The following is a 57,671-nucleotide window of genomic DNA, read 5'->3' as shown; positions in this document are numbered from 1 at the left end:
GCCACCTGAGCGCCAGCGTGCTGGCGCGCACCGGCGTGGAATCCGACGTCATGTCCACCTCCGCGTTCCTGCTCGGCCCGGACCGCTTCCGCTGGCCCGGTGCGCTCGAAACGCACTTCCTCGGTTGAGCCGGATGAGCGCAACCGCGACCCACGGCTCGGTGAAGACCTTCGGCAAGGGCGGCATCCACCCCGGCCCGAACAAGGGCATGACCTCGGGCAAGCCCATCGAGGACATCCCGCCGCCGAAGGAAGTGCGCCTGCCCCTGGTGCAGCACCTGGGCGAGCCGGCCACCATGATCGTGAAGAAGGGCGACCTCGTGCGCCGGGGCCAGAAGATCGCCGACGGCGGGGCCACCGGCGCGCCGCTGCACGCCACCATCTCCGGCAAGGTGAAGCCGCTCGACCGCTACCCCCACCCCACGCTGGTGATGTCCCAGGCCATCGTCATCACGCGCACCGAGGGCGAGGGGACCGAGGAACTGGAGTTCCCCGAGGACCCGGCCTGGCGCGGCGTCTCCCGCGAGGAGGCGCTGGAGCGCATCCGGGAGGCCGGGATCGTGGGCCTGGGCGGCGCGGCCTTCCCCACCTTCCGCAAGCTCACCCTGCCCGAAGGCGTGAAGCTGGACACGCTCATCCTGAACGGCGCGGAGTGCGAGCCGTACCTCACCTCCGACTACCGCATCATGCTGGCGCACCCCGTGGAGATCGTGGAGGGCGCGATGGTGATGGCCCGCATCCTGGGCGTGAAGCGCGCGATCATCGGCGTGGAGTCGGACAAGCCCGAGGCGGCGGCGAAGCTCGAGGCCGCCGCGGCGGGCGCCGAACGCGGCGACGTGAAGATCGAGGTGGGCATGTGCCAGGCGCGCTACCCGCAGGGTGCGGAGCGCCAGCTGGTGCACGCGCTCACCGGGCGGGTGATGCCGGCGCGGGCGCTGCCCTCCGCGGTGCGCGTGCTGGTGCAGAACGTGGCCACCGCCGTCGCGGTGCACGACGCGGTGCGCTATCGCAAGCCGCTGCTCGACCGGGTGGTCACCGTGACCGGGCCGGGCATCCGCGAGCCGAAGAACGTGCGCGTGCCCATCGGCACGCTGCTGGCCGACCTGGTGGCCTTCGGCGGCGGCTTCCACAAGGGTGTGACCCGCGTGGTGGCCGGCGGGCCGATGATGGGCCGATCGCTGCCGCGCCTGGACATCCCGGTGATCAAGGGGCTGAACGGGCTGGTGCTGCTGACCGGGGTCTCGCCCTTCGAGGGCGGCTACGGGCCGTGCATCGGCTGCACGCGGTGCGTCGAGGCCTGCCCGCTGGGGCTGGAGCCCGACCAGGTGAGCGTGCGCGTGGAGGCTGGCCGCCAGCTGGAGACCGAGCCCTTCGGCGCCATCGACTGCTACGAGTGCGGCTGCTGCACCTACGTGTGCCCCTCCTCGCGGCCGCTCGTCCAGTTCATGCAGGTGGCCAAGGCGAGCCTGCGGCGCGCCGGCGAGCTGAGGATCAGGAAATGAGCGACGAAGTCCTCCTGACCCCCGAGCACCCGCTGGTGGTGTCGCCGGGGCCGCACCTGCACGCGGCCGAGTCCACCGCGAAGATCATGTGGTGGGTGAACGGCACGCTGGCGCCGGCGGCGCTGTGGGGCGCGTTCGTGTTCGGGCCGAAGGCCCTGGTGGTGATCGCCTGCTGCGTCGCGGGCGCGGTGGCCGCGGAATGGGGCTGCTGCGCCGGGATGAAGCGCCGGAACACCGTCTCCGACGGCAGCGCCTTCTGCACCGGGCTGCTGCTGGCGCTGACCATCGGGGCGCAGGTCCAGTGGTGGCAGGCGCTGCTGGGCGGGGCGTTCGCGGTGCTGATCGGCAAGGTGATCTTCGGCGGGCTGGGCTTCAACCTGTTCAACCCGGCGCTGGTGGGCCGGGCGTTCATGATGGCCACCTTCCCGCTGGCCATGACCTCCGGCTGGATCAGCCCGCGGCCGTGGTTCTCCCTGGCCCCCGACGCCCTGACCACGGCCACGCCACTCAACGTGCTCAAGGAGCACGGCCTCGCGGCGGCGGTGAAGGTGGTGACCAGCCCGGAGGGCCTGTGGAACGGCCTGGTGCTGGGCTTCCGCCCGGGCTCCATCGGCGAGGTGTCGGTGGTGCTGGTGCTGCTGGGCGGCGCGGTGCTGGTGGCGCGCGGCATCATCAGGCTGTGGATCCCGCTGAGCGTGGTGGCGGGCACGGCGCTGGCCACGGCCTTCACCGGCGCGGCCGGGCTGCATCTGCTGAGCGGCGGGCTGTGGCTGGGCGCGTTCTACATGGCCACCGACTATGTCACCTCGCCCACCACCCGCAACGGGCAGGTGGTGTTCGGACTGATCATCGGGCTGCTCACCGGCCTGATCCGCGTGTACGGCGGCTACCCGGAGGGCATCTGCTACGCGATCCTGCTGGCCAACACCCTGGTCCCGGCGCTGAATCTCTGGTTCCGCCCGCGCCGGACCGCCATCGCGGGGAGCCCGTCATGAGCGACGAGACCGCCGGCGTGGGCGGGAACCGCGCGGAGATGTTCCGGATCACCGTGTCCATGGCGGTGGTGTGCGCGCTGGGCGCCATGGTGCTGGGCGCGGTGTTCGTGTGGACCGACCGCTACCAGCGCGAGGCCAGCCTGGAGGGCGAGAAGACCGCGGTGGTGCAGCTGCTGCACCTGAAGCCCTCCGCCTCGGTGGTGGAGTTGCGGCAGTTCCTGGCCCCCGCGCGCAGGCAGGTGGTGTACCGCGCGCAGGCGTTCGGCCAGGAGTCGGGCGCGGCCAGCCAGATCGTCTTCACCCTGGAGGGCGGGCTGGTGTCCCGCGCCGAGGTGCCCGCCGGCGGGAACGAGAAGGCCGACAAGGCCGCCGGGCTGCAGCCGCTGGGCCGCATCTTCGTGGCCCGCGACGGCGGGCAGCCGGCCGGATTCGTGGTCGAGGGCGTCAGCCAGGGTTACAAGAACAAGATCCGCTTCCTGGTGGCGCTGGACCAGGGCTTCGAGGTGCTGGGGGTGCGGGTGGTGGAGCACGAGGAGGACCCGGGCCTGGGCGCCGAGGTGGCCACGAAGGTGTTCCAGGCCCAGTACGCGGGCCGCTCGGCCGGGGAGATCGCCGCCACCGACGTGACGCGCGATCCCATGCCGGAGGACTGGCGCGGCGCGCTGGCGGCGCTGCAGCGGATGCCGCAGGCGCAGTGGCAGGAGGAATACGGGACCCTCCGCGCCCGTGAGAAGACCCGGCCCATCTACGCGGTGACCGGCGCCACGATCTCCAGCCGCGCCCTCACCGACGGGGTGCGCTCCACCGTGGGCCACTTCAGGCGCCGCTGGCAGCTGCTTGAGCCGTACCTGGGAGGTGGATCGTGAGCGTCGTCCAGCTGCAGACCCGCCCGCCGGGCGTGAGGGAGCTGCTGCTCAACGGCATCTTCGGCGAAAACCCGGTGTTCCGCCTGGCGCTCAGCCTGTGCCCGGCGGTGGCCGTGACCACCACGGTGATGAACGGCATCACGCTGGGCATCGCGGTGCTGTTCGTGCAGGTGCTCTCCAGCGTGACCGTGGCCATCTTCCGGAAGTTCATCCATCCGCGGGTGCGGATCGTGGTGTACACCATCATCATCGCGGTGTGGGTGAGCGTGATTGACATGACGCTCGCGGCGTTCGTGCCCGCGCTGTACGCGCAGGTGGGGCTGTACGTGAAGCTGATCGTGGCCTTTGCGATCATCATTTCGCGCCTCGAGATCTTCGCCTCGCGCCAGCCGCTGGTGCCTTCCTTCTGGGACGGCATGGGCATGGGGCTGGGCTTCACCTTCGCGCTCATCGTGATCGGGGCGCTGCGCGAGCTGCTGGGCAACGGCTCGCTCATGGGCTACCCGCTCACGCCGTTCAAGCCGCTGTTGTTCTTCGCGCTGCCGGCGGGCGGGTTCTTTTCCATCGCGCTGCTGATGGCGCTGTTCAACTACATCGAGGCGAAGATGGCCGGTCCGGGCGCGCCCCGGAAGACCGGTGGCGGGGGTGCGCATGGCTAGGACCCACGCGGCGGCGCCCGCCCCGGCACGCCAGGAACTGGCGCTGGTCGCCGCCGCCGCGGTGGCGCTGGCGGCGCTGCTGATGGCGCTGGCCCTCTCGCTTCCCGCGCCCGCGTGGGCGGCCGGCGGGACCGTGGTGTCGGCGCGCGTCGTCACCCCGGACCTGCTGCGCGTGAAGCTCGCCGCGCCCCCGGTGCGGACCGACGCGGCCAACTTCCGCTTCACCGAGGCGGCCTCCCCCGACGTGCCCATCGAGATCCGCGAAGTGCGGGTGGAGGCGGGCAACGTGGTGGTGCTGCGCGCGGGGCAGACGCTGCACCCGGCACAGGCCTACCGCCTGGAGATCGCCGAGCCGAAGGCGGAGAAGGACGTGGCCCCCTCGCGCTGGGCGCTGCTGCTCACGGCCATCATCTCGGCGGCGCTCATCAACAACTTCGTGTTCACCCGCTACCTGGGGCTGTGCATCTTCTTCGGCGTCTCGAAGAAGCGCGACACCGCCGTGGGCATGGGCGTGACCTTCACCCTGGTGATGGTCACCACCGGGATGATGTCGTGGGCGCTGTACCAGCTGGTGATGAAGCCTCTGCAGCTCAAGTTCCTGCAGGTGCTGGTGTTCATCGGGGTGGTGGCGTTCATGGTCCAGATGCTGGACACCATTCTCAAGAAGACCCACCGGGCGCTGCACCGGAGCTTCGGGGTGTACCTGGTGCTGATCACCACCAACTGCATCATCCTGGCGGTGCCCCTGCTGAACGCCGCCGGCGACGCCGGACCGCTGGAGTCGCTGGCCCTGGCCATGGGCTCGGGCTTCGGTTTCGCGCTGGCGCTGTTCCTGATGTCGTGCGCCCGTGAAAAGATGGAGCTGGCCCGGGTACCCGCCAGCTTCCAGGGCCTGCCCATCGCGTTCGCGCTGGCCGGCCTGTTCGCCCTGGCGTTCATGGGCTTCTCGGGCCTGAGCTTCTTCCGGTGAGGCGCTAGGCAATGAACCCCACCCTCGGCATCGCGCTCTGGGGCCTCGCGGTGTTCACCGTGCTGGGCCTGTTCTTCGGCTTCGCCCTGGCCGCCGCGGCCATGAAGTTCGCGGTCAAGACCAACCCGCTGGTGGACCAGGTGCGCGAGCGGCTGCCGTCGGCCAACTGCGGCGCGTGCGGCTTCGCCGGTTGCACCGCCTACGCCGAGGCCCTGGTGGAGCGCGAGGAAGTGGCGCCCAACCTGTGCATCCCGGGCCGCGCCACGGTGGCCGAGGCCATCGCGAAGCTCACCCACAAGGACGTCGGCGCGGTGGCCGACCGCCTGGTGGTCATGCGCTGCCATGGCACCAGCGCGTACGCGCGGCAGGAGGCCGAGTACGCAGGCATCCAGACCTGCGCCGCCGCGTCGCTGGTGTTCGGCGGGCCCAAGGCGTGCAAGAATGGTTGCCTGGGCCTGGGCGACTGCGTGCGCGCCTGCCCCTTCGACGCGCTCAAGATCGCCGCCGAGGGCATCGTCCAGGTGGACCCGGACAAGTGCACCGGCTGCGGCATCTGCGTGCCGGTGTGCCCCAAGAATCTCTTCGAGCTCTACCCGCGCAACCGGCGGATCGAGTTGTCGTGCGTGGCCCGGGACAAGCAGACCGTCGTCCGCTCCACCTGCATGGTGGGCTGCATCCTGTGCCGCAAGTGCGTCTCCAAGTGCCCGGCCGGCGCCATCGCGTGGGACGGAAGCACCATCCTGATTGATCACGAGAAGTGCATCGCGTACGGACCGTCGTGCAACGAGGCGTGCGTGGACATCTGCCCGAGCACCATCCTGCACCGCATCGGGCAGCGCCCGCGTCCGGAGCCCGTCGAGGCGGCCGTGACATCGGAGGCTTGAGTTGAGCAAGAAGGACTTCATTCCCGCCGTCTACACCATCGGGGACGAAACCACCGCCGACTCGGTGGTCATGGCGCTGGTCGGAAGCGGCGGGGACGGCGTCGTGCTGCTGGGAAACCTGGTCATGGAACTCGCGGCCCGGCAGGGGTTGTTCGGAATCATGGTCCAGTCCTACGGGCCCCAGATCCGGGGCGGGGAATCCGCGGCCATCATCCGCCTGGCGTGTCACGAGATGAACTACGAGGGCGACACCACGGACCTGCTCCTCTGCTTCCGCGTGAGCGACCTCAAGCGGTTCGACGCCCAGGTGCGGCTGCACCCGGGCTCGCGGGTCATCCTGGAGCAGCACGACGACTCCGAGATCCCGGCGTGGCTGGGGCCCGCCCGCGACAACGCCTACCGCTTCCCCTTCGCCAGGCGGGAGGGCGACCTGGAGGTCGAGGCCGAGCCCAAGAACATGCTCGGGCTGGGCCTGGTGTGCCGCGCCATGGGCTGGCCGCTCGAGCTCGCGCGCGAGCTGCTGCTCGAGCGCTTCGGGGACCGCCCCGAATGGCTGGAGAAGAACATGGGCGGCCTGGAGCGCGGGTACGCGGCGCCGGACGCGCCGAAGCTGCTGCCGCTCCGCGGCGAGCCCAGCCGGAAGAAGCTGCGCATCGAGTCCGGCAACGAGGCGGTCGCCCGCGGCGCGATGGCCGCGGGGGTGCGCTTCTTCGCCGGATACCCGATCACGCCTTCCTCGGAGATCATGGAGACGCTGATTGACGAGCTGCCCGGGGTGGGTGGCCGGGTGGTGCAGGCCGAGGACGAAATCGCCTCCCTGGGGATGGTCGTGGGAGCCAGCTTCGGGGGCGTGCCGGCCATGACCGCGACCAGCGGCCCGGGGCTCTCCCTGATGACCGAGATGCTCGGCCTGGCCGGGATCTCGGACCTGCCCGTGGTGGTGGTGGACTGCCAGCGCGCGGGCCCCGCCACCGGGATGCCCTCGCGCACCGAACAGGCCGACCTCAACCACGCGGTGTTCGGCGGGCACGGCGACTTCCCCCGCGTGGTCCTCGGGGTATTCGACACGGTGCACGCCCGTGACGTGATGTTCCGCGCGGTGCACCTGTCCGAGAACTACCAGATCCCGGTCCTGGTCCTGTCCGACGCCTACATCGCCCAGCGCCGCTCCATCCACGAGGAGTGGACCGCCCCCGCCGCGCCCGTGCTGCGGCGGGTGTGGCACGAGGGGGACGGGCCGGCCCGCTTCAGCCTGGACGGGGACGGCTTCGTGACGCCCTTCCGCGTGCCCGGCACACCGGGGGGGGAGTACCTGGCCGCGGGCCTCGAGCACACCGCCTCCGGCGCCCCCAGCGCCGACACCATGGTTCACCAGCAGATGAGCGCACGCCGCTTCCGGAAGGTGGATGCGATCGCCGTCGAGACCCGGGACTGGTTCCGCACCGTGGGCCGCGACGACGCCCCGCGCGGGATCATCGCCTGGGGCAGCCAGTACGGGATGTTGCGCAAGCTGGTCCGCGTGCACCCCGAGTACCGCGCGTTCCTTCCCGAGATCCTGTACCCGTTCCCGCTCGAGGCATTCGAGGAGTGGCGCAAGGGGCTGGAGTGGTCGGGCGTGGTGGAGTTGAGTTACACGAGCCAGTTCTTCCACTACCTCGGGGGACTGACGAGCATGACCGGGGTGCACCGGGTGGCGCGCGCCGGCGGCATTCCCATGTCCCTGATCGAATTCGACCAACTGGTCTCGGAGGCCAAGTGAGCAAGCCCAAGGACTACCGCACCGACCTCAACCCCGTCTGGTGCCCCGGCTGCGGGGACTTCGGCGTGCTGCGGGGGCTCACCCAGACCCTGAGCGACCTCGAGATCCAGCCGGAGAAGCTGGCGCTGATCTCCGGGATCGGCTGCTCCAGCCGTCTTCCCGGGTACACCCGCTCGTACTCGTTCAACACCCTGCACGGCCGCGCGCTCCCGATCGCCACCGGGCTCAAACTCGCCCGGCCCGACATGACCACGGTGGTGGTGGGCGGCGACGGCGACGGCTTCAGCATCGGGATCGGCCACATTCCCCACGCCGTGCGCCGCGACGTGAACCTGACCTACGCGGTGCTCGACAACGGCCTCTACGGCCTCACCAAGGGGCAGGCCTCCCCCACCTCCACCCAGGAATTCAAGGCCCAGCGCGGGCTGGCGGGCCAGGACGAGCGGCCCATCAACCCGGTGATGCTGCTCCTGAGCTCGGGCTGCGGTTTCGTGGCGCGCACCCACGCGGGCAACCTGCCGCACCTGCGGCAGATGTTCCGCGAGGCCATCTCCCACCGCGGTTTCGCGTTCCTGCACGTGATGGCCGGTTGCGTCACCTACCAGAAACCCAGCTACGCGCAGCAGCTGTACGCGCAGTGCGACCTGCTGCCCGAGAGCTACGACCCGACCAACTTCGCGCAGGCCGTCGAGACGGCGCGCGCGGAGCGCTTCGCGCTGGGCGTCATCTACCGCCGCCCGCCCGGCGAACGCCCGGCGATCTCGGGGCCGGACCACTCCGACGCGGTGGGGATCTGGCCGTCGCTGGACACCCCCGCGGAGATCACCTTCCCCGGGGGCGCAACCTAGCAGGGGGCGGCCCGACCGCCCCCTACCTCCCGAGCAGCGTCATCTTCCGCACCAGCGTGCCCCCGGCGGCCTGCAGCCGGGCGAAATACATGCCGGAGCCCAGGGCGCGGCCCCGTGCGTCGCGGCCATCCCAGGCGGCCGTGTGCACCCCGGCTCGCACGCTGCCGTTGCGCAGGCCGCGTACCATCCGCCCCGAGACGTCGTAGATCTCCAGCTTCACCTGCTGCGCCGTCGGCAGCTCGAATCGGATCGCGGTGCGCCCGGCGAAGGGGTTCGGCGCATTCTGGCGCAGGGCCAGCACCTTCGGCAGATCCTCCTCCCCCACGCCCACCACCGTGGGCTGCGGATCGAAGCGCACGGCGTCCGCCCAGAGCGAGAAGCCGTAGCCCCACGTGTCGCTGTGGATCTCGAGGTAGTGGATCTTCGAGATGTCCGGCGAGCCCACCACCGTCCGGGTCCAGTTCCCGCTGCCGGCCACCGGGATGTTGAATTCCGCCCACTGCCCGATGGCCGCGTTGAGCGTGTCCATGGTGGACCGCAGTTCCACGTAGCCGTTCAGGTCGCCCATCCGGATCCACGGGCTGCCGCCCTGGAAGGTGTCGCCATTCTCCACGTAGAACCACGCGTGAACGTACTGGACGCCGCCCAGGTCCCACTGGGACAGGCGGTCGCCGGGATAGCGGATGTAGTTGTCGAAGCCGCCCGTGGTGAGCATCTTCACGGATCCCTCGCCCGCCACCGTGCGCACGAGGTCGTCGGTGAGCGTGATGCTCCCGCCCTCGCTCCAGCGCGCCCAGCTGGCGGCGTTCTTCTCGGCCATGTCCGTGGGCGGATTGAGCTCCACGCCGCCGCCCAGGGCCACCTGTCGCGTGAACGTGGCGGTGTCGTGGCTGCCCAGACGGTACGCGTCGTTCACCTCGGTCACGTCCAGCCAGGCGTAGTCCGCGTGGCCCTGCTTCTCCACCTTCACCAGGAACAGCCCATTGAAGCCCACGCAGGCGTAGTAGCCGAACGGGTTGGGGCGCAACTTGTCGCCCGCGAACGTGGACGGGACCCTGGTGGTGTCGATGTCCACGTTGGGCAGGGTCCAGCGGCCGGACGCGTCGGTGGTCCCGGTGGCCTTCACCTGCGTCGAGATCACCTCGCCCACGTCGATCCGCGACTCCTTCTGGTACAGCGTCACGGTGGCGCCGGCGAGCGGCTCGCCTGAGAAGTCCTGGATCTCCAGGCGCACCGTCGCGGGCAGGTCGTACATGTACTGTCCGAAGTAGCCGTGGGCCTTGTCCAGCCAATGGGTCATGCCGCGCGCGCTGTTTGGCGAGAGGAAGTGCGAGCACCCGTTCATGAGGCATTCCGGGGCGCTGTAGCCCATGCCGTTCACCTGGTTCTGCGACGGGTCCAGGTTGAGCCGGTAGAGGTCAATCAGGCCCAGTTGGTGGCCCATCTCGTGGAGCAGGCCGTAGTCGATGTCCTCGGAGGCGTCGTAGTAGCCCGGGTCGCGCACGTCGCCGTCGGTGGCGCGGTAGCGGAACGGGAAGCACGCGAAATACGACATGTCCAGCTGCGGGTCGGAAATGGTGTCGTCCACCACGTGGAGCACCTCGTAGTGCACCCGCTTGTCGCAGCCCGCCTGGGAGAACATGGAATCGAACCGCGCCATGTGCCGGTTGAGCCAGTCCAGGAGGTCGTCCGTCCGGGCGCCGGGATAGAGGCCGGTGCGCTCGCGGAAGTTCTCGAGGAAGGTCGCGTCCACGAAGGTGAGGAAGCCCACCGAGTGGCCCCCCACGGCGAGGCTGTTGTTGCCGGGCCGGTCGTCGGAGGCCCCGTGCGCGAAGCTCACGCTCTCGGTGGCGCCGGTGTAAACGCGCTCCAGCTCGAAGGCGGCGGTGTCCCCCGGGGCGAGCGTGACGGCGGCGGACGGCGTGGACACCACCGACCCGTTCACCGTCCAGGTCCCGGAAAGCGTGCCGTTCCACGTGGTGGTTCCCGCGTTGCGCACCGTGGCCTCGTAGCGCACGGTGTCGCCCGCGACGGCCAGGTGCTTGGTGCCGGAGTCCTGTCCGTTCCCCAGCCCCATCGCGGCGCTGAAAATGTACGGCCCGTAGCCGGACGGCTCGGTGACCACCTGGTCCTGGTACGTCGGCACGTAGCGGGGCCAGCGCGGGGTGCGTTCCACGTGCGTGACCTGCAGGTCCTCCCGGCGGAACGGCGTGCGCGGGCCCACCCCGGGCGCCGTGCGGTTCTCGCCGCCGCCCTTGCACAGCGAGGTAACCGCGTAGTGGTACGAGGTACCATTCATCGCGGTGACGTCCGCGTACTCCAGCCCCTCGATGCTCGTCACGCTGTCGATCGGGGTCATCCCGTTCACCGAGTCGAAGGGCGCCGTGTCGCGGTAGATGTTGTACCGGCAGAACTGGCCCGCGGGATCGATCACGCGCTTCCACCTGAGTCTCACCGCGTCGTCCAGCGCGAAGGCCCGCTGCGAGGAGGGCGGCGGGATCAGCGGCGGCTGCGCCCCGGCGCGGAGGTCGATACCCGTGTACAGGTTCTGCACGGTGGACGTGGGGATGTCCCCGTCCCCGTTGCCCGCCACCCACCAGGTGCGCAGCGGCAGGTACAGCAGGCCCTCCGGCGACAGGGTGGCGGTCGCGCAGGCGGACGACTCCACCACCAGCGAGTCGATCAGGATTCCCGCCGCGCCGTCGTCGCGGATGGCGAAGTAGGTGCGGCCCTCGTTGTTGCCCACGATCACGGTGCCGTCGCGGGTGACGATGGGGCTGCTGGACGGGATCTCCTGCCCGGCCGCGCGGGTCGGATAGCTCCACTTCACCGAGCCGTCGGAGGTGTTGATGGCGTAGAGCGCACCCTGCCCGTATTCGCTGTTGGTCTGGAAGTAGTAGGTGTCCCCGAACACGCTCAGGCAGCCGGTGTTGCGTGCCCACTGGGGGTTGTTCATGCCGGAGATCCACTCGTAGACCGGCATCTGCGGATCGGCCCACAACTTGTTGCCGCGCTTGTCCAGGCCCACGATGTAGACGTAGTCGTTGCCGGCCGGCACGTAGACGTTGCCGTTGTCCGGATCGATCGTGGGCCGGGCATTCATGGTCGACATCGCGACGCGCCACAGCTCCGCGCCGGTCTCGCCGTCGTAGCACACCACGTCGCCCCACTCCCCGGCCGAGATCACGCGCAGGGTGTCGCCGTCCTGGTGGACCGCCACGCCGCCACGGGTCACGTAATTCACCTCCGCGGCCGCCCAGGTCTCGGTGAGGGCGCCGCCGTCGTCGGTCGCGGCAAAGGGGCGGTTGGCCCACTCGTGCATGAAGATGCGGCCGTCGGGAGCCACCAGCGGGTCGCGCTGGGTGAGGTGATTTGGCTCGGTGTCGGCGCCATTGTGCCGGAAGGTCGCGGGGCCGGTGGCGGTGGGGAATGCCATCAGCGGGTGTCCCGCGGGCCACTCGCCGCTCTCGGTGGCGTCGTTCACGACGTAGATGGTCTGGCCGTCGTTGGAGAAGGCGGGCGTGGTCTCCGCGATGCGCTCGCCCCCGCCCGGCAGGCCGTTCCACAACTTCCTGCCGGTGTGCCGGTCCATGGCCTGCACGCCCTTGGGCCAGTGGTAGGTGCCCAGCACCACGTCCTCGCCGGCCGCCCCGCTCGCTGCCCGGAACACCATGGCCGTGGCGTCGAAGTTCCCATCCACGGGTGAATCGGGCGAGGGCTTCTGCCACGAGAAGACATCGAACAGGCGGGTGTTCAGGCGGCTGAGGGGAATGCTGAAGTCGGCCCGGCCCGTGTTCTGCGGGTCCCGGTGCTTCATGGGCCAATGGTACGAAGTGCCGACTTCGCCGGCCGCCGGGGCCGCGCTCGCCGCCGACGCCACCAGCATCAGCAAACCGAGCACGACCACCCCGATGAGGATGTTGATCCGCGACACGCTCCGCCTCCCGTCCCCCGCCGTATGCGCCGGGGCGACTGCTCCGAAGGAACAGCGCGTGCCCGGACTCGGCATGGAGGACTCGGGGGGCGAGTCACGGATGCGGAGTCCGGACACGAGTGAATGCTCATGCCCGGACGGGTCGCAGGTGCCGGGGGCGGCCCGAATCCGGCACGGAGAGTGTACACCTGTCGCCCGCTACCGAGAAGCGCGGCGGCGCACGCCTGGCGCAATCGCAGACGACAGGTGCGGAGGCTGGACTGTTACCTGGCTCCCGGCACCTGGTTGGCTTCGGGGACCATCGCGCGCTCCACGTAGCCCAGCTCGCCCACCGCTTCGTAGTAGCTCTGGCGCGGATTGTAGATGTAGCGCATCGGCATCGGCTTCGCCAGGCGGGCGCGGATCGGCGCCAGTTCCGCGCTGGCGCCGGCCTTGTCGCCCGTGGCAGCGCGGACCCGGGCCCGGAGGATGTGGGCGAGGTCCAGCCATTCGGCGGCGGCAGTCGCCTTGTCGAGGTGCTTCCGGGCGCCCGCGAGGTCTCCGCGGGCCAGGGCGGCCCATCCGTCCATCATCGCGACCCGCGGCTCGGCCGGGTCCACCAGGCGGGCGGCTTCGACGTGCTTGACGGCTTCGTCCACCAGCGGCGCGGCGGCCGGAGTACCGTGCGTCCTGGAGCTCTGCATCAGGAATGTCGCGGCGCATGCCATGCGCAGTCCCATCAGGCCCGAGCGCACGCGCACGGCGCGCTCGAAGTAGGCGCGGGCGGAGTCCACGCGCCCCGCGGCGCCTTCCGCCTCGGCGCGCAGCTGCAGGCCCTCGGGGTTGTCCGACTGGTAGGCCAGCACGCTGTCGGCGGCGACCCGGGCCTCGGCACCGAGACCCTCCTCCAGCGCCGCGCGGCCGATGGCCTGGTCCACCTGGTAGCGCTCGCGCGCGTCCACCCTCGGCCGCGCGGCGCGCAACGCCTGGAGCTCGGCCGCGCGGTCGCCGGTGCGCACGAACTCCGCGCCGACGCGCTGCAGCCACAGCCCCGCGCTCGAGGGGTGCGCCGCGAGCCCGCTGTCGGCCACCGCCACCGCCTCGGTGCCGCGTCCCAGGACCGAGAGCGCGTAGGTCAGCTTGGACGCAACTTCTTCGGAGGCCGCGTCGCGGGACTGGGCCTTGCGATAGAAGCCCAGGGCCTCCTCGGCCCGGCCGCGCTCGATGCGGTCGTCACCCGCGCCCGAGTAGGCCACCGCGTAGAACGGCGTCACATCGGTGATGTCCATCAGCTTGTGGATCTCGGCAATGAGCGCGGGATCGCGCTCCTCCAGCCGCTCCTTCACCACCTCCTTGGTGTCGAAGCGATCGCGCTTCGGGCTGAACAGCGAGTTGGCACCCTCGGCCAGGTACTCCCACACGCTGGAGGCCTGGTACAGCGAAACGAACGCCTCCTGGCCGGCGTCCATGCGCGAGCGGGCCTGGCGGTACATCTCCTGGATCTCGCGGGCCAGGTCGGCGCCCAGCACGCCGTGCACCTGGTGGGTGAGTTCGTGGAGCACCGTGTTGTACTTGCCTCGCAGCGTGCCTTCCACGTCCTCGATGCCGGTGACGGTGTGGTAGCCGCCGCAGCCGCGCACGTCGTCCCACAGCCGCAGGTCGTAGCCGATGCGCTGGTCCCGCAGCGCCTCCTGCGCCGGGCACTCCGAGAGCAGCTCGTGGAGGTGCTTGATGTAGAAGGTCGCGCCGCCCTCCACCAGCACCGGCACGAAGCTCTTCCAGGGCGTCACCGAGAGCGCCACGCGCTTCTGGATGCGCGGGCTCAGGGCGCCGTAGTTCACCACGAAGCGTTCGATACCGGGCACGTCGGGCACGGCGGCGGCGGCGAAATCCGTCTCGTACCGCTGCCTGTGGATGTCCACGCCCCGCCGGTACAGCTCCAGCGAGCGGGCGATCCCGTTGTGCGCGCGGCCGTACCCGGGGCACAGGCGCAGCGCCTCGCGGAACTCGGCCTGCGCGGCGTCGGCGTCACCGTCCTCGTAGGCGTAGGAGCCCAGGTGGTTGTGCGCATCCGCCAGCGACGGGCGGGCCGCCAGCAACCCGCGCAGCCGCGCGCGGGCCTCCTCGTGGCGGCCGGCGTCCCACAGTGAATCCGCGGCGTGGAAGTCGGGTGCGGTGGCGGAGTCCTTCAGCGCCCCGGGCCGCTTCGCGCGCAGTTCCGTGTAGTTCATGCGCGCGTACCCGTTGCCCATCATGTACTGCGCGTTCTCGTTGCATGGGTTGAGGTCCACCGCCAGGGAGTAGGCCTCCATGGCCTCGTTCGCGCGACCCAGCTTGATCAGCGTCTCGGCCAGGTAGGTCAGGAGTCCGTCGTCGGCGCCGGTGGTCTTGAGCGCCTGGGTCTCGTAGCGCAGCGCGGCGTCGCGGTCGCCCTTCTGGAGCCAGCACGCACCCAGGCCCTCGAGCGAGCGCACGCTGTCCGCACCGGAAGCGGCGTGGCGCAGCGCGCGGCGGTACGCCGCGATGGCGGAGTCGAAGCGCAGGGTCAGGTGCTCCACCCGCGCGGCGAACAGCAGCGCCACGGGATCGGTGGTGTCGGAGGCGAGGACCGCCTGGTAACGCGCCTCCGCGGAGCCGAGATCGTCGCGCACCAGGTCCCAGCGATACAGCAGGCGCCGGGTCTCCGGATGGTTGGGGCCCAGGCGCAGGCAGCGCGCGAGGTCGGAGGCCACCGCGTCGAAACGGTAGGCCGCCAGGTCCAGCCGGCCGCGCAGTGCGGCCGCCTCGAAGTCGGAGGTGTCGGCAGCATCCCGCGCGTCCAGGACCCGGCGGGCGCGGACGAAGTCCCCGGTCTCCAGCGCCAGGCGGGCCTCGTCCAGCGAGCCCGCGGGGGCGCGCTCCAATCCGGCGCGGCGGGCCTTGAGCGACTCGCGCAGCGGCTTCAGGAGGTCGGGCGCGGTGGCAGCCGCGCGCGCCGGGGCCGCGGGCAACAGCACCGCCAGGAGCGCGAGAACCGGGAACAGCACGGACGGGATGCGCCGGGCCGGAATCATGGGCGGGACTCCTCTCGTGGTCGGGATGCTCCGGCGCGGCCCCGGAGCCTGGTGACGGTGGTGTGCGCCCCCGGGGGGCGACGTGCATTGGGAATACCACGGATCGGCAGCGGCGCAAAGGGGCCGGTTGCATTATGATGCAAGCGACTGCGCCGACGTGGAATATTTCACGCCGAGGGACGTCCTCGTGAACAGGGAAGGCGGATGACACCGACCGGACCTCAGCCGGAAACCCCGCCCGCGGACGACGCGGCGCTGGTGGCGCGCGCCCGGCAGGGCGATCGGGCCGCCTTCGACGGGCTGGTGCGCCGCCATGCCCCGCGGATCTTCGGGCTCGCCCTGCGCCTGGTGCGCGACCGGGACGAGGCCGAGGACGTGGTACAGGAGGCGTGCGTGAAGGCCTGGCTCGGCCTGTCCGCCTTTCACGGCGGGGTCGAGTTCCGCGCCTGGCTGCTGCGCATCGCGCTCAACGCGGCCCGCGACCACCTGCGCGCGCGCCGGAGACGGCCCGACGTGCCGCTCGACCTGGCGCCGGAGCCCGAGCTGCGCGAGACCGCCCGCGCCCTGCCCGACGAGGAGCTGGAGCGGCGGATGTTCTCGGAGCGAGTCGCTCGCGCGGTGGACCGCCTCGGCCCGGAGCACCGCGAGATCCTGCTGCTGCGGGCGGTCGAGGAACTGAGCTACGACGAGATGGCGGCCGCGCTGGAGATCCCCCGGGGCACGGTGATGTCGCGCCTGGCCCGCGCCCGCGAACGCCTGCGGGCGCTGCTGGATGAAGGAGTGTCATGACCCCTCCGCGTGAGCCCGACTTCGAGACCCTGTCCTCGTGGCTGGATGGGGAACTGGATCTCGCGCGCCGCGCGGAGGTGGACGCGTGGCTGGCGGAGCGCCCGGGGAAGCGCGCCGAGCTGGAGCGCACCCGGGCGCGCGAGCGGGCCGCGGCGCAGCTGCCGGAGGCCCCCCCCACACTCGACCTCAACGAGTTCTCCAACCGCGTGTGGGCCGAGGTGGACCGCCAGCGCGAGCACGCCTCCGGCCGCGGCTTCCTGGGCGGCCGCGTCGTGCGCCCCGGACGCGAGGGCCGCGGCTGGAGCTTCGCCGCGCGCGCGCTGTGGGTGCCGCTGGCCGCGGCGGCGGTGTTCCTGGTGGTGCTGAAGACCGGGCCCGGCGCGCCCAGGGTGTCCCCGGACGGGGGGCGGTTGCGGGACGTGGCGGCGCCCTCGCCCGCCGCAGAGTCCACGCAGAAGTCGCACCCGATGACGGTCCAGGCGCTCCCGACGCCGCGCGCGAAGGCCCCGGCGGAACAGGAATCCGCCGCGCCGTCTCAAGCCCTGGAATCCAGCCGGCACACGCCGGACCTGGAATCCAGCCCGCGAACACGGGCCCTGCAACCGGGCCCGACCGCCGCCGCGTCCCCGCTGGACGAAGATCTGAATTTGACCGCGGGCAGCCCGCCCGCCTCCTCGACGGTGGAAGCGATGCGCGCATGGCTGGCGGCCGTCGCCGCCGGCGATGCGCCCGGGGACGCGGCGGCACGCGGCTTCGCCGCGAAGGCGAAACCCGCGTCCGAGGCGCCCCCGCGCGACAGCCTCGTGGCCAAGGAGGCCCTGTGGCGCGCGGCGGTGGCCCGGGACACCTCCGACGAGATCTCGCGTGCCGCGCTGTGCTGGTCGCTCACCGAGCGCGCGCTGCGAGACCGCCACCCGGCCGATTGCACCCGGGCCCGCGCGGAGCTGGCCCGAGCACTGGCGCTCCCACGGGGCCGTCTGCGTCCGTTTCTCGAATCCTGCCTCGCGCGCCTCGGGGCGGGCTGCGAACTTCCTCCCTTGCCCTCCCCCGGCGTCCGGCGGTAACGTCCCCCGCATGGATCTCGAGTTCTCCCACATCGGCATTGCGGTCCGCGACGCGGAGGACGCCCTGCAGCGCTGGACGGCCATGGGCGCGCGCAAGACCGGCGAAGAGGTCCTGGAGCACATGCGCCTGCGCGTGGTGTTCCTGGACATGGGCGGCGTGACCATCGAGCTGATCGCCCCCACCGCCGCGGACACGGCCATCGCGAAGTTCCTGGAGCGCCGCGGGCCCGGGCTGCACCACCTGTCCTTCGAGGTGCCGGACATCGAGGCCGCCCTGAAGAACGCCGAGGAGCAGGGAATGCGCCTCATCGACCGCACCCCGCGCGACGGCGCGCACCACATGCACGTGGCTTTCCTGCACCCGGACAGCACCGGCGGGGTGCTGGTGGAGTACTGCCAGCCGCGCGCGTAGTTCCGTGTCCCTCCGCAGGGCCGGCGCTGCCGCCGGCTGCCCCGAAGCGAGGATCATGCCCGCCGAGACAGACTCCAGCCGCGTCGAATGGGCCCTTCGGGAGCGGGTCAAGGAGCTGACCTGCCTCTACGGCATCGCGCGCGCGGAACGCACGCCGGGGCTCTCCCTCGAGGAACTCCTTCAGCGCATCGTCGACCTGCTCCCCCCGGCCTGGCAGCACCCGGAGGTGGCCACCGCCCGCATTCGCCTCGACGGCCTCGAGGTGGTATCCCACGGATTCGCCGAGGGGCCCTTCCGGCAGGCGGCGGAGATCCTGTTCCTGGGCGGGCGCCGGGGGGCGGTGGAGGTGTTCTACGTCGAACCACGGCCGGATTCCGACGAGGGCCCGTTCCTGGCCGAGGAGCGCAGCCTGATCGACGATGTCGCATGGCAGGTGGGCCTGATCCGGCAGCGCCGCCTCTCGGCGGAGGAGCGTTCGCGGATGGAGGAGCAGCTCCGGAGCGCCGACCGGCTGGCCTCCGTGGGACGTCTCGCCGCCGGCGTGGCGCACGAGCTCAACGAACCGCTGGCCGCGATCCTGGGCTACGCCGAGCTCATCGGCCAGAACTTCGGCCTGCCCGACGCCACCTCCCGAGACCTGGGCCAGATCGTCTCGGCCACGCTGCGAGCCCGCGAGATCGTCCGGAAGCTGCTCGTGTTCGCCCGGCGGGTGCCGCCGGAGCGGCGCCCCGTGAAGCTCGAGCCCATCATCCGCGACGCGCTGCTGCTGCTGCGGGCGCGCTGCGAGCGCGCGGGGGTTCGAGTGGCGCTGCAGTCCGGGCCCGGATTGCCGGAGATCGTGGCCGACGCGGGGCAGCTGCAGCAGGTGGTGCTCAACCTGTGTGCGAACGCGGTCCAGAGCATGGCCCGGGGGGGCACGCTGCGCGTGTCCACGGTCCCGGCCGGCGGCGGGGTGCTGCTGACCGTGGAGGACGACGGCGAGGGCATGACCGAGGAAGTCTGCCGGCAGATCTTCACACCATTCTTCACCACCAAGGGCGTGGGCCAGGGAACCGGGCTTGGCCTCTCGGTGGTGCATGGCATCGTGACCGGCCACGGCGGCACCATCCGCGTGGAGAGCGAGCCGGGCCGAGGCACGCGCTTCGAGGTGCTGCTGCCGCCGGAGCCCCCCGAGGGCCCGCCGGCGGGGGAGCCGTTGCCCGATGAAACCTGAAGCGCGCATCCTGCTGGTGGACGACTCGCCGTCCACGCTGGAGGTCCTGGAGCGGCACCTTTCGGCGGAGGGCCATTCGGTGGCCGCGGCCGACGGCACCCGTCGGGCGCTGGAGCTGCTGTCACGGGACCCGTTCGACCTGGTCATCGCCGATCTGCGGATGCCCGACGGCGACGGCATGGACCTGGTGCGGCACGTGCGTGAGCGGCTGCCGGACACGGAAGTGATGATGATCACCGGCTACGCCACCATCCAGGGTGCGGTGGATGCCGTGAAGACCGGCGCGGCCGAGTACCTGGCCAAGCCGTTCACGCGCGAGGAACTGCTGGCTGCCGTGGAGCGCGCGCTGGAGAGGTTGCGCACCACCCGCAGGGCCTGCGGCACGGCGCGGGACAACCGCTTCGGGCTGGTGGGCGAGTGCGAGCCGATGGTGGCGGCGTTTGCAGCGATGGAGCGGCTGGCGGGCTCCGAGTCGCGGGTGCTGTTCCTGGGCGAGCCCGGCACCGGGCGCTCGACCGCCGCGCGCGCGCTCGCGGCCCTCGACCGCCCGGGCCGGACGTTGGTCGAAGCCTCCCTCGCGGGGCCGGAAGACCCCGTGGAACTGCTCAAGCGGGCCGCCGGAGGCACGGTGCTGCTGCACGACGCGGCGTGGGCGCCGCCCTCGCGGCTGGAGGCGCTGGGGCGCGTGCTGTCACGGCGGGGCCTCCGCGAGGCGAGGGTGCTGGCCGTGGCCGAGCCGGACCTGGCGGAACTTGCGACCCACGGGAAGCTGATGCGGGAAGTGCTCGGGGCGCTGGCGGAGGTGCAGATCGCGCTGCCGCCGCTCCGGGAGCGCGGCGGCGACATCTCCGCCCTGGCGGAGCACTTCGCGGCCCGCCTGCCCGCGACCGGAGCGGGCCCGGCGTTCGCCGGGTCCGCCCGGGCCGCGTTGCTGGCCTACGGCTGGCCGGGCAACCTCACGGAGCTGCGCCAGGTGGTCGCCACCTCGCTTTCCCGAAGCGCTGCCCGTCCGCTGGAGCGTCGGGACCTGCCCGCGGCGATCCGGGAGACCTCGGAGGCGTCGACCCAAACGCTGGCCGAGGTGGAGATCGGGCACATCCGGCGCGTGCTGGCCTCCGTGGGCGGAAACAAGAGCCGCGCCGCCGCGCTCCTGGGCATCAATCGCAAGACCCTGACCGACAAGCTGCGCCCCGGGCCGGCCTGAGGCGCGGCGCGCCCGGCGCCGTCTAGAAGGGCAGGATCGCCTCGAACATCAGCGTGGTCTGGGACTTCGTCCCGCCGCCTTCCCTGTCGAACACCGCCGCGTCCGACCAGTCGTGGCGCAGGTCGGCCCGCAGCAGCATGCCTCCGGCCACGCGCAGCTCCGGCGTGAGCGTGACCTCCCTGACCTTCTGGGCGGTGCCGGTGCGCGCCCCCTGCCGGTCGCGGAAATACTCGCCGCGCGCGGCCACCGAAAACCCGCCGGCCACGACCACGCGCGCGTATCCCGCCAGGCCCTCCCACTGGGCGTCGGCCCGCCCCGAGTCGGCAGCGGCGATCTCGTGACCCAGGTCGGCGTTGAGCCCCAGCGTCACCCGCGGGTGCATCTTCCACGTGATCACCACGTCGGCCAGGCTGCGCCGGCTGCTGTCGTTCCCCGCCTGCTCCGGTCCGGCAAGCGCGTTGAGGAACACGGTCAACGCCGGCGTGGGAGTCCATGCCAGTTGGCCGCCGAAGGTGAGCGCGCCGTTGTTGTCCCGGGCGTTGTCCCATCCGTTCATCACGCAGGCCTGCGCGCTGAGCCGCGGGCCGAGCGCATAGCTCAGGCGCAGCCCGGTGTGCGTGAACGGGATGGCGTAGCCGAACAGGAACGAGCGGGTGGCGTTGTCGTTGAAACCGTCGTAGCCGTCGATTACCTCGGCGCCCGTGTGGGTGATGAACTTGCCGAGATCCATCCTCAACCCGGAACCCACGGGGGCCACGTAGCCAAGGTAGGCCTGCTGCAGGTCCATGTCCCCCGCCTCACCGGTCTTCGGATCGCGGAACAGCCCCGCGGCCGCCGCCACGCGTGGCACCGAGGATCCGGTCGCGAGGTCGAATCGGAAGCCCGCGTGCCCGGGGCCGGCCGGCGACTGCTGCACCACCAGCTCCAGCAGGTCCAGGCGCCAGGTGTTGTCATCCGTGTCGAACACCCGCAGCGCGTTGGTCCTGCTGCCGGGGCGGTTGAAGCTGTGCGAAATGGACGATTCCACCAGCCCATTGAGAGTGATGGACTGGTACCAGGGCCGGGTGGAAGTACTGTCTGCGGCCCGCACGGGCCCGGCCCAGGCTCCGGCCGCCAGGATTGCAGCCAGGGCCAGCGGGGCCGCCACGCGGAACCTTGAGGATCCGGCGTTTCCCACGCTACACCCCCGCTTCCAGGTATGCCTGCTCGCCGTGCAGCGCCTCGTCCAGCCCGATCTCCTCGTGTCCCTCCTCCACGCGCACCTTCACCACGCGATCGATCAGCCACAGCATGATCCAGGTGAACGTGAAGGCCCACACCGAGGAGCCCAGGACCGCGCCACACTGCGCCAGGAAGAAGCCGGGGTTGCCTGCGAGCAGCCCGTTCACGCCGCCGTTGGCCGCCGGGTTCCAAGTGGTGGTGGCAAACACGCCCAGGAGGATGATCCCCAACATCCCCCCCACGCCGTGCACCCCCCACACGTCCAGCGCATCGTCCCACTGCATCCGGTTCTTGAGCGCCACCGCGAAGAAGCACACCACGCCCGCCGCGGTCCCGATCAGCGCCGCGATGGAAGGCGACACGTACCCCGCGGCCGGGGTGATGGTGGCCAGTCCGGCCACCGCGCCCGTGAGCAGGCCCAGGAACTTGGGCTTCCGGCTGGTCATCCAGTCCACCGCCAGCCAGGCGATGGCGGCGAAGGAGGCCGCGATGTCGGTGTTGAGGAACGCCACCGCGGTAACCGAGTCCACCCGGAATTCCGAGCCGGCGTTGAAGCCATACCAGCCGAACCACAGCAGCCCGGTGCCCAGGGCCACCAGCGGGATGCTGTGCGGCCCGCGGTCCGCCACCTTGCGCCGCCCCACGTAGAGCACCGACGCCAGTGCCGCCATGCCGGCGATGTTGTGCACCACGATGCCGCCGGCGAAGTCCCGCACCCCCCACACGCCCAGGATCCCGCCACCCCACACCATGTGCACGAAGGGGAAGTAGACCAGCAGCAGCCAGGCGGTCAGGAACAGGAAGTACGCCTTGAAGGTGACGCGGTTGGCGAACGCACCGGTGATCAGGGCCGGCGTGATGATCGCGAACATCATCTGGTAGGCGCAGAACACGATCATCGGGATGGTCGCGTTCGGCGAGGGGGCGGCGAGGGTCACGTTGCGCAGGAAAGCCCAGTCGAGGTTCCCGACGATGCCGGCGAAGTCGGTCCCGCTCTTGTAGTCACCGGAGAAGCACATCGAGAAACCGCATACCCACCAGAGCACAGTGGTCCAGCCCATGGAAACGAAGCTCTGGATCATGATCGCGAGCACGTTTCGGCGGCCCACCAGGCCGCCGTAGAAGAACGCCAGGCCGGGCGTCATGAGCATGACCAGGCTGCTGCAGAGCAGCATGAAGCCGGTGTTGCCAGTGTCGAGTTGTAGCATCCGCATCCCCCATGTGCAGCGGCCAGCCGCCGGCCCCCGGCGGCTGCACTCCGCATGCCCCGGTCGCTCCGAAGCATGAGTGGGTAAAAACCACCCACCAGCGGGTAAGAATACCTCGGTTTGCGGTATCGAAAAAGGACAATTCCGGCCCGGGCCGGGATCAGCGCCGCGACAACCGGCATGGGGACGTCCAACGCCCGATGGGCGGCGGCGACCATGAGCCGGCCCCGGGTGGCCCCGGGGATCTACTTCGCCCGCCTGCTCTCGCGCGAGGGCTCGCTGGTGACCAGGCTGGTGGCCACGGGGCGGTAGCCACAGGGCGGGCAACCATGCCCGCCCGCCCCTCCCGTGAGCGGCAGGCATGAAAGCCTGCCCCACAGCTGCTGCCGGGCACCCGGCACCATGAGAAAGCGCCGACTCCCACAGGGGGGGCGGCGCTTTCGTCCATTCATGCTCTCGCCGCGCTGCGGCGCCCGGTGGGGTCTCAGTACGACCGGAACAACTTCCCCCACTCGCTCTGCATCACCGCGTTCACCCGGCCCTTGCCGATGAAGGGGTACCAGAACCCGTCGTGGTAGAGCCGGGACGCGAGGAACGACCACGGCACGATGGGCGAGCGCAGCAGGATGTTCTCCAGCGGCTTGAGCGGGCCCCAGTAGATCAGCTTCTGGCCGCGCGAGGCGAAGGTGTCCTCGTCCTTGCGGAACCCGTAGTTCACCGCGGAGATGTCCTCGCCCACGATCTCGATCTCCTTCGGGTCCCCCACGCCCAGCCCGGCCTCGTGCGCCAGGCGGATGAACTTCATCTCCATGGGATCGAAGCCCATCATCCTGGCCGCGATGGCGTCAATGGCCACGCAGTCGTTGCTGGCCAGGATGTAGTTCTTGATGTGCGGGCGCATGGCGCGCGGTCCGGGGCCGTCGCCGGCGATGGTGCCGTCCATGACCGCGAAGATACCGGGGTGGATCTCCTTCTGGATCCGCAGCAGGTCCACGAGCGTCTCGTGGATCACGCTGTGGGTCCAGTGGCGGTTCAGGTTCAGCAGCCCCCCGAAGGCATTCTTCATCGCGCCGGTGGTGCCGGTGAACACGTGCGTCTTGGTGGTCGGCAGGTGGATCACGTTCCGGCCGATCAGGCTCTCCGGAACCTCGATGCCGTTGGGAAACACCTTGTCCAGCACCAGCATCGGCGACTTGGGCTGGTACTTGATCCACTTCGTGGGCGGCTCGTTGAGGTAGGCGATGGGCACGCCGAACTTGTCCAGCACCGGCTGCAGCCGGTTGTTCACCGCGCCCTCGCGGCAGTCCACCACCACGGTCTTGTTCTGCGCCGCCACCAGGCGCTTCGGATCCCAGCCGTCCGCGACCAGCTTGCCGATCACGCCGTCCAGCTGCCACGGCGTGGTGGAGCAGGCCGGCATGTACACATGCCAGGAAATGTTGATTCGCAGGCAGGTCTCGTGGTCCTTCGAGAGCTCCTGCGAGTAGCCCGCCAGGTCCATCAGGCGGCCGTAGTCCTGCACCACCTGGCCGGGACTCGTCTTGAGGACGGCGACTTTCGAGCGTGCCACTCTGGGTTCTCCTGTTGCGGCTGAAGGCGTGCACCGTGGGGCAGGCCTTCATGCCTGCCACGAGGCTATCCCGATTCTCGGCAGGCACGAATGCCTGCCCTGCCTGGGGTTTCGTCGGGGTCCAACGCCCCGGTCACATCGGCGTGACACCCTCCTTGAGCAGGGAACGCGCGATCACCAGGCGCTGGATCTCCGAGGTGCCCTCGTAGATCTCCATCACCCGGGCGTCGCGGTAGTGGCGCTCCACCAGGTACTCCCGCACGTAGCCGTAGCCGCCGTGCACCTGGATGGCCCTGTGGGCCACGAACGTCGCGGCTTCGGACGCGAACAGCTTGGCCATCGCGGCCTGCCGTCCGAAGGGCATCTTCCGGTCGCGCATCCACGCCGCGCGGTAGGTGAGCAGGCGGGCCGCCGCCACGCGGCGGGCCATGTCGGCGATCATCCACTGCACCGGCTGCAGGTCGCAGATCGGCCCGCCGAACGCCTTGCGCACCCGCGAGTACTTCACCGCGTGCTCGAAGGCGGCCTGGGCCACCCCCAGCGCCTGCGCGGCCACGCCGATGCGGCCGCCGTCGAGGGCGGCCATGGCGAACTTGAAGCCCTCGTTCTCGCCGCCCAGGCGGTTGGCCACCGGCACCCGGCAGTCCTCCAGGGTCAGCCCCAGGGTGTCCGAGGCCCGCAGACCCATCTTGTCTTCCTTCTTGCCGTACACCAGGCCCGGGGCCCCGCGCTCCACCAGGAACGCCGACAGGCCCTTCGAACCGCGGGACTTGTCGGTGACGGCGTAGATGGTGAACAGGCCGGCGCGGGAGCCGTTGGTGACCCAGTTCTTGGCGCCGTTGAGCACGTAATGGTCCCCGTCGCGCACCGCGGTGGTGCTGAGATTGGATGCGTCGGAACCCGCGTCCGGTTCGCTCAGGCAGAACGCCCCCAGCATCCCCTTGGCCATCCGGGGCAGGTAGCGCTTCTTCTGGTCCTCGGTGCCGTAGGTCAGGATGGGCCACGCGCCCACCGAGTTGTGCACCGCCACGGTGATGGCCAGCGACGCCGACACGCGGGCGATCTCCTCCACCACCAGCGTGGAGGTCAGGTAGTCGTAGGCGTTGCCGCCGAACTCGTCGGGGATGGCCAGGCCCATGAACCCCAGCTCCGCCACCTGGCTCATCACCGCCTCGGGGATGGCGCCATCGGATTCCCACTTCTCAGAGGCGGGGCCCCACTCCTTCTGCGCCAGCTCCCGGACCAGGTCGCGGACTTCGAGCTGCTCGGGCGTGAGATCGAAGTTCATGCCACCCCCTCGAACGCCTTCAGCACGTTCAGCGCGATCACCATCTTCTGGATCTCCGAGGTGCCCTCGTAGATCTCGCAGATCTTGGCGTCGCGGTAGTAGCGCTCCACCTTGTACTCGGCCAGGTACCCGTAACCGCCGTGGATCTGCACCGCGTGGTTGGCGCACATGGTGGCCGACTCGGCCGCGAACAGCTTGGCCATGGACGATTCCAGGTTGTGCGGCCGACCCTGGTCCTTGAGCCACGCGGCCTGGCAGGTGAGCATGCGCGACGCGTCCACCGCGGTGGCCATGTCCGCGAGCATCGCCTGGATGGCCGGGAACTCGCCGATCCTCCGGTCGAACTGGCTGCGCTCCGTGGCGTAGCGCTGCGCCGCCTCCAGGGAGGCCTGCGCGATGCCCACGGCCTGTGCGGCGATCCCGATGCGCCCGCCGGCGAGCGTGTCCAGCGCCACCTTGTAGCCCGCGCCCTCGGGACCCAGCATGTTGGCGGACGGCACGCGGCAGTCCACGAACGCGATCTCGCGGGTGTCGGAGGCGTGGATGCCCAGCTTGTGCTCCTTCTGGCCCTTCTTCACGCCCTCGCGGTCCGCCTCGATCACGAACGCGGTGATGCCGCGCGTTCCCTTCGCCTTCTCGGTGGTGGCGTAGGCGAGCAGGTGGGTGGCCGGGCCGGCGTTGGTGACGAACAGCTTCGTGCCGTTCAGGACCCAGTCGTTCCCGTCGCGGACCGCGGTGGTCTCCTGGTTCGCGGCGTTGGACCCGGCGTTGGGCTCGGTGAGGCAGTACGCGCCCAGGTACTCCCCGCGCGCCAGCGGCTCCAGGAAGCGCTTCTTCTGCTCGTCATTGGCGTACTTCAGCAGCGGGTAGCACACCAGGGAGTTATTGACCGAGGCGATCACGCCGTGGGAGGCGCACGCGCGCGAGAGCTCCTCGATGGCCACCACGTAGGACACGTAGTCCAGCCCCGCGCCGCCGAACTCCTCCGGCACGAACATGCCCAGGAGGCCCAGCTCGGCCATCTTCTTCACGTTCTCTTCGGGAAAGCGGTGGGTGGCGTCAATGTCGGCGGCGATCGGCTCGATCTCGGACTGGGCGAACTCGCGCACCATGGTGCGCACCGCCTGCTGCTCTTCGTTGAGGAGAAAGTCCATGTCGTGTGTGGGAGGGCGGGCCGCCCGAAGCGGGGCGGCCCGCCCGCGGCCCCCGCTATCCGGCCTGGCTGTAGTCGTAGAATCCCCGGCCGGACTTCCTGCCGAGGTAGCCCGCCTGCACCATCTTGATCAGCAGCGGGCACGGACGGTACTTCGGGTCCCCGAGGCCCTCGTGCAGCACGCGCAGGATGTTCAGGCAGATGTCCAGCCCGATGAAGTCCGCCAGCTGCAGCGGGCCCATGGGGTGCGCCATGCCCAGCTTCATCACGCTGTCCACGGCATCCCGGTCCGCGACGCCCTCCATCACCGTGTAGCAGGCCTCGTTGATCATCGGCATCAGGATGCGGTTGGCCACGAAGCCGGGGTAATCGTTCACCGGCACCGGCACCTTGCCCAGGTCCTTCGCCAGCGCCTCGGTGGCGGCGTAGGTGGCGTCGCTGGTCTGCAGCCCGCGGATCACCTCCACCAGCTTCATCATCGGCACCGGGTTCATGAAGTGCATCCCGATCACCTTCTCGGGGCGGCCGGTGGCGGCCGCAAGGGCGGTGATGGGGATGGCCGAGGTGTTGGTGGCCAGCACCGCGTGCGCGGGGGCCGTCCGGTCGAGCTCCTTGAAGATCGCCTTCTTCACCTCCAGGTCCTCGAACACCGCCTCGATCACCCAGTCGGCGTCCTTCACCTCGCCCAGCGAAGTGGAGGTCTTCAGCCGCGCCAGCGCCGCGTCCTTGTCCGCGGCGGTGATCGCCTCCTTCTTGATCAGCCGGTCCATGGAGCCGCCGATGGTCTTCACCGCGCGGTCCAGCGCCGGCGCCTGCGAGTCGAGCAGCTGCACCTGGTAGCCCTTCTGCGCCAGCACCTGGGCGATGCCGTTGCCCATGGTGCCCGCCCCCACCACCGCGACGGTCTTCACCGCCGTGCCGTGCGTCTCCACTGCCGAGAACTTTCGCGTCGTCATACCGCCTCCACCGCCAGGGCCACGGCACCGCCGCCACCCAGGCACAACGTCGCCAGCCCGCGCTTCGCCTTGCGGTCGCCCATCGCGTGCAGCAGGGTCACCAGGATGCGCGCGCCGCTCGCGCCGATGGGGTGCCCGATGGCGATCGCGCCGCCCCACACGTTCACCCGCGCCCAGTCCCAGCCCAGCTCGCGGCCGTCGGCCAGCGCCTGGGAGGCAAACGCCTCGTTGGCCTCGATCAGGTCGTAGTCGCCGATCTTCGTGCCGGTCTTCTGCAGCAGCGCGTTCACCGCGGACACCGGCGCGTAGAACAGCCGCCTGGGCTCCACGTGGGCCGTGGCGTAGCCGGTCACCACCGCCAGCGGCTTCTTCCCGAGCGCCTTTGCCTTCTCCTCGCTCATGAGCACCAGCGCCGCGGCGCCGTCGTTCAGGGTCGAGGCGTTGCCGGCGGTCACCACGCCCTCCTTGTCGAAGGCGGGCTTGAGCTTCGCGAGGCTCTCCAGCGTGGTGTCGCCGCGCACGCCCTCGTCCTTCGCCACCTTCAGCGGGTCGCCCTTCTTCTGCGGCAGCAGCACCGGGACGATCTCCTTGTCGAACCGGCCCTCGGCCTGCGCCTTCGCGGCCTTCTGCTGGCTCTCCACGGAGAACTTGTCCAGGTCCTCGCGGCTGATCTTCGAGTTCGAGGCGGTGAACTCCGCCAGGTTGCCCATGTGACAGTGGTTGTAGGCGCAGCTGAGGCCGTCGGAGACCAGCGCGTCGAGCACCTGGCCGTTGCCGTAGCGGTAGCCGGTGCGCCCCTGCGGCAGCAGGTAGGGGGCGAGGCTCATGTTCTCGGTGCCGCCCGCCACCACCACCTCCGCGTCGCCGGCCTTGATGGCCTGTGCGGCCAGCATCACCGCCTTCAGCCCGGAGCCGCACACCTTGTTCACGGTGAAGGCGTTGGTGCCGTCGGGCATGCCCCCCGCGAGCGCCGACTGCCGCGCGGGGTTCTGCCCCACGCCCGCCTGCACCACGTTGCCCATGATGACCTCGTCCACCTGGCCGCCCTCCAGGCCGGCGCGGACCAGCGCCTCCCGGATGGCGATCCCGCCCAGCTGCGGGGCGGTGAGCGAGGCCAGCCCGCCCATGAACTTGCCCACCGGCGTGCGGGTGGCGGAGACGATCCAGACGTGTTTCATGGTTCCCTTCCTCCCCTGGACTCCGTGACGGTCCTACAGTTCCTTCAGCACCTCGCGCGAAATGACCACCCTCTGGATCTCGCTGGTCCCCTCCCCGATCTCCATCAGCTTCGCGTCACGCAACATCCTCTCCACCGGCAGGTCGCGCATGTAGCCGATCCCGCCGTGGATCTGGATGGAGCGGTCGGCGCACCAGGTGCCCGTCTCCGATGCGAACAGCTTGGCCATGGCCGACTGCTTGTTGAACGGCAGGCCCGCCGACTTTCGGCGCGCGGCGTCGTACACCAGGTGCCGCGCGGCCTCGATGCGGGTGGCCATGTCCGCGAGCATGAACTGGATGCCCTCGAACTCGCAGATGGGCTTGTCGAATTGCTTGCGCTCCCGGGAGTACTTCACCGCGGCCTCGAAGGCGCCCTGCGCGATGCCCAGCGCCAGCGCGCCGATCGAGATTCGCCCGCCGGCCAGCGTCTTCAGGAACTGCTTGAATCCCTCGCCCTCGTTGCCCAGCAGGTTCTCGCGCGGGATGAAGCAGTCCTCGAAGATCAGCTCCACGGTGTCGGACCCGCGCAGGCCCATCTTGTTCTCCTTCTTGCCCACGCGGTAGCCCTTGGCGCCCTTCTCCACGATGAACGCGCAGATGCCGCGCGTGCCGGCGTCGCGGTTGACCCGCGCGGTGAACACGCACACGTCGGCATAGGTGCCGTTGGTGATGTAGATCTTGTTCCCGTTCACGACCCAGCCGCCGTCCGCGGGCCGGGCGAAGGTCTGCGTGCCGCCGGCGTCGCTGCCGGCGTTGGGCTCGGTGAGCCCGAAGCACGCCAGGGACTGGCCCGAGAGCAGCTTCGGCAGGTACTTCTTCCTCTGCGCCTCGGTGCCGAAGTCGTGGATGGGCCCGCAGCCCAGCGAGGTGTGCGCCGCGAAGGTGATGGCCGTGGAGCCGCACACCCGCGCGATCTCCTCCACCGCGATCACGTACGCCAGCGCGTCCATGCCCGCCCCGCCGTACTCTTCCCCGTACGGCAGGCCGAGGAAGCCCAGCTCGCCCATCTGGCGGATGCTGTCCATGGGGAACTCGCAGGACTCGTCGCGCGCCGCGGCGGTGGGTTTCACCACCTCCTCGGCGAACTGGCGGGCGGTGGCCCGCACCTGCAGGTGGTCTTCGGTGAGCTCCGCCATCGGCGCGGCGCCGGGGACGGCCGTCTGCGTTGCCATGGGTGTCTCGTCTCCCGTGTTGATGTCCTGGGACGCCTACACGTCCATCTCGGGCACGTCGCCGCGCACGACCAGGTCGGCGGCGGTGGCCTTGCGGATCTCCTCGACGCTCACCCCGGGGGCGCGCTCCAGCAACACCAGCCCCTCGGGCGTCACGTCGATCACGGCCAGCTCGGTGATGACCCGGTCCACGCAACGCTTGCCGGTGATCGGCAGGGTGCACTTCTTCAGCACCTTGGAGCTGCCGTCCTTGGCCACGTGCTGCATCATCACCACCACGCGGCGCGTGCCCGCCACCAGGTCCATCGCCCCGCCCATCCCCTTCACCATCTTGCCGGGGATCATCCAGTTGGCCAGGTTGCCCTCCTGGTCCACCTCCATGGCGCCCAGGATGGTGAGGTCCATGTGGCCCCCGCGGATCATGGCGAACGAGTCGGCGCTGGAGAAGTACGACGCGCCGGGCAGCACGGTCACGGTCTGCTTGCCCGCGTTGATCAGGTCCGGGTCTTCCTCGCCCTCGAACGGGAACGGGCCCACGCCCAGGATCCCGTTCTCGCTCTGGAACGTCAGCTTCATGTCCGGCGGCAGGTGGTTGGCCACCAGCGTCGGCATGCCGATGCCCAGGTTCACGAAGAAGCCGTCCTGGAGCTCCCTAGCGGCCCTTAGGACGATTCGTTCTTTGCTCGATACGCTTTTCATATCGCGTGCCCCTGAACAGGTAGTCGACGTAGATGCCGGGCGTGTGGACGTGGTCGGGATCGAGCGCGCCGGGCGCCACGATCTCCTCCGCTTCCACCAGGGTCTTGTCCGCGGCGGTGGCCATCATGGGGTTGAAGTTGCGCGCCGAGGCCCGGTACACCAGGTTGCCCAGCGGGTCCGAGCGCCACGCCTTGACCAGCGCGAAATCGGCCCACAGACCGGTCTCGAGCACGTATTCGCGGTCCGCGAGCACCCGCACTTCCTTGCCCTCGGCCACCATCGTGCCCACGCCCGTGGGGGTGTAGAAGCCGCCGATCCCGGCGCCGCCGGCGCGGATGCGCTCGGCGAAGGTGCCCTGCGGCACGAACTCCACCTCCAGCTCGCCTTCCAGGTACTGCCGCTCGAACTCCGCGTTTTCGCCCACGTAGCTGGAGACCATCTTGCGCACCTGGCGCGTCTGCAGGAGCACGCCCAGGCCGAAGTCATCCACGCCGGCGTTGTTGCTGATGAAGACAAGGTCCTTCCACCCGCCCTCGCGGATGGCCGCGATCAGGTGCTCGGGGATGCCGCACAGCCCGAAGCCGCCGGCCATCACCGTCGCTCCCGAGCGGAAGCCCGCCTTCTCCAGGGCCTCCGCGGCGTCCTTCACGATCTCACAGGCCAATCAGGTCCTCCCCTGCGGCGCGGCGCCGCTTCCCGGCCCGGGGCGCGCCGCCGCGCCCGTGGTGCGCTTCCCTACGGGGCGAGGTGCTGCTTCGCCCACTCCCGGATGTATGTCACGATCTCGGCGGTCGTCGTGCCGGGGCCGAACAACTTCCCGACCCCCTTCTGCGTGAGTGCCGCCATGTCCTCCTCGGGGATGATCCCGCCCCCGGTGAGCAGCATCTGCCCGGCGCCCTTCTCCTCGAGCAACTGGCGGACCTTCGGGAAGAGCGTCATGTGGGCGCCCGAGATCACCGACAGCGCCACCACGTCCACGTCCTCCTGGATGGCGGCTTCCACGATCATCTCCGGGGTCTGGTGCAGCCCGGTGTAGATGACCTCCATCCCGGCGTCCCGCAGCGCCGCAGCCACCACCTTGGCCCCGCGATCGTGGCCGTCGAGGCCGGGCTTGCCCACCAGCACGCGAATCTTGCGTTCCATCCGTTCTCCTCCCGAATCCCCTGCGGGCGGCGCGCTAGAACTCCGCCGGCTCGCGGTAGTCCCCGAACACCTGGCGGAGCGCGTCGCGGATCTCCCCCTCGGTGGCGTACAGGCGGGCGCAGTCCAGGATCCTCTCCACCAGGTTGGCCTTGCCGTCGCGCGCGGCGGTGGTGAGCGCCGCCAGGCGGTCCTTCACCGCGCCGTGGTCGCGGCCCGCCTTGAGCTTCTTCAGCGAGGCGACCTGTTCCTTCTCCACGTCCTCGTCGATGCGCAGGATGGGGATGGTCAGCGGCTCGTCGGTGACGAACTCGTTCACCCCCACGATGATCCGCTCCCGACGCTCGATTTCCTGCTGGTAGCGGTAGGCGCTGCGCGCGATCTCGCGCTGGAAGAAGCCCTCCTCGATGCAGCGGATCACGCCGCCGCGGCGGGCGATCTCGTCGAAGTAGGCCTGCGCCTCCTGCTCCAGCCGCCGGGTGACCGACTCCACGTAGTACGAGCCAGCCAGCGGGTCGATGGTGTTCACCACACCCGTCTCGTAGGCCAGCACCTGCTGCGTGCGCAGCGCGATCTGCACCGCCTTTTCGCTGGGCAGCGCCAGCGTCTCGTCCATCGAGTTCGTATGCAGCGACTGGGTGCCGCCCAGCACCCCGGCCAGCGCCTCGTAGGCGGTGCGCACGATGTTGTTCTCGGGCTGCTGGGCCACCAGCGACACGCCGGCGGTCTGGGTGTGGAAGCGCAGCAGCCACGACTCGCGCTTCTTCGCGCCGTACTTGTCGCGCATGGCGCGCGACTCGCGCTTCTTCGCGCCGTACTTGTCGCGCATGGCGCGCGCCCAGATGCGGCGGGCGGCGCGGTACTTGCCGATCTCCTCGAAGAAGTCCAGGTGCGAGTTCCAGAAGAAGCTCAGGCGCGGCGCGAACTCGTCCACGTCCATGCCCGCGGCGATGCCCGCCTCCACGTAGGCGAAGCCGTCGGCGAGCGTGAACGCCAGCTCCTGCGCCGCCGTGGCGCCGGCCTCGCGGATGTGGTAGCCGGAGATGGAGATGGTGTTCCACTGCGGCACGTTCTTCGAGGCGAACGCCATCAGGTCGGTGATGATGCGCATCGAGGGATGCGGCGGGAAGCACCACGTCTTCTGGGCGATGTACTCCTTCAGGATGTCGTTCTGGAGCGTGCCGCGCAGCTTCGCCAGCGGCACGCCGCGCTTCTCCGCGCACGCGAGATAGAAGGCGAACAGGATCGCCGCCGGGCCGTTGATGGTCATCGAGGTGGACACCTGGCCCTGGTCGATGCCGCCGAAGAGCACCTCCATGTCCGCCAGGGAGTCGATGGCCACGCCGGTCACGCCCACCTCGCCGGCGGCGATGGGGGCGTCCGAGTCGTAGCCCATGATGGTGGGGTTGTCGAAGGCCACCGAAAGACCGGTCTGGCCGCGGCCCAGCAGGAACTTGTACCGGGCGTTGGTGTCGCGCGCCGTGCCGAAGCCCGAAAACTGCCGCATGGTCCACAGCCGGGTGCGGTACATGCTGGCGTGGATGCCGCGGGTGAACGGGTATTCGCCGGGCAGTCCCAGGTCGCGGTCGTAATCGAAGCCGTCCGCGTCGAGCGGAGTGTACAGCGGCTGGTTCGGCGCGCCCGAGATCGTGTCGAAGGAGATCTCGCGGGCCGGGGACTTCTGGAGCTGCTCCTGCCACTCGCGGTAGGCCTCCGCGAGGTCGCGGCGGCCGGTTCCGCGCGCGGCGGTGCCGGCGGGGGTCGCGGGGTCCATGTGCCTGGGGCTCGACATCGTCTCTCCTTGGGGGGGGTTCGCGCGGACCCGGGCCCGCTTCCCCTACGCTCCGCCTGCCGGCGGGCGGCCCGTCCCGGCCGTCTTCAGAAGTTCCGCGGCCCAGCGCTCGGCGGCGAGGTACGGGCTCTGCTCACCCGACATCACCGCGTCCACCAGCGTCTCCAACTCCGCGCGCGGGGCCCGCTCCAGCACCGCGCGGGTCACCGCCTCGCGCGTCAGTTCGAGGATCCGGCCGCGCACCGCCTCGCGGTGCCGCCGGCCCAGCGCGCCGGTCTGGTTCAGCCACTCCCAGTGGCGGTCCAGCGCCTCGCGCAGCGCGTCCACACCCTCGCCGCTCACGGCGACGGTCTGCAGCACCTGCGGCCGCCAGCGGCCGGCCCAGCTTTTCAGCCCCAGCGCGCTCTCGATGTCGCCCGCCAGCCGGTCGGCGCCCTCGCGGTCGGCCTTGTTGATCACGAAGATGTCCGCGATCTCCATCAGCCCCGCCTTAAGCGCCTGGATGGAGTCGCCGGACTCCGGCACCACCACCACCACAGTGGTGTCCGCGGCCGAGGCCACGTCCAGCTCCGACTGGCCCACTCCCACGGTCTCGAGCAGGATGCGCTCGGCCCCGTAGGCGTCCAGCGCCTCGCACACCTCGCGCGAAGTGCCGGCCAGTCCACCCAGGCTGCCGCGCGTGGCCATGCTGCGGATGAACACGCCCGGGTCCATCGCCACCTCGGACATGCGCACGCGGTCGCCCAGCACCGCGCCGCCGCTGAACGGGCTCGTGGGATCCACCGCCACCACCCCCACCTTCAGCTCGCGCGCGCGGAGCACGCGCACCAGCTGCGAGACGAGCGTGCTCTTGCCCGCCCCGGGCGGCCCGGTGATCCCGATCCGCGGCACGAAGCGCTGGTGTGGGAACAGCTCGTGCAGCAGGCCGACGGCCTGCGGCTCGCGGTTCTCGATCCGGCTGATCACCCGCGCGAGGGCCGACTTCTCCCCCTGCAGCACTCGCTCGATGAGCGGGTCCACGCGACTCCTTGAAACAGGAACGCACACGGCACGACGACGCGGCGCGCGGGCAGCGACAACCCGGCGCCGGGAAGGCACCTGTCAATCGGGCGTAAGTTTCAACAAGTAGGAAGGTTAGCACGCACGCGCGGAGGCCGTCAACGCGTCAGGCTAGGGCCGGCCGGGCCCGCCTCCGGTCCCCGGCGACGGCGTGGGCAGCGGGCCCTGCCACGGGGCGGGACAGGCCCCGCCGCGCCAGGTCAGCCGCTCGAAGCCCGGTTCCAGCGGGATGTAGTCCTTGACCGCACCGGCATCCACCAGCGTGATGCTGGCCCGGGGGATCGGCAGCTGACACGGGAAGTGATTGAAACCATAGACACATACGCCGGGGGCCGCGGCGGAATCCGAGGCCCAGCAGGCCCCCGCGCGGAGGTCGAAGCGAACGCTCAGCACGGCGTACTCCACGGTGGAGTCCCGCCGCACCGCCTCCCTCCCGGCGGCCGTGAACCACACCAGGGCGGAACTGTCCGGGGTGAGGCAGGGGTTCTTCCGGTGGTGGTAGTAGGCTCGGGGCGCCAGGTCCATCTGCCCGGGCAGGCGCGGGTCGGCCCGGAAGAGGTTCGGGTAGGCCCCGCCTGCGCCCCCGGCCTCGAACTTGTAGGACTTCTCGCCGCAGCCGCCCTCCTGGAGCTGCCAGCTGCCGGGAAGCCCACCGGCCGGGCCGGCCACGCCGAGCTGGACGTCGGCGCCGCGGAAGGAGCGCACCCCGCGCACCGTGACGAGCAACTGGACCACGGCGGAGTCCGCATTCCGCCCTGCGATGCCGGGACCATCGCCGACCTGCCAGTACAGCCGCGCGGTGGCGCCGGCGTTCTGTCCAGCCGGGGACGGAACGGCGGAGACGCACAGCGCCAGGCATGCGAGCGCCAGGATCGGATGGACCGGCCTCATGGGACAGCCTCCGGGGTGAGGGTGGAGTCGGGGCGCGGCTCGCCCACCGAACAAAGGTACACGCCGCTCCACTGGCTCGTAAAGCCGGGCGCCCAGGCGCACGCCCGGCCGCGCGTCCGGCCGAAACGCGGGTGCCGCATCATCGCCAACGCCAGGCACCCCGTGCCCCGTCGGTGCTGCGATGTTCGACGCCTGCAGGGATCGCGCCTCAGGCGGGCCAAGTTCGCGGCTCTCAACTGCGCAAACGTGTCCAGCAGCTTCTGGAGCGAGCGATCCTTCGACGCGGTGAACATCGCCTCGCGGTCGAACACCGGGAACACCACCGCGTCGCCGTGGAGCAGGATGTGCTCGACGCGCGGCATCCAATCCGTCCGCTCCCCGTGGATCAGGTGGCCGACGATGTCGCAGGGCGTCCAGGTGCCGGGGCCTTCGCTGGCGTCGGTCCAGGCGGACGGAAGGTCCGCGAGCAGGGCGCGCAGGACCGCGGGAGTGCGGCGAAGGACGGGCACGGCGTCTTCGAATCGAAAATCCACCCGGTGGCGACTCCGTGGCGGCTTCGCCGTGACAGCCGCAGGACTGCTGCATGCATCAACGGTGTGGAAGATCCTATCCCGGTCCCGCGCGGACAAGGAGAAAGTAGCCCCGTCCCGCCCCCTCCGCTACCATCCCCTCCATGCCTTTCGGACCCTCCACCTTTCCCGCCCTGCGCCACCGCAATTTCCGGCTCCTGTGGACGGGCCAGCTGATCTCGATGGCCGGCACCATGATGCAGATGGCGGCCATCCTGTGGCACGTCTCGCTGCTGGTGCCCGCCTCGTACAAGGGGCTGGCGCTGGGGATGGTGGGCCTGGTTCGCGTGGTGCCCATCGTGGCGTTCTCGCTGCTGGGCGGCGTGGTGGCGGACGCCATGGACCGCCGCAAACTGATGCTCGCCACGCAGGCCGCCATGGCGGCCCTCGCGGCGGTGCTGGCCGTGCTCACCTTCGGGGGCGTTAACACCTTGTGGCCGATCTACCTGCTGACCGCGCTCTCCGCCGCGGCCAACTCCTTCGACAGCCCCGCACGCCAGTCGCTGCTGCCCGACCTGGTCCCGCGCGAGGACCTGCCCAACGCGATCAGCCTCAACAGCATCATGTTCCAGGCCGCCTCGGTGATCGGCCCCTCGCTCGCGGGCGTGGTGATCGCCACGCTGGGGGTGGGCTGGGTGTACGCCCTCAATGCAGTTTCTTTCCTGGCGGTGCTCGCGGGGCTGCTGATGATCCGGGGCGTGCCCGGACACGCTGCCGGCAGCCAGCGCGACATCAGCCTGGCGGCCGCGCGCGACGGGCTGCGCTTCGTATTCTCCAGCCCACTCATCCGCTCCGCCATGCTGCTGGACTTCTTCGCCACGTTCTTCGCGTCGGCCACGGCACTGCTGCCGATCTTCGCGCAGGACATTCTCCAGGTGGGCGCGCGTGGCTACGGCTGGCTGTACGCCGCACCGTCGGTGGGAGCGCTGGTGGCGGGCCTGTGGATGGCGAAGTGGGTGGAGCGCATCGGCAGGCGCGGCGTGGTGCTGCTGTGGGCGGTCGCGGGCTACGGCCTGGCCACGGTGGTGTTCGGCTTCTCGCGCAGCTTCTGGCTCACCTTCACCTGCCTCGCGCTCACCGGGGCCACCGACACCGTGGGCATGGTGCTGCGCAACATCATCCGCCAACTGGCCACTCCCGACCACCTGCGCGGGCGCATGACCAGCGTGAACATGATCTTCTTCATGGGCGGCCCGCAGCTGGGAGAACTGGAGGCGGGGATGGTGGCGCAGGGATTCGGGGCGCCGGTCTCGGTAATCACCGGGGGGATCGGGTGCCTCGTGGCCGCGGGGTGGACCGCCGCGCGCACGCCGGAGCTGACGGGCTACCACAAATCGTGAGGGCGCGCGTCGGCGCGCCCTCGAGGTGCATTCGTGGTGCGGAGGCGCCGCGGCCGCGTCGCGGCCTCCTTCGGCGCGCCGGACCTTCCGCGATTACGTCGTCTCCGCCTCCCACAGCGGTTCGTCCTCGCCCCGCGCCTGCGCGGACCACCTTCCCAGCACGAACAGGTAGTCGCTCAGCCGGTTAAGGTACGGCAGGTCGTGCTCCGTGACCGGCTCCTCGCGCACGAGCTGCACCAGCAGCCGCTCGGCGCGCCGGCACACGGTGCGGGCCTGGTGCAGGTAGGCGCTCACCCAGCCACCACCGGGCAGCACGAAGCTCTCTAGCATCGGCAGGCCGGCATTCAGCCGGTCGATGTCCTGTTCCAGTTTCTTGATGTGGCGCGCTTCGATGCCGGGCTGCTTCGGGTGACGGTCGGCGAGGGGCGTGGCGAGGTCGCTGCCGAGGTTGAACAGCTCGTTCTGGATGCGCCGCAGGGCACCCTCGATCTCGACGCGTGCGTCCTCCGGGCCGGGCGTCTCGCGGTTGGCGGTGCGCACCAGCCCGAGGATCGAGTTGAGCTCGTCCACGGTGCCGTAGGCCTGGATGCGCAGCGCGTCCTTGGCGACCTTCCGGCCCCCGACAAGCTGCGTTTCGCCGCCGTCGCCGGCGCGGGTGTAGACGCGGGTGATGCGGATCGTCATGGGGGAAAGGCTAGCGGAGATCCGCGGCCGGCGCCAGCCCGGGCACTCGCTCCCAGGCTCACCGGTACACCTCCCGCCGATGGCCGATCTTGATCACCGTGATCGTCCGGGACCGGTCATCCACCTGGTAGACGACGCGGATCGCTCCCTGCCGGACACGGGACCCGTCCTTCCCGGTGAGCTTCTGGCAGCCCGCGGGACGCGGGTCGGCCGCCAGTGCCTGGATTCGGGCGACGACACGGCGGCGATCGGCCCGGCGGGGCACCGCCTCCAGTTCACGGACCGCCGAGGGCACGATCAGCAGGCTATACTTTTCCACGGCGCTTGAGGTCCCGCACCGCGGACTCGAAGGAGATCCGCGGTTCGCCGCCCCGGTCGCGCAGCGCCGCCAGGTCTTCCGCGTCCTCCGAGAGGCTGCGGCGCACGGCGTCGTTCACCAGGTCGGAGATGGAGCGATCCGTCTCGGCCGCGAGGAGGCGCAGGGCACGATGCAACTGGGGATCGAAGTAGACCGTCGCGCGTTTCGGTGAGTTTCCCATGCGGTCATGGTAACGTCTTGACGTTGTGACGTCAAGACGTCGGATCGCCCCGGATCTCCCCATATCCCGGCCCACTCCCCGCCCCACGACTCCGGACCCTGTGGATGAACCGCTCCCGCTCCTGTGCTACTGTCCCGCAACGACCCCTGTACCTGGGACCGCCGGCGCCTGCCGGCGCAGGCCGCGAGACCAACGGGAGATCCCCATGGGCCAGACCGATCACACCGCCGTCAACCCGATGCTGCCGCGGAGCACGCGAACCTTCCTGGGTCATCCCGTGGGGCTGTTCGTGCTCTTCTTCACCGAGATGTGGGAACGCTTCTCGTACTACGGGATGCGCGGGCTGCTGAAGCTGTACATGGTGAACTACCTGTTCGTCACGCTGCGGCAGTCGCTGCAGGGCAAGCAGTACGACACCGCCGGCGACCCGGGGAGCATCCTGGGCTGGGGCGTGATCAAGCACCTGCTGCCCTCGGCGGACCCGGGCTCGCTGGCCGCCTCGGTGGCCGAGCGCGCCAAGGCGCTGATGGCCACAGTGACCGCTTCCGGCGCACCGATGTACACGGCGGAGGTGGCGCACCGGATCGCCAGCGAGACGAGCGCGGTGCAGCAGGGAGCCTCGGTGATCTACGGCTGGTACACCGGGCTGGTGTACCTCACTCCCCTGCTGGGCGGCTACCTGGCGGACAAGTTCCTGGGTCAGAAGAAGGCGGTGTTCATCGGCGGCGGGCTGATGGCCATCGGCCAGTACATGCTGTGGGGCTCGGAGAGCCTGTTCTTCGTGGCACTGCTGCTGCTCATCCTGGGCAACGGCTTCTTCAAGCCCAACATCTCCACGCAGGTCGGCAGTCTGTACCCGCAGGGCGACCCGCGACGCGACGGCGCGTTCACCATCTTCTACATGGGGATCAACCTGGGCGCGTTCATCTGCAACCTGATCTGCGGCACGCTGGCGGCGCTGTACGGCTGGCGCTGGGGCTTCTTCGCCGCGGGCGTGGGCATGTGCCTGGGGCTGGTGGTGCAGGCGCTGGGGCAGCGCTTCCTGGCTCCCGACACGCTGCAGGCGCGCCAGCACGCGGCGGTGGCCGCGAAGCAGGAGAAGCCCGCCCCGCATGCGCCGCTCACGCCCGTCGAGTGGCGCAGCATCTGGGCGCTGGTGATCCTGTGCGGGCTGAACATCGTGTTCTGGGCGGTGTACGAGCAGCAGGGCAACACCATGCAGACCTGGGCCGACGAGAAGACCATCTGGCCGGTCATCCTGGGCTTCCAGATCCCCTCCACGTGGTTCCAGTCGGTGAACCCGTTCTTCATCTTCCTGTTCGCGCCGTTCCTGGACATCTTCTGGCGCTGGCAGAACAAGAAGGGTCAGGAACCCACGTCGGTGGCCAAGATGGCGGTGGGTTCGATGATCCTGGGCCTGTCGTTCATCGTGATGATCATCGGCGTGTGGATGGTGGGCTCGGGCCAGGGCAGCTGGTTCTGGCCGGTGTTCTGCACCATGCTGCTCACGGTGGGGGAGCTGTACCTCTCGCCGGTGGGCCTGTCGCTGGTGACCAAGGTGTCGCCGCGGCGCATCGTGTCCATGATGATGGGGATGTGGTTCCTCTCCAGCTTCTTCGGGAACATCCTGTCGGGCTACATCGGACAGCTCTACACCATCATCCCGAAGGAGATGTTCTTCCTGATCCTGCTGCTGCTGGGCTGTGGCACGGGCATCGCCATCTGGCTGTTCAACAAGCCCCTCAAGGAGGCGATGGCCTCGCACAGTACATAGGGGCGGCAGCCGGCCGTTTCCAGCGACAACGCAAGGGCTGGAGGGCCGGCGATCGACAGCCGGACGCACGAAGCGGCGGCAGGCGACAACGCGAAGGGGCGGGCCCGGACGGGACCGCCCCTTCGCGTTGTCGCCTGCCCTGCGGCCCCGCCCCGTCTCCTACTTGCCGCCGAGCACCTCGATGGCCCGGTCGAGCTGTGGATCGCCCGCTCCGGCGTCGTCCTCGGGGGTGGCGGGCACGTCCACGTCGGGCTTCACCCCGCCCCATGTCTCGGTGTCCTCGCCCTTGAGCGTCCAGCAGCCGCGGTAGGGCAGACGGAAGGTGCTGCCGTCCACCAGGCGGCGGGCTCCCGTGCCGATGAGCCAGCCGTAGGTGGTCCGCCCCACGATCTTGCCCAGCTTCAGCTCCCTGAACCCGTTACCGCACACCTCGGCGTTGGACAGGGACACCTCGTTCAGCAGCATCGCCGTGGGCTTCGCCCAGACGTTGGCCGGGGTGAAGTGGCGCGGGAAGCCGCGCACCCCGCGGTACTGGTAGGGCCGCCGCCACAGGTAGGTGAGCAGCTCCTCGTCGATGGCCCCGCCGGTGTTCCAGCGCATGTCCAGCAACAGGCCGGCCCTGCCGTCCCCTTCCGCTTCCAGGATCCGCTTGAACTTGGCGATGTCCGCGGAGCCGCACGCGGGCAGGTGGATGTAGACGTAGCGATCGCCGGTCCTTCTCTTCACGTACTCGCGCCGGCCCTCGTCCCAGTCGTTGTAGCGCAGTGCGCGCTGTTCCGCCGGGCTCACGCCCTTCACGGTGACCTCGCGCGCGCCCGGTGTGGCGGAGCCGCGGAACTCCCCCTCGGCCACCGGGGCGGCCGCGACCACCAGCCGGATGCGCTTGCCGGCCTTGTCGGAGAGCCATGCGTCGTCGCGCGCGCCGGCATGGAGCGGCTGGCCGTCCACCGCGAGGATGTACTCGCCGACGGCCACCTTCACGTTGGGCTGGTCCAGCGGGCCTTCGCGATACACGCCGGATAACCGCGCTCCCACCTGCCCCGCCGCCGGGGCCTCCAGCTCGCACCCCAGGCCCGCGGTGGGCTGGTCGGGCTGCTGCGGCGGGCCGTACGCTCCGGTGTGCGAGGAGTTCAGCTCGCCCATCATCTCCCGCAGCTGGTCCTCGAAGTCCACGTGGTGCGCCACGTACTCCGCGCGCGCCTCGTACTTCGCGCCCACCTTCTCCCAGTCCACCCCGTGGTGGCCGGGGTCGTAGTAGGAGTCGCGCAGCGTGGTCCACGCCTCGTGGAACATCTGGCGATACTCGCCGGGGGTGTTGACCGTCACCTGCGCGGCGTACGTCACTTCGGCGGGGCCGGTGGCCGTGCCGCCCTCTCCCATGGTGAGCACGCGGATGCCGCCGCCGGCCAGGTAGTAGACCTTCTTGCCGTCCTTGTCCCACTGCAGCGCGCCAGGCCGCGCGAAGTTGCCACTCTCGCCCAGGCGCGGGGCCACCGGCTCCCCGGAGGTGAGCGCGCGCGCCTTTCCGCCCTCGGCCGGCATGCTGTGGACCTGCGTGCCGTTGAGGTCGCGGTGGAGGAACACCAGCGTCTTGCCGTCCGGCGATGGAACCGGCTCGTAGCAGTCGCCCGAGGTGTCGAGCAGGCGCTTGAAGCGCTTCTCGATCCGGGTGAAGTCGATCTTCACCGGGACGGCGGGCTTCGCGGCGTCCGCGCCCTTCGCGACCGCGGCGCCATCCTTCGCGACCGTGGCGCCGTCTTTCGCTCCCGCCGCCTTGCCCTCGCCCTCCTTCTTCGCGGCGTCGGGCAGGAACAGCGAGTCCAGCTTGCTCTCCGTGAACTTCACCGTGTCCGGAAGGAGCGGCAGCCGGTACAGGTCGGTGTTTCCGTCGCTCACGCTGCCGCGGTCATGGGCCTCGCGGTTGGAGATGAAGTACAGGTTCTTCCCATCGCGGCTCCACGTGGGCTGCAGCGACTCGTGGTTGGCGCGGGTCACGTTCACCGGCGTCCCGCCTTCCATCGGCACGATCCAGATCTCGTGCTCCTCGTTGGTGGTGAGTGCGGTGTAGGCCAGCCAGCGGCTGTCGGGCGAGACGGCCAGTGCGCAGTCCAGTTCCTCGTTGCCCACCGGGCCCTTCACCAGCGTGCGTTCGGCTCCGCCGGCCAGCGGCACGGCGCAGATGTCCTGCGCCCCGCGAAAGTACGTCACGGTCTTCCCATCGGGGCTCACCACCGGCGAGCCTTTCTCCCCCGTGCCCTCGGTGAGACGCCTCGGAGCCCCGCTGCCGTCGGCGGGCACCACGTGCACCTGGAAGCTCCCGGTGGGGTCGCTCACGTACACCAGCGAGCGCGAATCCGGAGTCCAGGCCACGTACCTGTCGCGCTCGGGGCCGCGCGTTATGTGACGCGTCTCGCCGCCGTCCGCGGGCAGCACGAACAGGTCGCCGCGCACCACCAGCGCGATCTTCTTCGAGTCGGGCGAGAGCGCCATCTCGCTGGCCTCCCGGTTCAGCGTGCGGGTCTCCTCCAGCGGGCGCTCGAAGTCGGCGCCGGCCAGGATGCGGACTTCGCGGCTCTCGCCCGACCGGGTGTCGGTGATCCACACGCCCATGGCGTGCTCGTAGGCCACCCGCGAGCCGTCGGCGGAAATGGACGGGAAGCGCACCGGGTCGTCGGTGAACTTCGTCAGCGCCTCGGGCGGGGCGCCCGGTCCCGCCTGCCGGTACAGGTTGGGGTTGCGGCCGTCCCGGTCGGACACGTAGTAGAAGGTCTTCCCGTCCGGGCCCCACATGGGCCAGAGGTCGTCGCCGTTCCAGTCGGTCCAGCGCGCGTACCTGCCGCTGGCCGGGTCGCACGTCCACACGTCGGCGTTGTTGGAGCCCTTGTAGCCGATCCGCCACCAGAAGCGCAGCGCCTGGTCGCCCAGGTTGAGCATCAGCGTCCGGCCGTCGGGAGAGAACGAGGCGCTGGTGGCGTCGTCCCAGAAGGTGCGCGTGAGCCGGCGCGCCATGCCGCCCGCCAGCGGCACGGTGTACGCGGCGTAGGCGGTGTTGCGCCCGCTCACGAACACCACCTCGCGGCTGTCCGGGGTGAACCCGGTGGGGATGTCGTCGGACGAGTGCCAGGTGAGGCGCCGGGGCAGGCCGCCTTCCGAGGGCATCACGTACGCGTCGAAGTTGTTGTTTCGGTTGCTGGCGAACGCGAGCCACTTGCCGTCGGGTGACCACACCGGGGCGCGCTCGTAGGCCGCGTGCGCGGTGAGGCGGCGCGCCACGCCGCCCGCCGCGGGCACGCTCCACAGGTCGCCCACATAGCCGAACACGAGGGTCGTCCCGTCGGGCGAGAGCGCCGGGTACCTTCCGCCGCGAATGGGCTCACCGGGGCGCGCCCATGCGGGCGCGGCGGGGGCCGCCGGCTCGGCGGCGCGGGAGGCGCCGGCCCCGGCGGCGATCCCGGCGGCGGGCGCGAGGAGGCTCACGAGGACGCGAAACACGAAACGGGACCCGGCGGTCCACTGGCTCATGGGACGGCTCCTTGCCAGGGTGGCGAGAATGGAGAATCCGAAGGCGCGGGCACGTGGGAATACAACGCCGGGAGCCCCGTGCGCGTCAAGGATGGTGTGGTCACGCGGGGTCGGGGCGGCGTTCGAGCCGCCGCGATGCCACGCGATGCCGCGGCGCCTTGACACCTCCCGGGGCGCGCCCGCATTCTGGGCGTCGCCCCTTCGTTCGCCGCGTGCCGCCACGGCGCGCCCGATGCTCCCGGCCGAATTGGAAGGCTCCCGCGATGAAGCAGTCTCTCAGCCGCATCCAGGCCGTCGTCGTCCTCGTGGCGGCGGGCTCGTTCGTAGGCCTGGCGTTCAACCTGGCGGCGCCCAAGGGCGTGCTCTCGCTGACCGCGCGCACCGCGACCGCGGAGGCCGCCGCTCCCGCGCCGGATCCCGCGCCGGCGCCCACCGCGGCTTCGGCGACGACGCAGGAGCCGGCCAGCCCGGCCGCGGCGCCGCGAGAGGCGAAGAAGCCCGTCCGGAAGTCGGCTGCGAAGGCCGCGCCCGCAAAGGCCACGAGCGCGAAGGCCACGAGCCCGAAGGCTGCGCCAGCAAAGGCCACGAGCGCGAAGGCCACGAGCGCCAGCCCCGCCGCGGCACCCGCCGGCGCGAAGCCCGTTCCGGCCACCGCGGCTCCGCCCGCCGCCCCCGAAAAGCCGGCCGCGCCCCAGGTGGTGGAGCTCCCCGAGGCGCGGTTACTGCAGCTGCAGAAGTCCGCGATCCTGCTCGACGCCCGCGAGCGCAATGTCTACGAGCTGGGCCACATTCCCGGAGCGCTGAGCCTGCCGGATCCCGAGTTCGCCACCGCGTTCGCCCGGCTCGAAGCGCGGCTGCCGCGCGACGCGAAGATCCTGGTCTACTGCGAGAGCGAAACCTGCGACCAGGCCGAGACCGTCTCCTGGAACCTGGTGCACAAGGGATACAAGAACATCCTGCTGTTCAAGAAAGGCTGGTCGGCGTGGGAAGCGGCGGACTACCCCCAGGAAAAGGGACCGTCCCGGTAGCCTGGAGGGCGCTGCGGGCGCTGTGCCTGCTGGCGCTGGCGGTGCTGATGATCGGCGCGGCGCTGGGGAAGTTCCAGCGCCCGATGGCATTCCTGCGCGCGGTGATGGCCTACCAGCTGCTGCCCCAGGGCCTCAACACCGCGGTGGCGGTGACGTTCCCGGGCATCGAGCTGGTGGCGGGGCTGGTCCTGCTGGGCGGGCTGCTCACGGCGTGGCGCCCCCTCAACCCCGGAGGGCAGCCCTCGCGGTTTGAAGTCCTCGTGGAAGCCGCCGGCTGGGTCACGGCGGGCATGATGTGCCTGTTCAGCGTGATCCTGGCGGCGGAGATCCTGATGGGCCGGAAGCTGGACTGCAGCTGCTTCGACATGCTCGGCAACTACCTGCCGTTCCTCAAGAGCACCAACGTGAACTGGGGCACGGTGGGGCGCGACGTGGCGATCCTGGCGCTGACGGTGCCGGTGATCGTGCGGTGGCCGCGGCGGGCTTCACAGGCAGGGCTTTCGGACGCGAAGGCCACACCCGTGACCCCTTCGACACCCTCAAGTTGATGGACGCAGTCCAGGCTACCGCCCCTTCAACCGCCCCCTCAGATACTCCACCTCCCCGACCTTCCTGAACTCCCCCGCCCCGGCCACCTCCTCGCGCGTCATGGTCAGCCGCCCGCGCCGCGACAGGTCGTAGCGCAATCGCACCTGGCCCGCCGCGCGGGCGCCGGTGAGCGTGAGAACCAGCGCTTCCGCCCGCCCCTCCAGGCACAGCACCGCACCCGAGGCGTCGGTGAAGACCATGCGGTAGCGGTCGTCCGGCTCGCGTGTCAGGAAGGCCACGGTCTCGTACTCGCGCCGCGGACCGGAGGTGACCTTGCTCTGCAGTTGCATCACGGTGTGCTCGTACTTCCACTGGGCCAGCAGGCGGTCCACCGAGCCCCTATCGCCCGGCGGGCTGCCCTGCCACACGCCCGCGAAGCGGTCGAGCAGCGTGTCGGTCAGCGAGGCGACGGCGTGGAACTGCAGCGTGTCGGGCGCCGGCGCCGGCGAAGGCGCGGGTGCCGCGGCGGGTGGCGAAGCTGCGGCGGGCGCGGACGCGGCAGCGGCAGCGGCCGGCAGCGCGGGCCCGAACGTCGCCATCATCGCCGCGGCCGCCAGGCCGGGCATCCATCCGTTGCGCATCACCTGGCCCACTTCCAGAACCGCACGAAATTGAGCCCCATGGCGTCCTCCACCTGTTCCCGCGTCCACTTCTTCTTCAACAACTTCGCGGCCACGCGCCAGGCCTCCTCGGAGAGCAGGCAGCCGGCGCGGGCTTCCCCGGGCCGCAGGTCGTCCGGGGATTCGAATGCGAACCCGTTGGCCGCACCGTGCGGCACGCGCCCCGCGTACAGGCACGCCCCGTCCACGGGCGCGGGCGAGCGCAGTTCCCCCTGGTCCAGCAGCAGTCCCTGGGCGGCGATGCGCCGGGCCTCCGCGGGCGTGGGCGCGGTCTCGGGCAGCACGGCGCGCACGCCGAGCCGCTGCAGGAACATCAGCAGCGTGGTGTCGGCGAGATCGAAAGACCCCACGCGCGCCTCCAGCACCACGCTGGTCCTGCCGTGGCGGGCGTGGTCCTCGAGGTCCTCAGCGGTGTGCGCGACCTGGATCCAACCGGTGTCCCCGCCGCATTCGCGCTCCAGCTGCGCCACCCGCGCCATGGCCTGCAGCGGTTCCGCGGGAGGCAGCGCCAGCAGCACCACTCCCGCGCCGTGGGCCACGGCCACGCGCAGGCCGTGCCCGGCCTCGTCCCAGCGCGCGCGCGACACGGGCCGGCCGAGGCGGGCGGCCAGGCGCGGCAGGCGGCGGTTGTCCACGTGCCAGGCCGAAGTGTCGGCCACCGCGTGCAGCATCCGCGCCTCGAAGCGCCCCACGGACTCGAACACGTCGCGGCGCAGCTTCCAAGGCTGGTCCTCGGGCTGGTGATAGTCGGGATGCTCGCCCGCCGACGCGGTGAACAGCGAGGGGATGCCGCGTTCCGAGAAGGGCCAGTGGTCGCTGTCGGGCCCCGAGCCCCACGAGCGCGACCGCGCGCGCAGCGAGTCGGGCAGCAGCGCGCGCGCCATGCGCACCAGCTCGGGATAGCGGTCCACACCGCCGAAGTTGGGCACCGGCTCCCCCAGGCCCACCATGTCCAGGTTCAGCATTACCGCGATGCTCTCGGCGGGCGGGTGCTCGGCGAACCAGGTGGAGCCCTGGAGTCCCTGCTCCTCGCAGCCGAACAGCGCGAAGTACACCGTCCGCCGGGGCCGCCACGGGCCGCGCGCGGTGGATCTCGCCAGTTCCAGCACCGTGGCCGCGCCGGAGGCGTTGTCATCAGCGCCGGCGTAGACGCGTCCCATGGCGTCGCGGCCCATGTGGTCCAGGTGCGCGCCCACCACCACGCACTCCTTCCTCAGCGCGGGGTCCGAGCCGGCGATCCTGCCCACCACGTTTCGGCCCACCGCGTGCTCCTGCGCCTGGCTCTTCACCTCCAGGCGGACGCGGCGGTCCAAGGCGAAGCCCACCGGCCGGTCCAGCTCCATGGCGGCCTTGATCTCGGTCCAGGTGCGGCCGGTGCCCACCAGGAGGTCGCGCACCACGCGCAGCCCCACCCACAGCGACGGCATGTCGGGCGTGAAGTAGCGTTCCTGGACGGTGCCCCACAGCGGCCGCTCGCCCTCGAACATCAGCGCGGCGCGCGCCCCGTGGGCGCGGGCGTTGCGGACCTTCCAGCCGTTGGCGCGCTGATCCTCCCAGCGGCCGCCCGTCCGGGGGGCGCCCCGGAGGAACAGCACCACCTTGTCCCTCACGTCCAGGCCGGCGTAGTCGTCGTAACCCCTTTCGGGTGCGGAGATGCCCCAGCCCACGAACACCACCGGGGCTTCCACCGCGCCGGAGCCCGAGTAGAGCGGCGCCACGAAGTCGGGGCCGTAGGCGTAGTGAATGTCACCCGGCGGGGCCCCGAGGTAGGTCAGTTCGGGCACGCCGGCAAGCCGGGTGGCGAGGAAGGTGTAGGGCTGGAAGAAACTGGAGTCTCCGACGCCCGGATGCAGCCCCCACTCCAGCAGCCGCGCCGCCGCAAAGGCCTCCGCGCGCGTCCCGCCCGGCTGGCCGGTGCGTCGCCCTTCCAGGGAGTCCGCGGCCAGCACCTCCGCCAGCCCCCGGGCCATTTCGCCGTCGAAGCCCGGCTGAGCCCGCGTCGGCAATCCCGGCAGCGCGAGGGCCAGCGCCAGCGCCAGGGCCAGGGCGAGTCCGGGGGACGCGGGGCGATGGAACACGAGGGCCTCCGTGAGGGGATCGGGAAAGGGTGTCGGCGCGCGATTGTGGCACCTGGCCCGGGAGGTGGCAAGCGAGGGGGGTATGTGTGGGAGCCGGGTGGACGGCGCGGGGAGGGGGGCCTCCGGCGCCGGCGGGGAGATACTCTGAGGGCTCGCGGAGTGCGGTCCCGGGCGCCCGAATTGGGTTGTTTCGGCGGCGTTGCCAAGTCTATTCTACGGTTGGTTTTTTCCGCGCGGCCCACCCGGCGGCCGCGAACTCGTCCGACCCGGGTTCCGACCCGTCCCAAGAGGTACTCTCTGTGATCCAGGGCGCACTCTTCGGGGCCGGCAACATCGCGCAGCGTGGGCACTTGCAGGCCCTCGACTCCGATCCCGCGCTCTCCTCGGAGATGCGGATCACATCCTGCTGCGATCTGGCCCCTGCCAACCTCGAAGCCGTCCGCTCCCGGTGGCCGGCGATCCGCACCTATGGCTCGGCCGGAGCCCTGTGGGCCGCCGAAAAGCCGGACTTCGTGGACATCTGCACCCCACCGGACTCCCACGCGGCGCTCATCCGCGAGGCGGCGTCGCGGAATTGCCACATCTTCTGCGAGAAGCCGCTGTGCCGCTCCTCCGCCGAGGCCGGGGAGCTGGACGCGGTGCTGCGCGACCGGCCGCTCGTGTTCCTGCCCGGGCACCAGTATCACCACGCACCGCCATGGCGCGCGGTGGCCGACGCCGTGCGCGCGGGCGACATCGGCGAGCTGCGCTTCGTGGAGTGGACGGTGTGGCGCAAGGAGGCCAACCCCGGCAGCGCCGCGTGGGCGCCCACGTGGCGCACCGACCCGCGGGTGGGCGGCGGCGGAATCCTGATGGACCACGGCGCGCACGTCGTCTACCAGCTGCGTTCGCTGCTGGGCGACCCGCTGGCGGTGACCGCGCTGATGCAGAAGCTGCGGCCCGATCCCTACCCGGTGGAGGACACCGCCACGGTGGTGTTCGAGTACTCCCGGGCGGTGGCGCGGCTGGGGTTCACGTGGGCCTCGCCGCTGCGCGAGATCACCAACCGGCTGGTGGGCACCCGGGGCGAGATCCGCGTCTCCGATGATCGCATCGTGCTGGCCCGCGGCGGCGAGGAGCAGGAACTGAAGTTCGGCGCCGGCATGTCGGCGAACTCGTCGCACTCCGAGTGGTTCGTGCCGCTGTTCCGCGAGTTCGTGGCGCGCGTGAAGCGTCGCGACCACGCGCGGGACGCGTGGGAGGAGGCCGTGGCCTCGCTGCGCACGCTGGAGGCCTGCTACCGCTCGTCCGCCGAGGGGCGCACCATCCGGCTGCCCGCCACCGAGAAGGCGACCGCGTGAAGCGCCTCGAGTGGCTCTTCCTGGCGCTGGGGGCGGGCCTGTTCCTGCTCCTGCTGCGGCAGTTCGGCCTGGTCTCACTGCTGAACTCGCTGGCCGGGCAGGGCCCGCTCTTCCTGCTGGTCCTCATCCCCACCGCCGTCTCCTACCTGCTGTTCTGCTTCGCGTGGTGGCTGGCGCTGGACCCCGCCGCCCGACGGGAGCTGAAGTTCCGCTACCTCTTCCTGGTCTCCATCGCCGGGTTCTCTCTCAATTACATGACGCCGTTCATCGCCCTGGGCGGCGAGCCGCTGAAGATGATGCTGATCTCGCGGCGGCTGGGAAAGCACCGCGCGGTGAGCTCGGTAATCGCCTACAACGCCCTGCACGTGCTGAGCCACATGGGCGTCTTCATCGTGGCGCTGGTCCTGGGCTTCTGGCTGCTCGAGCTCACGCCCACGCGCGTGGTGGCGCTCGGGGGCGGCGCGGCGGCGGCGGGCCTGGTGGCGTTCGCGCTGCTCACCGCCCACCAGGGCGGACTGGTGGAGCGGCTGTTCGGCTGGCTGGGCCGCCAGCGGCTGGTGAAGATCCGGGCCGACCGGCTGGCCTCGTGGCAGGAGCGCCTGGTGCGCTACGACGACAGCGTCACCAGCTTCTACCGCGAGCGCCGGGGCAGCTTCTGGCTGGCGCTGGGCGCGGACTTCCTGGGCCGGGCCATCTGGGCCATGGAAGTCATGGTGATGATGGCCAACGTGGGCATCTGGCTGAACCCGCTGCGCACCTTCTTCGCGCACTCGGTCAGCTCGCTGATGCAGGTGGCCACCTTCTTCGTGCCCTATGAACTGGGGGTGAAGGAAGGCAGCTTCTACCTGTGCCTCAAGTGGCTGGAGGCGGACCCCTCCTACGGGATCTACCTGGGGGTGGCATCCAGGCTGCGAGAGCTGATCTGGATCGCCGGCGGGCTGGCCATCATGGCCGCGCTGGGGGTGCGGCGCATGCCGAAACTGGCGGAAGCGCCCGAGGAATCCCGCGGCGGCCCGATGCTGCGCCCCGCAGCGCCACGGCCGCGGGGAGCGGAATTCGGCCGGAAGGCCGCCCGGGACGAGGAGCCGGTCCTGAGCGAGGAAGCCCAGTGAGCCTGAAGCGCCTTCGGTCGGAGCTGGAGTCGCGCCAGGTGTTCAAGGCCTGGGAGATCGAGGAGAACCTCGATCGCTATTTCTTCCGGCCCGTGGCGGTGGTGTTCACCGCCGCCTTCCTCCCGATGCGCGTGACCCCCGACCAGGTCAGCGTGGCCGGGATGCTGATCGGCATGGGGGCCGCCTTCCTGATGTTCTCCCCTTCGGTGCCGGTCCTCGCGACGTGCGTGGCGCTGCTCTGGATCGCCGAGGTGATGGATGCAGCCGACGGCCAGCTTGCCCGCCTCCGGAAGGAGCCCTCCCGCTACGGCCGGATCGTGGACGGCGTGTGCAGCATGCTGATGTTCGTGGTGATCTACTCGGTGCTGGGGTGGGGACTGGTGTCGCAGACGGGAGAGTGGATGTGGGGCGCCCTGGCGTTCCTGGCGCTGGCCTCGCACTCGCTGCAGAGCGCGCTGTACGACTTCTATCGCACCGAGTACATCCGCATCGTGAAGAAGCGCGAGGCGCTCGACCCGGACTCGCCCGAGGCGCTGGCGCGGGCGCGCAGGACCGGGGCGGATGGCGCGGGCGCGGGCCGGGGCCTGGTGCTGGGCCTCTACGAGCACTACGCCGCCCGCCAGGTCTGGACCACGCCCACCTACCAGCCGCTGCTGCGCGCCATCCAGGCCCACTTCCCGGACGGTCCCGTCTCGGAGCACTTCGCCGCGGCCTACGGCGAACGCCAGCGCCGCATGGTGCGCTGGTGGAACTACCTCGGCCCCAACGCCCACCTGGTGCTGCTGTCCGCGTCGGTGCTGCTGCGTCGCCCGGAATGGTACCTGTGGGCCAACGTGCTGCTGCTGAACGTGTACGCGCTGGCGCTGACGTGGACCCAGCGCGGTGCGTCCGAGCGGCTGATCCAGGACCTTTCGCGGGAGGAGCCCGACCCCCGCCCGGTGCCGGTGCGCGGCGGGGCGATGGCCGAAGCGAAATGACCGCCTCCCGCTGGGAGGCGGTGCTGTTCGACTTCGGGGGCACCCTGGACGGCGACGGCATCCACTGGAGCCGCCGCTTCGACGCCGCCTTCCGCGCCCAGGGCCTGGAGTACCCCGCCACCGCCCTGGACCCCGCCTTCCGCGCCGCCGAGGACGCGATCAACGCCGACGCCTCGGTGGCGGGGCTCAACCTCCACGCCTCGCTGCGCATGGAATGCGGCCTGATGCTGGCCCACCTGGGCTTCCCCGACCCGGCCCCGGCCGACCGGGCGGCCGCGTTCCTGCTGGCGGAGACCCGGGACCATCTCGACCGCAATTCCAGGGTCCTGGAATCCCTCCGGGGCCGGGCCCGCGTGGCGATCCTCTCCAACTTCACCGGCAACCTGGAGTTGATCCTGCGCGAGGAGGGGCTGCTGCCCCTGGTGGACGCGGTGTGCGACTCGGCCGTGGTGGGGCTGCGCAAGCCCGACCCGGACTTCTTCCTGCATGCGCTGGGCCGGCTGGGGGCGACGCCGGCGGGTGCGATCATGGTGGGGGACTCGGTGGACATGGACCTGCGCCCGGCCCGGGCCCTGGGAATGGCCACGGCCTGGGTGCGCGGCCCGGTCCAACGCCGGACAGATTTCCGGCCGGACTTCACCCTGGGCAGCGCCCGGGACTTCCTGGCCGTGTGGGATGGTGGGATTTGAGGCCGGGCGTTCCTGAAACCGGGAGGGGCGGCAGGTGAAGGCGGGGATCCTGGCCGCCGGGGAGGGCTCGCGGCTGCAGCAGGAGGGCCGCCGGGTCCTCAAACCGCTCCTGGAGATCGGCGGCAAGTCGTTGATTCAAAGGACGATAGAGAATCTGCATGCCGCCGGGGCGGAGGAGATCCACGTCATCGTCAACGAGGACTCGGTGGAGGTCCGGGACCGGGTCCTGGCCCAGCCCCTACCCGTTCCGGTGCGCTTTGTGATACGGTCCACCCTTAGTTCGATGCACAGCCTGCTGGTCCTTCGCCCGTTCTTCGAAGGCCGGGAAGCGCTGGTGTCCATGGTGGATTCGGTCCTGCCGCCCGGGGAGTTGCCGGCCCTGGTGGCGCGGGCCCGGGCCCGCCGCCGCTCGGACGGCACCCTGGCGCTGACCTCTTTCGTGGACGACGAGAAGCCGCTGTGCGTCCGGATGACTTCGGACCGGATCACCACCCTGGGCACCTCCCTTCCGGGGGCCCGCTGGGTGACGGCCGGAATCTATTATTTCACACCGCGAGTGTGGCCGGAGCTGGACCGGGCCCAGGAGCTGGGTGTGTCCAGAATGCGCAACTTCCTGGGCCACCTCGTGGACGCGGGTTTCCGGCTGCACGGCCACCGGCTTCCCAAGACGGTGGACGTGGACCGTCCCGGGGACGTGAGGGCCGCCGAGGAGTACCTGGCCCTCTGGGAGCGCAAGGAATGACGCCACAATTCACGGGAATCGCCCGCTCGGTCGAGTTCTCCCCCAATCACGAATCGAACGACGCCGCCATCATGCGCCTGACCCGCGACGCCATCGAGGCCCGCGGCTTCGGCGTCGGGATGGTGAGCGAGGACGATCTCCCGACGGCCAGCATCGCCTCCCCGGTGGTCTTCCACATGTGCCAGGGCCCGCGCAGCATGCCCTGGCTCACGCGTCTCGAGGAGCAGGGTAAGCTCTTGATCAACTCCTCCGACTCCATCCGAAACTGCTACCGCACGTTCATGGTCGAGCGCTTCCACGAGTCCCGCGTGCCCTTCCCGCGCACGGTGATCGTGGAGACCTCCCTGGAGAGCATCCCGGAGGAGGTGGCCGGCCTGCCCAGCCTGTGGGTCAAGCGGGGCGACGTGCACGCCACCCAGAAGGGCGACGTGGTGCACGTGCCCGACCACGGCCAGGCCCTCGCGGTGCTCCGGGGCATGCGCGACCGCGGCATCGATCGCGCGGTGCTGCAGGAGCACCTGGTGGGCGACGTCATCAAGTTCTACGCCATCCACAACAACGGGTTCTTCGAGTGGTACCACTCCGAGGGACCGGGAACGCGCCCGGTGGACCCCGAGGCGCTGCGCGTGGAAGCCGAGCGCGCCGCCGACGCAGCGGGGCTGTCCATCTACGGTGGGGACCTGGTGGTCCACGACGGGGGCATAACGCTGATCGATCTCAACGACTGGCCCAGTTTCGCCCGCTTCCGGGATCGGGCTTCTCAGAAGATCGCCGATCAGATCGTGAAAGAGGCCCGACTCCATGGCAGAATCGACTAAGTCCCGAGCCGTCCACCTCCAGACCGAGATTCCCGGACCGAAATCCCGCCAGCTGTTCGAGCAGGAACAGAAGTTCATCGCCCCCGGCACGCAGGGCTTCGCCCTCATGTCGCGCCTGGTGATGGACCACGGGAAGGGCGCCACGCTCACCGACGTGGACGGCAACCGCTTCATTGACTTCATCGCCGGCATCAACGTGGCCTCGCTGGGCCACTCGCACCCGAAGTGGGTGGAGATGATGACCGAGCAGATCCGCAAGGTCTCGGTGGGCAGCTTCACCTCCCCCAACCGCGTGGCGGTGACCGAGCTGATCGCCTCCGTGACCCCCGGCGACCTCAACCGCGTGCAGTTCTACAGCGGCGGGTCCGAGGCGGTGGAGTCGGCCATCCGGCTGGCCAAGGCGTACACCGGGAAGTACGAAGTGGTGGCCTTCTGGGGCGGCTTCCACGGCAAGACCGGCGGCGTGCTGGGGGCCATGGGCTCCACCTTCAAGCACGGGCTCGGGCCGCTCATGCCGGGCCTGTACCTCACGCCGTATCCCGACTGCTACCGCTGCCCGTTCAAGATGAAGCACCCGGAGTGCAATCTCCACTGCCTGGACTTCGCGCGTGACATGATCAAGCTCGAGACCACGGGCCAGGTGGCCGCGATCCTGGTCGAGCCCATCCAGGGCACCGCGGGCAACATCGTGCCGCCGCCGGGCGCGCTGAAGCGGATCCAGGAGATCGCGAAGGAGTTCGGCGCGCTGCTGATCGCCGACGAGATGATCACCGGCTTCGGGCGCAGCGGCGAGTGGTTCGGCTCCAACCACGACGGGGTGGTCCCGGACATCATGACCTGCGGCAAGGGCATCGCCGCGGGCTTCCCGCTCTCGGTGGTGATCACCAGCGACCGCGTCGGCGACACTCCGCCGTGGAACCAGCCCTCGGGCTCGTCGTCGTCCTACGGCGGCAATCCCATGGCCGCCACCGCGGCGCGCGCCTCGGTGGAAGTGATCCGCGACGAGAAGCTGGTGGAGAACTCGCGCAAGGTGGGCGCGGCCATGCTGGCGCGATTCAAGGAGTTCGAGCGAAAGTTCTCCTTCGTGGACGGCATCGACGGCAAGGGCATGCTGATCCGCGTCGAGTTCGTGAAGGACAAGGCGACGAAGGAGCGGCTGGACAAGAAGCAGTGCGCGGCCATCTTCCACCGCGCCCTGAAGCGGGGCCTGCTCACCATGGCCTACACCAGCAGCTTCCGGGTGAACCCGCCGCTGGTGCTGGACGAGGCCACCGCGATGGAGGGCATGGACATCCTCGAAGAGGTGTTCGCCGAGACGGAGAAGGAGTTGCGCGGGTAGAGCCGGAGCGGCGGGGCCCTGCACGGCCAGGGCAGGCGCGCTGCGGGCCGGCACTCTTCCGGCAACGAAATCGGGGCGGGCTTCCAGTGGAAGCCCGCCCCATTGCGTTCAACCCGGGACCGCCGGCGCAGGGCCGGCGGAGTCCCTTACGTCCACGGACCGCGCGCCCCGGCGCGGCGTCCGCGCTAGATCTCGAATGCCTCCGCCAGCGCCACCAGCCGGTGCATCACCACCTGGCGCGCCTGGTTGATCTGCTCGCTGCTCAGCCCCAGGAACTTGCGGGCGTCCTCGAAGGCGCCCGCGCTGTCGCGGCACTGGCAGTACTCCTGCTGGTCGGTGAGCATGCAGGCCAGTCCCACCAGCACCTCCAGCTCGCGGCCCGGCTCCAGCCGCGGCTCGGCGTGGTGCAGGATCACATCCTGCAGGCTGGTCGGGAAGTTCCATTCCGCGGCCAGCTCCGCCCCGAGCTCGGGATGGGTGGTTCCGATGGCCTCGAACTCCACGTCCATCAGGCGGCGTCCCGCGGCGATCTCCTCGGCGAAGTGCTCGGCCGCGTCCGGCGGAAGGCACCGGTCGAGGGCCAGCACCCCGAGGTCGTGCAGCAGGCCGTGCGAGAACGCCAGGTCCCCGATCTTCAGCCCCTGGATCTCGGCGATGGCCTCGGCCGCCAGCCCGGTGCCCACGCAGTGCCGCCAGAAGAGCACGCTGTCGAACACGCGCGACGCGCCTCCCTGGGACATCAGGCCCACCTGAACGATGGTGCCCATGCACATCTTCTTGATGACGTTGAACCCCAGGAGCGTGATCGCCTCGGGAATCGTCTGGATCCCCCGGCTGCGGCCGTAGCTCGCCGAGTTCGCGAGCTTCAGCAGGGTCGCGACCAGCGAGGGATCGGCGCAGATGGCCTCGGCCAGCGTGGTGGAGTTGGAAGCCGGGTTGTCGATCACCTGCCACACCCGCATCATCGTGTGCGGCAGCGGGGGCAGGCCCTTGACCTGCCGCACCAGCTGTTCGCGAGGCACGATCAGGACGCTCACGGGCGATTCCTCCGGGGAATGAAGCCGTCGTGCTCAGGACGCGTCGGGTGCTTCGGCGCACCGGGTGGCGGCGCCTCGGCCGCGCGTCCGGAAAACTGGGGGCACTGTGGAAGTATCGGCCGCGCGGGAGGGGTCATTGAGGATTCCCGCAGCGGGGCGCCGGGAAATGCGCCGCGGAGGGCGCGGCCCTAGACCCCTGCGCGGGCGCGCACTTTGCGGAGCTGATTCCGGGCGGCCGCCGCCTCGGCGGCCTCGTCGAAGCGCACCGGCCGGCCGTCGCGCACCAGCCACTCGCCGCCGGCGAGCACCGCGCGGACATTCTCCGGCCGGGCCGAGTACACCACGGCGCCGGCCCACGCCTCGGCGGTGGCCGCCTCCAGCGGATTCCAGCCCCGTCCCAGGTCCAGGAACACCGCGTCCGCCGACTTCCCAGCCCGGAGGCTGCCGATGTCGGAATCCCATCCCAGGGCGCGCGCGCCGCCCAGCGTGGCCATCTCCAGCACCTCCAGCGCCGGCATGGCGGTGGGGCCGTGCTTCGGCTTCTGGATCAGCGCCGCCAGGCGCATTTCGGAGAACATGTCCAGGGTGTTGTTGCACGCCGCGCCGTCGCAGCCCAGCGACACCGGGATGCCGCGGGCGCGGAGCCCGGGCACATCCGCCACGCCCGAGGCCAGCTTGAGGTTGGAGCCGGGGCAGTGCAGCACGTGCGCCCCGGTGCGCGCCAGGGCGTCCACCTCGGCGGGCTCCAGGTGGATGCAGTGCGCCAGGCAGCTCACCGGCGAGAGCGTGCCCAGCCGGTCGAGGTGCTCCACGTTGCCGCAGCCGCAGCGGGCGCGCACCGCGTCCAGCTCGCCGTGGTTCTCGGAGGCGTGCGTGTGCCAGCGGGAGTGCTCGAAGTCGCGGGTCATGGCGAAGGAGGCGCGCAGCAGCTCGTCGGTGCACGAGAGCACGAAGCGCGGGGTGAAGGCGTACCGAAGCCGGCCCCCGGCGGTGCCGTGAAAGCGCGTGGCCAGGGCGAAGGCCTCCTCCAGCGCGTCGCGCGTGGGCTCGGCCAGAGGCGGGAACATGAGATTCACATCCATCAGCGCCTTGCCGAACACCGCGCGCAGGCCCGAGGCGGCGATCTCCCCCGCGATCACCTCGGTGCCCTGGATGGTGCCCATGTCCATGAACGCGGTGGTGCCGGAGCGCGTGAGCTCGCACAGGCCCAGGCGCGCCGCGGCGCGCAGCGAGGCCGCGTCGTGCGCGGCCTCCAGCGGGAAGATGCGCTCGCGCAGCCAGTCGAGCAGCTGCAGGTCGTCGGCCAGACCGCGGAACAGCGTCTGGCACAGGTGCAGGTGGGTCTGCACGAATCCCTGCAGGGCCAGGCAATCCCCGA

The 57,671-nt window shown here is 70.6% G+C and carries 50 protein-coding genes (1 of these 50 cut by a window edge); 25 read left to right on the top strand and 25 right to left on the bottom strand.

The features are described 5' to 3' along the window. The 9 genes from HZB25_07530 to HZB25_07490 form a co-directional block, all read left to right on the top strand. Positions 1-128, top strand: the final stretch of a protein-coding gene (locus HZB25_07530) for an FAD:protein FMN transferase (protein ID MBI5837079.1). The gene continues 889 nt to the left of window position 1, outside the view; only the last 128 of its 1,017 coding nucleotides appear in the window; the start codon falls outside the window, past its left edge; the stop codon is at positions 126-128. A 5-nt stretch (positions 129-133) separates the two neighbouring features. Further along, positions 134-1,501 carry an electron transport complex subunit RsxC gene (rsxC, locus tag HZB25_07525; GenBank protein ID MBI5837078.1) on the top strand — a complete coding sequence of 456 codons (1,368 nt, stop codon included), beginning with the start codon at positions 134-136 and terminating at the stop codon, positions 1,499-1,501. Next, on the top strand, positions 1,498-2,496 hold the full coding sequence (locus HZB25_07520) for an RnfABCDGE type electron transport complex subunit D (GenBank protein ID MBI5837077.1): 999 nt from the start codon (positions 1,498-1,500) through the stop codon (positions 2,494-2,496). The genes rsxC and HZB25_07520 overlap by 4 nt, the downstream gene beginning before the upstream one ends. Continuing rightward, complete coding sequence (locus HZB25_07515; GenBank protein MBI5837076.1) at positions 2,493-3,362, top strand: FMN-binding protein; 870 nt, start codon at positions 2,493-2,495, stop codon at positions 3,360-3,362. The genes HZB25_07520 and HZB25_07515 overlap by 4 nt, the downstream gene beginning before the upstream one ends. Positions 3,363-3,373: 11 nt before the next feature. Beyond that, positions 3,374-4,021 (top strand): electron transport complex subunit RsxE, encoded by a 648-nt coding sequence (gene rsxE / locus HZB25_07510; protein ID MBI5837075.1) that lies wholly within the window; start codon positions 3,374-3,376, stop codon positions 4,019-4,021. Between the two features lie 82 nt (positions 4,022-4,103). Then, positions 4,104-4,991 carry an NADH-quinone reductase gene (locus HZB25_07505; protein ID MBI5837074.1) on the top strand — a complete coding sequence of 296 codons (888 nt, stop codon included), beginning with the start codon at positions 4,104-4,106 and terminating at the stop codon, positions 4,989-4,991. Positions 4,992-5,002: 11 nt separating this feature from the next. After that, complete coding sequence (locus HZB25_07500; protein MBI5837073.1) at positions 5,003-5,875, top strand: Fe-S cluster domain-containing protein; 873 nt, start codon at positions 5,003-5,005, stop codon at positions 5,873-5,875. A 1-nt stretch (position 5,876) separates the two neighbouring features. Continuing rightward, positions 5,877-7,634: a 2-oxoacid:acceptor oxidoreductase family protein gene (locus tag HZB25_07495; protein MBI5837072.1), complete on the top strand. Its 1,758-nt coding sequence runs from the start codon at positions 5,877-5,879 to the stop codon at positions 7,632-7,634. Continuing rightward, positions 7,604-8,482 carry a 2-oxoacid:ferredoxin oxidoreductase subunit beta gene (locus HZB25_07490; protein MBI5837071.1) on the top strand — a complete coding sequence of 293 codons (879 nt, stop codon included), beginning with the start codon at positions 7,604-7,606 and terminating at the stop codon, positions 8,480-8,482. Before HZB25_07495 ends, HZB25_07490 begins: the two co-directional genes overlap by 31 nt. Positions 8,483-8,504: 22 nt before the next feature. Here the strand turns inward: HZB25_07490 and HZB25_07485 are convergent, their stop codons facing one another. Beyond that, complete coding sequence (locus tag HZB25_07485; GenBank protein MBI5837070.1) at positions 8,505-12,416, bottom strand: PQQ-binding-like beta-propeller repeat protein; 3,912 nt, start codon at positions 12,414-12,416, stop codon at positions 8,505-8,507. Between the two features lie 263 nt (positions 12,417-12,679). Beyond that, positions 12,680-15,448: a tetratricopeptide repeat protein gene (locus HZB25_07480; protein MBI5837069.1), complete on the bottom strand. Its 2,769-nt coding sequence runs from the start codon at positions 15,446-15,448 to the stop codon at positions 12,680-12,682. A gap of 204 nt (positions 15,449-15,652) precedes the next feature. Between HZB25_07480 and HZB25_07475 the strand changes: the two genes are divergently transcribed. The 5 genes from HZB25_07475 to HZB25_07455 are packed head-to-tail and all read left to right on the top strand — an operon-like array spanning position 15,653 to position 20,130. Next, on the top strand, positions 15,653-16,237 hold the full coding sequence (locus HZB25_07475; GenBank protein MBI5837068.1) for a sigma-70 family RNA polymerase sigma factor: 585 nt from the start codon (positions 15,653-15,655) through the stop codon (positions 16,235-16,237). Continuing rightward, complete coding sequence (locus HZB25_07470; GenBank protein MBI5837067.1) at positions 16,234-17,301, top strand: hypothetical protein; 1,068 nt, start codon at positions 16,234-16,236, stop codon at positions 17,299-17,301. The genes HZB25_07475 and HZB25_07470 overlap by 4 nt, the downstream gene beginning before the upstream one ends. A gap of 10 nt (positions 17,302-17,311) precedes the next feature. Continuing rightward, on the top strand, positions 17,312-17,713 hold the full coding sequence (gene mce, locus HZB25_07465) for a methylmalonyl-CoA epimerase (GenBank protein MBI5837066.1): 402 nt from the start codon (positions 17,312-17,314) through the stop codon (positions 17,711-17,713). A 55-nt stretch (positions 17,714-17,768) separates the two neighbouring features. Further along, positions 17,769-18,926 (top strand): PAS domain-containing sensor histidine kinase, encoded by a 1,158-nt coding sequence (locus HZB25_07460; GenBank protein MBI5837065.1) that lies wholly within the window; start codon positions 17,769-17,771, stop codon positions 18,924-18,926. Then, complete coding sequence (locus HZB25_07455) at positions 18,916-20,130, top strand: sigma-54-dependent Fis family transcriptional regulator (protein MBI5837064.1); 1,215 nt, start codon at positions 18,916-18,918, stop codon at positions 20,128-20,130. Before HZB25_07460 ends, HZB25_07455 begins: the two co-directional genes overlap by 11 nt. A 22-nt stretch (positions 20,131-20,152) precedes the next feature. Here HZB25_07455 and HZB25_07450 read toward each other — a convergent pair whose 3' ends face one another. The 15 genes from HZB25_07450 to HZB25_07380 all read right to left on the bottom strand — a co-directional run bounded on the left by HZB25_07450 (position 20,153) and on the right by HZB25_07380 (position 36,006). Next, entirely contained in the window at positions 20,153-21,277 is a 1,125-nt protein-coding gene (locus HZB25_07450; GenBank protein MBI5837063.1) for a porin, read from the bottom strand. A 31-nt stretch (positions 21,278-21,308) separates the two neighbouring features. Next, positions 21,309-22,559 (bottom strand): ammonium transporter, encoded by a 1,251-nt coding sequence (locus HZB25_07445; GenBank protein ID MBI5837062.1) that lies wholly within the window; start codon positions 22,557-22,559, stop codon positions 21,309-21,311. Positions 22,560-23,043: 484 nt separating this feature from the next. Beyond that, positions 23,044-24,060, bottom strand: coding sequence for a DUF362 domain-containing protein (locus tag HZB25_07440; protein MBI5837061.1), 1,017 nt, complete (start codon positions 24,058-24,060; stop codon positions 23,044-23,046). Between the two features lie 202 nt (positions 24,061-24,262). Next, positions 24,263-25,417, bottom strand: a complete 1,155-nt coding sequence (locus HZB25_07435) for an acyl-CoA dehydrogenase (GenBank protein ID MBI5837060.1) — start codon at positions 25,415-25,417, stop codon at positions 24,263-24,265. Continuing rightward, positions 25,414-26,571: an acyl-CoA dehydrogenase gene (locus HZB25_07430; GenBank protein MBI5837059.1), complete on the bottom strand. Its 1,158-nt coding sequence runs from the start codon at positions 26,569-26,571 to the stop codon at positions 25,414-25,416. The genes HZB25_07435 and HZB25_07430 overlap by 4 nt, the downstream gene beginning before the upstream one ends. 55 nt (positions 26,572-26,626) lie before the next feature. Continuing rightward, complete coding sequence (locus HZB25_07425) at positions 26,627-27,526, bottom strand: 3-hydroxybutyryl-CoA dehydrogenase (protein ID MBI5837058.1); 900 nt, start codon at positions 27,524-27,526, stop codon at positions 26,627-26,629. Further along, positions 27,523-28,704 (bottom strand): acetyl-CoA C-acetyltransferase, encoded by a 1,182-nt coding sequence (locus tag HZB25_07420; protein ID MBI5837057.1) that lies wholly within the window; start codon positions 28,702-28,704, stop codon positions 27,523-27,525. Before HZB25_07420 ends, HZB25_07425 begins: the two co-directional genes overlap by 4 nt. Positions 28,705-28,737: 33 nt before the next feature. Beyond that, positions 28,738-29,880, bottom strand: a complete 1,143-nt coding sequence (locus tag HZB25_07415) for an acyl-CoA dehydrogenase family protein (protein ID MBI5837056.1) — start codon at positions 29,878-29,880, stop codon at positions 28,738-28,740. 72 nt (positions 29,881-29,952) lie between these two features. Next, positions 29,953-30,615 carry a CoA transferase subunit B gene (locus HZB25_07410; GenBank protein ID MBI5837055.1) on the bottom strand — a complete coding sequence of 221 codons (663 nt, stop codon included), beginning with the start codon at positions 30,613-30,615 and terminating at the stop codon, positions 29,953-29,955. Then, a complete protein-coding gene (locus tag HZB25_07405) occupies positions 30,569-31,279 on the bottom strand; it encodes a CoA transferase subunit A (GenBank protein ID MBI5837054.1) in 711 nt (236 codons plus the stop codon). The genes HZB25_07410 and HZB25_07405 overlap by 47 nt, the downstream gene beginning before the upstream one ends. A 71-nt stretch (positions 31,280-31,350) precedes the next feature. Beyond that, positions 31,351-31,758: a cobalamin B12-binding domain-containing protein gene (locus HZB25_07400; protein ID MBI5837053.1), complete on the bottom strand. Its 408-nt coding sequence runs from the start codon at positions 31,756-31,758 to the stop codon at positions 31,351-31,353. A 34-nt stretch (positions 31,759-31,792) separates the two neighbouring features. Next, positions 31,793-33,529 carry a methylmalonyl-CoA mutase gene (locus tag HZB25_07395; protein MBI5837052.1) on the bottom strand — a complete coding sequence of 579 codons (1,737 nt, stop codon included), beginning with the start codon at positions 33,527-33,529 and terminating at the stop codon, positions 31,793-31,795. A gap of 63 nt (positions 33,530-33,592) precedes the next feature. After that, the gene (gene meaB / locus HZB25_07390) at positions 33,593-34,594 is read right to left on the bottom strand and encodes a methylmalonyl Co-A mutase-associated GTPase MeaB (protein ID MBI5837051.1); all 1,002 of its coding nucleotides are present in this window, start codon (positions 34,592-34,594) and stop codon (positions 33,593-33,595) included. Positions 34,595-34,717: 123 nt separating this feature from the next. Further along, positions 34,718-35,497, bottom strand: coding sequence for a hypothetical protein (locus HZB25_07385; GenBank protein ID MBI5837050.1), 780 nt, complete (start codon positions 35,495-35,497; stop codon positions 34,718-34,720). Continuing rightward, positions 35,494-36,006, bottom strand: a complete 513-nt coding sequence (locus HZB25_07380; GenBank protein MBI5837049.1) for a DinB family protein — start codon at positions 36,004-36,006, stop codon at positions 35,494-35,496. The genes HZB25_07385 and HZB25_07380 overlap by 4 nt, the downstream gene beginning before the upstream one ends. A 164-nt stretch (positions 36,007-36,170) precedes the next feature. On the opposite strand from HZB25_07380, the gene HZB25_07375 reads away from it, so the two are divergent. After that, positions 36,171-37,406, top strand: a complete 1,236-nt coding sequence (locus HZB25_07375) for an MFS transporter (protein MBI5837048.1) — start codon at positions 36,171-36,173, stop codon at positions 37,404-37,406. A gap of 93 nt (positions 37,407-37,499) precedes the next feature. On the opposite strand, the gene HZB25_07370 is transcribed toward HZB25_07375, so the two are convergent. The 3 genes from HZB25_07370 to HZB25_07360 are packed head-to-tail and all read right to left on the bottom strand — an operon-like array spanning position 37,500 to position 38,629. Next, on the bottom strand, positions 37,500-38,090 hold the full coding sequence (locus tag HZB25_07370; GenBank protein ID MBI5837047.1) for a cob(I)yrinic acid a,c-diamide adenosyltransferase: 591 nt from the start codon (positions 38,088-38,090) through the stop codon (positions 37,500-37,502). A 58-nt stretch (positions 38,091-38,148) separates the two neighbouring features. After that, complete coding sequence (locus HZB25_07365; GenBank protein MBI5837046.1) at positions 38,149-38,409, bottom strand: type II toxin-antitoxin system RelE/ParE family toxin; 261 nt, start codon at positions 38,407-38,409, stop codon at positions 38,149-38,151. Further along, positions 38,396-38,629, bottom strand: coding sequence for a CopG family transcriptional regulator (locus HZB25_07360; GenBank protein MBI5837045.1), 234 nt, complete (start codon positions 38,627-38,629; stop codon positions 38,396-38,398). Before HZB25_07360 ends, HZB25_07365 begins: the two co-directional genes overlap by 14 nt. Before the next feature lie 238 nt (positions 38,630-38,867). Between HZB25_07360 and HZB25_07355 the strand changes: the two genes are divergently transcribed. Continuing rightward, on the top strand, positions 38,868-40,403 hold the full coding sequence (locus HZB25_07355; GenBank protein MBI5837044.1) for a peptide MFS transporter: 1,536 nt from the start codon (positions 38,868-38,870) through the stop codon (positions 40,401-40,403). A gap of 159 nt (positions 40,404-40,562) precedes the next feature. Here HZB25_07355 and HZB25_07350 read toward each other — a convergent pair whose 3' ends face one another. Continuing rightward, the gene (locus HZB25_07350) at positions 40,563-43,925 is read right to left on the bottom strand and encodes a PD40 domain-containing protein (GenBank protein MBI5837043.1); all 3,363 of its coding nucleotides are present in this window, start codon (positions 43,923-43,925) and stop codon (positions 40,563-40,565) included. 263 nt (positions 43,926-44,188) lie between these two features. On the opposite strand from HZB25_07350, the gene HZB25_07345 reads away from it, so the two are divergent. Next, positions 44,189-44,953 (top strand): rhodanese-like domain-containing protein, encoded by a 765-nt coding sequence (locus HZB25_07345; GenBank protein ID MBI5837042.1) that lies wholly within the window; start codon positions 44,189-44,191, stop codon positions 44,951-44,953. Between the two features lie 47 nt (positions 44,954-45,000). Beyond that, positions 45,001-45,501 (top strand): hypothetical protein, encoded by a 501-nt coding sequence (locus HZB25_07340; GenBank protein MBI5837041.1) that lies wholly within the window; start codon positions 45,001-45,003, stop codon positions 45,499-45,501. 15 nt (positions 45,502-45,516) lie between these two features. Here the strand turns inward: HZB25_07340 and HZB25_07335 are convergent, their stop codons facing one another. Next, positions 45,517-46,125, bottom strand: coding sequence for a hypothetical protein (locus HZB25_07335; protein MBI5837040.1), 609 nt, complete (start codon positions 46,123-46,125; stop codon positions 45,517-45,519). Further along, positions 46,122-48,239, bottom strand: a complete 2,118-nt coding sequence (locus HZB25_07330) for a M20/M25/M40 family metallo-hydrolase (protein ID MBI5837039.1) — start codon at positions 48,237-48,239, stop codon at positions 46,122-46,124. Before HZB25_07330 ends, HZB25_07335 begins: the two co-directional genes overlap by 4 nt. A 299-nt stretch (positions 48,240-48,538) precedes the next feature. Here HZB25_07330 and HZB25_07325 point away from each other — a divergent pair, with 299 nt between their 5' ends. From HZB25_07325 to HZB25_07295, 7 genes are read left to right on the top strand one after another with little or no spacing between them, the layout of a single operon-like run. After that, entirely contained in the window at positions 48,539-49,579 is a 1,041-nt protein-coding gene (locus tag HZB25_07325) for a Gfo/Idh/MocA family oxidoreductase (protein ID MBI5837038.1), read from the top strand. Then, positions 49,576-50,691 carry a flippase-like domain-containing protein gene (locus HZB25_07320; protein ID MBI5837037.1) on the top strand — a complete coding sequence of 372 codons (1,116 nt, stop codon included), beginning with the start codon at positions 49,576-49,578 and terminating at the stop codon, positions 50,689-50,691. Before HZB25_07325 ends, HZB25_07320 begins: the two co-directional genes overlap by 4 nt. Beyond that, positions 50,688-51,668 (top strand): CDP-alcohol phosphatidyltransferase family protein, encoded by a 981-nt coding sequence (locus HZB25_07315; GenBank protein MBI5837036.1) that lies wholly within the window; start codon positions 50,688-50,690, stop codon positions 51,666-51,668. Before HZB25_07320 ends, HZB25_07315 begins: the two co-directional genes overlap by 4 nt. Then, positions 51,665-52,357 (top strand): HAD family hydrolase, encoded by a 693-nt coding sequence (locus HZB25_07310; protein ID MBI5837035.1) that lies wholly within the window; start codon positions 51,665-51,667, stop codon positions 52,355-52,357. Before HZB25_07315 ends, HZB25_07310 begins: the two co-directional genes overlap by 4 nt. Before the next feature lie 34 nt (positions 52,358-52,391). After that, complete coding sequence (locus tag HZB25_07305; protein ID MBI5837034.1) at positions 52,392-53,099, top strand: NTP transferase domain-containing protein; 708 nt, start codon at positions 52,392-52,394, stop codon at positions 53,097-53,099. Continuing rightward, entirely contained in the window at positions 53,096-53,917 is an 822-nt protein-coding gene (locus HZB25_07300; protein MBI5837033.1) for a hypothetical protein, read from the top strand. The genes HZB25_07305 and HZB25_07300 overlap by 4 nt, the downstream gene beginning before the upstream one ends. After that, a complete protein-coding gene (locus HZB25_07295; protein ID MBI5837032.1) occupies positions 53,901-55,256 on the top strand; it encodes an aspartate aminotransferase family protein in 1,356 nt (451 codons plus the stop codon). The genes HZB25_07300 and HZB25_07295 overlap by 17 nt, the downstream gene beginning before the upstream one ends. A gap of 185 nt (positions 55,257-55,441) precedes the next feature. On the opposite strand, the gene HZB25_07290 is transcribed toward HZB25_07295, so the two are convergent. Continuing rightward, positions 55,442-56,293 carry an HDOD domain-containing protein gene (locus HZB25_07290; GenBank protein MBI5837031.1) on the bottom strand — a complete coding sequence of 284 codons (852 nt, stop codon included), beginning with the start codon at positions 56,291-56,293 and terminating at the stop codon, positions 55,442-55,444. A 188-nt stretch (positions 56,294-56,481) separates the two neighbouring features. Continuing rightward, positions 56,482-57,671 (bottom strand): amidohydrolase family protein (locus HZB25_07285; GenBank protein MBI5837030.1); only part of this gene is annotated, 1,190 nt, incomplete at its 5' end.

The sequence above is a fragment of the Candidatus Eisenbacteria bacterium genome (assembly GCA_016235265.1).
In the GTDB taxonomy this organism is placed as follows: domain Bacteria; phylum Eisenbacteria; class RBG-16-71-46; order RBG-16-71-46; family JACRLI01; genus JACRLI01.
Note: the sequence above shows the minus strand (reverse complement) of the source record. Positions and strands in the feature narration are given on the sequence as shown.

Excerpts from the sequence above, each read along its gene's own strand:
- HZB25_07420 (MBI5837057.1), bottom strand. The coding sequence starts at position 28,704 with ATGAAACACGTCTGGATCGTCTCCGCCACCCGCACGCCGGTGGGCAAG.
- HZB25_07300 (MBI5837033.1), top strand. The coding sequence starts at position 53,096 with ATGACGCCACAATTCACGGGAATCGCCCGCTCGGTCGAGTTCTCCCCC.
- HZB25_07350 (MBI5837043.1), bottom strand. The coding sequence starts at position 43,925 with ATGAGCCAGTGGACCGCCGGGTCCCGTTTCGTGTTTCGCGTCCTCGTG.
- HZB25_07520 (MBI5837077.1), top strand. The coding sequence starts at position 1,498 with ATGAGCGACGAAGTCCTCCTGACCCCCGAGCACCCGCTGGTGGTGTCG.
- HZB25_07500 (MBI5837073.1), top strand. The coding sequence starts at position 5,003 with ATGAACCCCACCCTCGGCATCGCGCTCTGGGGCCTCGCGGTGTTCACC.
- HZB25_07435 (MBI5837060.1), bottom strand. The coding sequence starts at position 25,417 with ATGAACTTCGATCTCACGCCCGAGCAGCTCGAAGTCCGCGACCTGGTC.
- HZB25_07410 (MBI5837055.1), bottom strand. The coding sequence starts at position 30,615 with ATGAAAAGCGTATCGAGCAAAGAACGAATCGTCCTAAGGGCCGCTAGG.
- HZB25_07480 (MBI5837069.1), bottom strand. The coding sequence starts at position 15,448 with ATGATTCCGGCCCGGCGCATCCCGTCCGTGCTGTTCCCGGTTCTCGCG.
- HZB25_07470 (MBI5837067.1), top strand. The coding sequence starts at position 16,234 with ATGACCCCTCCGCGTGAGCCCGACTTCGAGACCCTGTCCTCGTGGCTG.
- HZB25_07415 (MBI5837056.1), bottom strand. The coding sequence starts at position 29,880 with ATGGCGGAGCTCACCGAAGACCACCTGCAGGTGCGGGCCACCGCCCGC.
- HZB25_07505 (MBI5837074.1), top strand. The coding sequence starts at position 4,104 with ATGGCGCTGGCCCTCTCGCTTCCCGCGCCCGCGTGGGCGGCCGGCGGG.
- HZB25_07345 (MBI5837042.1), top strand. The coding sequence starts at position 44,189 with ATGAAGCAGTCTCTCAGCCGCATCCAGGCCGTCGTCGTCCTCGTGGCG.
- rsxC (MBI5837078.1), top strand. The coding sequence starts at position 134 with ATGAGCGCAACCGCGACCCACGGCTCGGTGAAGACCTTCGGCAAGGGC.
- HZB25_07460 (MBI5837065.1), top strand. The coding sequence starts at position 17,769 with ATGCCCGCCGAGACAGACTCCAGCCGCGTCGAATGGGCCCTTCGGGAG.
- mce (MBI5837066.1), top strand. The coding sequence starts at position 17,312 with ATGGATCTCGAGTTCTCCCACATCGGCATTGCGGTCCGCGACGCGGAG.
- HZB25_07355 (MBI5837044.1), top strand. The coding sequence starts at position 38,868 with ATGCTGCCGCGGAGCACGCGAACCTTCCTGGGTCATCCCGTGGGGCTG.
- HZB25_07310 (MBI5837035.1), top strand. The coding sequence starts at position 51,665 with ATGACCGCCTCCCGCTGGGAGGCGGTGCTGTTCGACTTCGGGGGCACC.
- HZB25_07515 (MBI5837076.1), top strand. The coding sequence starts at position 2,493 with ATGAGCGACGAGACCGCCGGCGTGGGCGGGAACCGCGCGGAGATGTTC.
- HZB25_07475 (MBI5837068.1), top strand. The coding sequence starts at position 15,653 with ATGACACCGACCGGACCTCAGCCGGAAACCCCGCCCGCGGACGACGCG.
- HZB25_07440 (MBI5837061.1), bottom strand. The coding sequence starts at position 24,060 with ATGGACCTGGCGGGCTACTCGCAGGAGCTCTCGAAGGACCACGAGACC.
- HZB25_07455 (MBI5837064.1), top strand. The coding sequence starts at position 18,916 with ATGAAACCTGAAGCGCGCATCCTGCTGGTGGACGACTCGCCGTCCACG.
- HZB25_07360 (MBI5837045.1), bottom strand. The coding sequence starts at position 38,629 with ATGGGAAACTCACCGAAACGCGCGACGGTCTACTTCGATCCCCAGTTG.
- HZB25_07370 (MBI5837047.1), bottom strand. The coding sequence starts at position 38,090 with ATGACGATCCGCATCACCCGCGTCTACACCCGCGCCGGCGACGGCGGC.
- HZB25_07340 (MBI5837041.1), top strand. The coding sequence starts at position 45,001 with ATGATCGGCGCGGCGCTGGGGAAGTTCCAGCGCCCGATGGCATTCCTG.
- HZB25_07445 (MBI5837062.1), bottom strand. The coding sequence starts at position 22,559 with ATGCTACAACTCGACACTGGCAACACCGGCTTCATGCTGCTCTGCAGC.
- HZB25_07400 (MBI5837053.1), bottom strand. The coding sequence starts at position 31,758 with ATGGAACGCAAGATTCGCGTGCTGGTGGGCAAGCCCGGCCTCGACGGC.
- HZB25_07430 (MBI5837059.1), bottom strand. The coding sequence starts at position 26,571 with ATGGACTTTCTCCTCAACGAAGAGCAGCAGGCGGTGCGCACCATGGTG.
- HZB25_07395 (MBI5837052.1), bottom strand. The coding sequence starts at position 33,529 with ATGGACCCCGCGACCCCCGCCGGCACCGCCGCGCGCGGAACCGGCCGC.
- HZB25_07385 (MBI5837050.1), bottom strand. The coding sequence starts at position 35,497 with ATGAGGCCGGTCCATCCGATCCTGGCGCTCGCATGCCTGGCGCTGTGC.
- HZB25_07425 (MBI5837058.1), bottom strand. The coding sequence starts at position 27,526 with ATGACGACGCGAAAGTTCTCGGCAGTGGAGACGCACGGCACGGCGGTG.
- HZB25_07295 (MBI5837032.1), top strand. The coding sequence starts at position 53,901 with ATGGCAGAATCGACTAAGTCCCGAGCCGTCCACCTCCAGACCGAGATT.
- HZB25_07375 (MBI5837048.1), top strand. The coding sequence starts at position 36,171 with ATGCCTTTCGGACCCTCCACCTTTCCCGCCCTGCGCCACCGCAATTTC.